The 57,671-nt window shown below is 41.2% G+C and carries 51 protein-coding genes and 1 pseudogene (1 of these 52 running past the window's edge); 37 read left to right on the top strand and 15 right to left on the bottom strand.

The window, feature by feature from the left end:
* From fadA to H5164_RS18870, 4 genes are all read left to right on the top strand, one after another.
* On the top strand, positions 1-326 hold the 3' portion of the coding sequence (gene fadA / locus H5164_RS18885) for an acetyl-CoA C-acyltransferase FadA (protein ID WP_124016560.1). 838 nt of this gene lie to the left of the window's left edge; 326 of the gene's 1,164 nt are visible here — the last part of the coding sequence; its start codon lies beyond the left edge, outside the window; its stop codon occupies positions 324-326.
* Between the two features lie 226 nt (positions 327-552).
* Positions 553-798: a sulfurtransferase TusA gene (gene tusA / locus H5164_RS18880; protein WP_124016561.1), complete on the top strand. Its 246-nt coding sequence runs from the start codon at positions 553-555 to the stop codon at positions 796-798.
* A 2-nt stretch (positions 799-800) separates the two neighbouring features.
* Complete coding sequence (locus H5164_RS18875; protein ID WP_182723693.1) at positions 801-1,244, top strand: MOSC domain-containing protein; 444 nt, start codon at positions 801-803, stop codon at positions 1,242-1,244.
* 293 nt (positions 1,245-1,537) lie between these two features.
* Positions 1,538-4,720, top strand: coding sequence for an amidohydrolase family protein (locus H5164_RS18870; RefSeq protein ID WP_182757319.1), 3,183 nt, complete (start codon positions 1,538-1,540; stop codon positions 4,718-4,720).
* A 66-nt stretch (positions 4,721-4,786) separates the two neighbouring features.
* Here the strand turns inward: H5164_RS18870 and H5164_RS18865 are convergent, their stop codons facing one another.
* Entirely contained in the window at positions 4,787-5,350 is a 564-nt protein-coding gene (locus H5164_RS18865) for a DNA-3-methyladenine glycosylase I (protein ID WP_182757318.1), read from the bottom strand.
* 112 nt (positions 5,351-5,462) lie between these two features.
* On the opposite strand from H5164_RS18865, the gene glyQ reads away from it, so the two are divergent.
* A complete protein-coding gene (gene glyQ, locus H5164_RS18860) occupies positions 5,463-6,368 on the top strand; it encodes a glycine--tRNA ligase subunit alpha (protein ID WP_124016565.1) in 906 nt (301 codons plus the stop codon).
* 9 nt (positions 6,369-6,377) lie between these two features.
* Positions 6,378-8,462 (top strand): glycine--tRNA ligase subunit beta, encoded by a 2,085-nt coding sequence (glyS, locus tag H5164_RS18855; protein WP_182698824.1) that lies wholly within the window; start codon positions 6,378-6,380, stop codon positions 8,460-8,462.
* A gap of 145 nt (positions 8,463-8,607) precedes the next feature.
* Here glyS and H5164_RS18850 read toward each other — a convergent pair whose 3' ends face one another.
* From H5164_RS18850 to dnaA, 5 genes are all read right to left on the bottom strand, one after another.
* Positions 8,608-9,660 carry an HDOD domain-containing protein gene (locus H5164_RS18850; protein WP_182757317.1) on the bottom strand — a complete coding sequence of 351 codons (1,053 nt, stop codon included), beginning with the start codon at positions 9,658-9,660 and terminating at the stop codon, positions 8,608-8,610.
* A 101-nt stretch (positions 9,661-9,761) separates the two neighbouring features.
* Positions 9,762-12,179 carry a DNA topoisomerase (ATP-hydrolyzing) subunit B gene (gene gyrB / locus H5164_RS18845; protein WP_124016568.1) on the bottom strand — a complete coding sequence of 806 codons (2,418 nt, stop codon included), beginning with the start codon at positions 12,177-12,179 and terminating at the stop codon, positions 9,762-9,764.
* Positions 12,180-12,194: 15 nt separating this feature from the next.
* Positions 12,195-13,277: a DNA replication/repair protein RecF gene (gene recF, locus H5164_RS18840; protein WP_124016569.1), complete on the bottom strand. Its 1,083-nt coding sequence runs from the start codon at positions 13,275-13,277 to the stop codon at positions 12,195-12,197.
* A gap of 93 nt (positions 13,278-13,370) precedes the next feature.
* On the bottom strand, positions 13,371-14,471 hold the full coding sequence (gene dnaN, locus H5164_RS18835) for a DNA polymerase III subunit beta (protein ID WP_182757316.1): 1,101 nt from the start codon (positions 14,469-14,471) through the stop codon (positions 13,371-13,373).
* 19 nt (positions 14,472-14,490) lie between these two features.
* Entirely contained in the window at positions 14,491-15,876 is a 1,386-nt protein-coding gene (gene dnaA / locus H5164_RS18830; RefSeq protein ID WP_124016571.1) for a chromosomal replication initiator protein DnaA, read from the bottom strand.
* Positions 15,877-16,321: 445 nt separating this feature from the next.
* Between dnaA and rpmH the strand changes: the two genes are divergently transcribed.
* The 6 genes from rpmH to H5164_RS18800 all read left to right on the top strand — a co-directional run bounded on the left by rpmH (position 16,322) and on the right by H5164_RS18800 (position 20,751).
* Positions 16,322-16,459 carry a 50S ribosomal protein L34 gene (gene rpmH, locus H5164_RS18825; RefSeq protein ID WP_006083827.1) on the top strand — a complete coding sequence of 46 codons (138 nt, stop codon included), beginning with the start codon at positions 16,322-16,324 and terminating at the stop codon, positions 16,457-16,459.
* Between the two features lie 12 nt (positions 16,460-16,471).
* Complete coding sequence (gene rnpA / locus H5164_RS18820) at positions 16,472-16,828, top strand: ribonuclease P protein component (RefSeq protein WP_124016572.1); 357 nt, start codon at positions 16,472-16,474, stop codon at positions 16,826-16,828.
* Positions 16,795-17,049, top strand: a complete 255-nt coding sequence (yidD, locus tag H5164_RS18815) for a membrane protein insertion efficiency factor YidD (protein ID WP_124016573.1) — start codon at positions 16,795-16,797, stop codon at positions 17,047-17,049. Before rnpA ends, yidD begins: the two co-directional genes overlap by 34 nt.
* Positions 17,050-17,052: 3 nt before the next feature.
* The gene (gene yidC / locus H5164_RS18810; protein ID WP_182723699.1) at positions 17,053-18,681 is read left to right on the top strand and encodes a membrane protein insertase YidC; all 1,629 of its coding nucleotides are present in this window, start codon (positions 17,053-17,055) and stop codon (positions 18,679-18,681) included.
* An 80-nt stretch (positions 18,682-18,761) separates the two neighbouring features.
* A complete protein-coding gene (gene mnmE, locus H5164_RS18805) occupies positions 18,762-20,123 on the top strand; it encodes a tRNA uridine-5-carboxymethylaminomethyl(34) synthesis GTPase MnmE (RefSeq protein WP_124016575.1) in 1,362 nt (453 codons plus the stop codon).
* A 7-nt stretch (positions 20,124-20,130) separates the two neighbouring features.
* Positions 20,131-20,751, top strand: coding sequence for a PolC-type DNA polymerase III (locus H5164_RS18800; protein WP_182698847.1), 621 nt, complete (start codon positions 20,131-20,133; stop codon positions 20,749-20,751).
* 58 nt (positions 20,752-20,809) lie between these two features.
* Here the strand turns inward: H5164_RS18800 and H5164_RS18795 are convergent, their stop codons facing one another.
* Entirely contained in the window at positions 20,810-21,676 is an 867-nt protein-coding gene (locus tag H5164_RS18795) for a LysR substrate-binding domain-containing protein (RefSeq protein WP_182723700.1), read from the bottom strand.
* Positions 21,677-21,817: 141 nt separating this feature from the next.
* Here H5164_RS18795 and H5164_RS18790 point away from each other — a divergent pair, with 141 nt between their 5' ends.
* Positions 21,818-22,948 (top strand): S-(hydroxymethyl)glutathione dehydrogenase/class III alcohol dehydrogenase, encoded by a 1,131-nt coding sequence (locus tag H5164_RS18790; protein ID WP_182698828.1) that lies wholly within the window; start codon positions 21,818-21,820, stop codon positions 22,946-22,948.
* Between the two features lie 73 nt (positions 22,949-23,021).
* Entirely contained in the window at positions 23,022-23,867 is an 846-nt protein-coding gene (gene fghA / locus H5164_RS18785) for an S-formylglutathione hydrolase (protein ID WP_182757315.1), read from the top strand.
* A 63-nt stretch (positions 23,868-23,930) separates the two neighbouring features.
* On the opposite strand, the gene H5164_RS18780 is transcribed toward fghA, so the two are convergent.
* A complete protein-coding gene (locus H5164_RS18780) occupies positions 23,931-25,298 on the bottom strand; it encodes a sodium:alanine symporter family protein (RefSeq protein ID WP_182698829.1) in 1,368 nt (455 codons plus the stop codon).
* A 115-nt stretch (positions 25,299-25,413) separates the two neighbouring features.
* On the opposite strand from H5164_RS18780, the gene mioC reads away from it, so the two are divergent.
* The 18 genes from mioC (at position 25,414) to glmS (ending at position 44,518) form a co-directional block, all read left to right on the top strand.
* Positions 25,414-25,854, top strand: coding sequence for an FMN-binding protein MioC (mioC, locus tag H5164_RS18775; RefSeq protein ID WP_182698830.1), 441 nt, complete (start codon positions 25,414-25,416; stop codon positions 25,852-25,854).
* 471 nt (positions 25,855-26,325) lie between these two features.
* Positions 26,326-28,215: a tRNA uridine-5-carboxymethylaminomethyl(34) synthesis enzyme MnmG gene (gene mnmG, locus H5164_RS18770; protein ID WP_124016581.1), complete on the top strand. Its 1,890-nt coding sequence runs from the start codon at positions 26,326-26,328 to the stop codon at positions 28,213-28,215.
* A 112-nt stretch (positions 28,216-28,327) separates the two neighbouring features.
* A complete protein-coding gene (rsmG, locus tag H5164_RS18765) occupies positions 28,328-28,948 on the top strand; it encodes a 16S rRNA (guanine(527)-N(7))-methyltransferase RsmG (RefSeq protein ID WP_182757314.1) in 621 nt (206 codons plus the stop codon).
* 61 nt (positions 28,949-29,009) lie between these two features.
* Positions 29,010-29,798: a ParA family protein gene (locus H5164_RS18760; RefSeq protein WP_124016583.1), complete on the top strand. Its 789-nt coding sequence runs from the start codon at positions 29,010-29,012 to the stop codon at positions 29,796-29,798.
* Positions 29,799-29,807: 9 nt separating this feature from the next.
* Positions 29,808-30,689, top strand: coding sequence for a ParB/RepB/Spo0J family partition protein (locus H5164_RS18755; protein WP_124016584.1), 882 nt, complete (start codon positions 29,808-29,810; stop codon positions 30,687-30,689).
* A gap of 225 nt (positions 30,690-30,914) precedes the next feature.
* Positions 30,915-31,298 carry an ATP synthase subunit I gene (locus H5164_RS18750; protein WP_182757328.1) on the top strand — a complete coding sequence of 128 codons (384 nt, stop codon included), beginning with the start codon at positions 30,915-30,917 and terminating at the stop codon, positions 31,296-31,298.
* A gap of 12 nt (positions 31,299-31,310) precedes the next feature.
* Complete coding sequence (gene atpB, locus H5164_RS18745; protein ID WP_124016585.1) at positions 31,311-32,105, top strand: F0F1 ATP synthase subunit A; 795 nt, start codon at positions 31,311-31,313, stop codon at positions 32,103-32,105.
* A 65-nt stretch (positions 32,106-32,170) separates the two neighbouring features.
* A complete protein-coding gene (gene atpE, locus H5164_RS18740) occupies positions 32,171-32,422 on the top strand; it encodes a F0F1 ATP synthase subunit C (RefSeq protein WP_011639455.1) in 252 nt (83 codons plus the stop codon).
* 37 nt (positions 32,423-32,459) lie between these two features.
* The gene (atpF, locus tag H5164_RS18735; protein WP_124016586.1) at positions 32,460-32,930 is read left to right on the top strand and encodes a F0F1 ATP synthase subunit B; all 471 of its coding nucleotides are present in this window, start codon (positions 32,460-32,462) and stop codon (positions 32,928-32,930) included.
* Between the two features lie 16 nt (positions 32,931-32,946).
* Positions 32,947-33,480 (top strand): F0F1 ATP synthase subunit delta, encoded by a 534-nt coding sequence (atpH, locus tag H5164_RS18730; protein ID WP_124016587.1) that lies wholly within the window; start codon positions 32,947-32,949, stop codon positions 33,478-33,480.
* A 14-nt stretch (positions 33,481-33,494) separates the two neighbouring features.
* Positions 33,495-35,036, top strand: a complete 1,542-nt coding sequence (gene atpA / locus H5164_RS18725) for a F0F1 ATP synthase subunit alpha (protein ID WP_124016588.1) — start codon at positions 33,495-33,497, stop codon at positions 35,034-35,036.
* A gap of 53 nt (positions 35,037-35,089) precedes the next feature.
* Positions 35,090-35,950 carry a F0F1 ATP synthase subunit gamma gene (atpG, locus tag H5164_RS18720; protein WP_182698832.1) on the top strand — a complete coding sequence of 287 codons (861 nt, stop codon included), beginning with the start codon at positions 35,090-35,092 and terminating at the stop codon, positions 35,948-35,950.
* A gap of 35 nt (positions 35,951-35,985) precedes the next feature.
* Positions 35,986-37,377 carry a F0F1 ATP synthase subunit beta gene (gene atpD, locus H5164_RS18715; RefSeq protein ID WP_011639450.1) on the top strand — a complete coding sequence of 464 codons (1,392 nt, stop codon included), beginning with the start codon at positions 35,986-35,988 and terminating at the stop codon, positions 37,375-37,377.
* A gap of 36 nt (positions 37,378-37,413) precedes the next feature.
* Complete coding sequence (locus tag H5164_RS18710) at positions 37,414-37,842, top strand: F0F1 ATP synthase subunit epsilon (protein ID WP_124016591.1); 429 nt, start codon at positions 37,414-37,416, stop codon at positions 37,840-37,842.
* 151 nt (positions 37,843-37,993) lie between these two features.
* Positions 37,994-39,358, top strand: coding sequence for a bifunctional UDP-N-acetylglucosamine diphosphorylase/glucosamine-1-phosphate N-acetyltransferase GlmU (glmU, locus tag H5164_RS18705; protein ID WP_182757313.1), 1,365 nt, complete (start codon positions 37,994-37,996; stop codon positions 39,356-39,358).
* A 260-nt stretch (positions 39,359-39,618) separates the two neighbouring features.
* Positions 39,619-41,712 carry a TonB-dependent siderophore receptor gene (locus tag H5164_RS18700; protein ID WP_182757312.1) on the top strand — a complete coding sequence of 698 codons (2,094 nt, stop codon included), beginning with the start codon at positions 39,619-39,621 and terminating at the stop codon, positions 41,710-41,712.
* A 172-nt stretch (positions 41,713-41,884) separates the two neighbouring features.
* Positions 41,885-42,655: a DeoR/GlpR family DNA-binding transcription regulator gene (locus H5164_RS18695; protein WP_182698835.1), complete on the top strand. Its 771-nt coding sequence runs from the start codon at positions 41,885-41,887 to the stop codon at positions 42,653-42,655.
* Between the two features lie 33 nt (positions 42,656-42,688).
* A complete protein-coding gene (gene glmS / locus H5164_RS18690; RefSeq protein WP_124016595.1) occupies positions 42,689-44,518 on the top strand; it encodes a glutamine--fructose-6-phosphate transaminase (isomerizing) in 1,830 nt (609 codons plus the stop codon).
* Positions 44,519-44,872: 354 nt separating this feature from the next.
* Here the strand turns inward: glmS and H5164_RS18685 are convergent, their stop codons facing one another.
* Positions 44,873-45,370, bottom strand: coding sequence for a fasciclin domain-containing protein (locus H5164_RS18685; protein WP_182757311.1), 498 nt, complete (start codon positions 45,368-45,370; stop codon positions 44,873-44,875).
* 587 nt (positions 45,371-45,957) lie between these two features.
* On the opposite strand from H5164_RS18685, the gene H5164_RS18680 reads away from it, so the two are divergent.
* On the top strand, positions 45,958-47,322 hold the full coding sequence (locus H5164_RS18680; RefSeq protein WP_182757310.1) for a DUF4397 domain-containing protein: 1,365 nt from the start codon (positions 45,958-45,960) through the stop codon (positions 47,320-47,322).
* Between the two features lie 98 nt (positions 47,323-47,420).
* Here the strand turns inward: H5164_RS18680 and H5164_RS18675 are convergent, their stop codons facing one another.
* From H5164_RS18675 to H5164_RS18665, 3 genes and pseudogenes are all read right to left on the bottom strand, one after another.
* Positions 47,421-48,554, bottom strand: coding sequence for a hypothetical protein (locus H5164_RS18675; RefSeq protein WP_182757309.1), 1,134 nt, complete (start codon positions 48,552-48,554; stop codon positions 47,421-47,423).
* A gap of 725 nt (positions 48,555-49,279) precedes the next feature.
* On the bottom strand, positions 49,280-50,473 hold the full coding sequence (locus tag H5164_RS18670) for a class I SAM-dependent rRNA methyltransferase (RefSeq protein ID WP_182698839.1): 1,194 nt from the start codon (positions 50,471-50,473) through the stop codon (positions 49,280-49,282).
* 602 nt (positions 50,474-51,075) lie between these two features.
* Positions 51,076-51,231: pseudogene (locus H5164_RS18665) on the bottom strand (histidine kinase); the annotation flags it as partial.
* A 226-nt stretch (positions 51,232-51,457) separates the two neighbouring features.
* On the opposite strand from H5164_RS18665, the gene H5164_RS18660 reads away from it, so the two are divergent.
* The 3 genes from H5164_RS18660 (at position 51,458) to H5164_RS18650 (ending at position 54,080) form a co-directional block, all read left to right on the top strand.
* Positions 51,458-52,633, top strand: a complete 1,176-nt coding sequence (locus tag H5164_RS18660) for a porin (protein WP_182757308.1) — start codon at positions 51,458-51,460, stop codon at positions 52,631-52,633.
* Positions 52,634-52,743: 110 nt separating this feature from the next.
* The gene (locus H5164_RS18655) at positions 52,744-53,277 is read left to right on the top strand and encodes an FMN-binding protein (RefSeq protein ID WP_124016601.1); all 534 of its coding nucleotides are present in this window, start codon (positions 52,744-52,746) and stop codon (positions 53,275-53,277) included.
* 41 nt (positions 53,278-53,318) lie between these two features.
* Positions 53,319-54,080, top strand: coding sequence for a PepSY-associated TM helix domain-containing protein (locus tag H5164_RS18650; protein ID WP_182757307.1), 762 nt, complete (start codon positions 53,319-53,321; stop codon positions 54,078-54,080).
* A 68-nt stretch (positions 54,081-54,148) separates the two neighbouring features.
* On the opposite strand, the gene H5164_RS18645 is transcribed toward H5164_RS18650, so the two are convergent.
* The 3 genes from H5164_RS18645 to H5164_RS18635 form a co-directional block, all read right to left on the bottom strand.
* Positions 54,149-54,370 (bottom strand): DUF2061 domain-containing protein, encoded by a 222-nt coding sequence (locus H5164_RS18645; protein ID WP_182723731.1) that lies wholly within the window; start codon positions 54,368-54,370, stop codon positions 54,149-54,151.
* A 199-nt stretch (positions 54,371-54,569) separates the two neighbouring features.
* Positions 54,570-55,484 (bottom strand): 1,4-dihydroxy-2-naphthoyl-CoA synthase, encoded by a 915-nt coding sequence (locus tag H5164_RS18640; RefSeq protein ID WP_182757306.1) that lies wholly within the window; start codon positions 55,482-55,484, stop codon positions 54,570-54,572.
* Between the two features lie 97 nt (positions 55,485-55,581).
* On the bottom strand, positions 55,582-55,929 hold the full coding sequence (locus H5164_RS18635; RefSeq protein WP_182757305.1) for a hypothetical protein: 348 nt from the start codon (positions 55,927-55,929) through the stop codon (positions 55,582-55,584).
* Positions 55,930-56,005: 76 nt separating this feature from the next.
* Here H5164_RS18635 and ccoG point away from each other — a divergent pair, with 76 nt between their 5' ends.
* Positions 56,006-57,433, top strand: a complete 1,428-nt coding sequence (ccoG, locus tag H5164_RS18630) for a cytochrome c oxidase accessory protein CcoG (RefSeq protein ID WP_182757304.1) — start codon at positions 56,006-56,008, stop codon at positions 57,431-57,433.
* Positions 57,434-57,671 lie beyond the last annotated feature (238 nt).

Genomic DNA, 57,671 nt, shown 5'->3' with positions numbered 1-57,671 from the left:
TGGGTTATGGTCCTGTACCTGCAACCAAAAAAGCATTAGCTCGCGCTGGCTTATCTGTTGCCGATTTAGATCTTATCGAATTAAACGAAGCGTTTGCGGCACAGTCATTACCTTGTGTTAAAGATCTTGGCTTACAAGATGTTGTCGATGAAAAGATTAACCTTAACGGTGGCGCGATTGCATTAGGTCATCCACTAGGTTGTTCAGGTGCTCGTATATCAACGACTCTGATTAACTTAATGGAAGAAAAAGATGCAACGCTTGGTCTTGCCACTATGTGTATCGGTTTAGGTCAAGGTATCGCAACCGTATTCGAACGCGTATAAGGTTTAAAATCTCTAGCTGATCATTCATCAGCTGCAATGAAAACGAGCCAAATTGGCTCGTTTTTTTTATTTTTAAATTTTTCTGCTTTGGCTAATGTTCCACGTGAAACATGTTTTATGAAAAATAAAAAAAGATAAAACAACATAAATTAGTAGCAAACTTGGCAAGCATAAATGACAAGAGTAACATTAGCGATAATTAGATAAGTAAAATAGATAGCACTCAATGAACGATATTTATACCCAGGCGCAACACCAGCTCGACGCACTTGGTCTTCGCTGTCCAGAGCCAGTGATGATGATCCGTAAAACAGTACGTAAAATGGCTGACGGTGAAACATTACTTGTTATAGCGGATGACCCTGCCACTACACGAGACATACCCAGCTTTTGTGAATTTATGGATCACACCTTAATCGCTAGCGATACCAGTAAAACGCCATATCACTATTTACTCAAAAAAGGACTTTAAAAATGACAATCACATTGGAAGCAATCGCATACAAAACAGCAAAACGCGGCGTGATGAAACCCGCTTTCTGTGCCAATGTGACTTTAGAGCGCGGTGTCGAGAATGACGTTTTTGGCCGACCAGGTAAACGCCAGGTGACAGTGATGTCAAAACAGCAATGGCAAAAAGCCTGCCAGCAAATTAATGTAGATTTAGATTGGTTAACTCGTCGAGCTAACTTATTGATCAGCGGCTATGAATTTAGCCCTGCGGATGTAGGTAAAACGATCTCAATTGGTACTGAGCTAAAACTACAAATCACTGGCGAAACCGATCCATGTAAAAAAATGCAACAAGCTCACTCAGGGCTTGAACAAGCATTAACACCTGACTGGCGTGGCGGAGTCACCTGCCGCGTGATCCAAGCTGGCTTAATACAAGCCGATGACTCTGTAAATATCGATTAGCAAAACCGATAAATCATTTTCATTTAAGCCTTTCATATTAAAATCTAACGCTATAGCACTCATTGTTTGTTAATCGATAACAGACATGCGTGTTATCGTCTGTCATTAATTGATACAGATTTGTTATACCCCTTATCGGTAATTTATGCGATAAAGGAACCATTCAAACCGACAAACGCAGTAAAGCCAAGTACTCTTCAGGTCATCTAATCATGCTAAATGAGATGACCTAGACGAGTATTAAGCTTGATTAAATCCACTGAAAATAAAAACGACAACGGATAATCTACTCTATGTTGACTCAAAAACTCACCCCTATTTACACCGCTATGGCACTTACTCTAGGTATTTCTAGCTTTGCCTATGCCGAAGATGACAAAGTAAAATGGCACGTAAATGCTCCTGAAAACGCGCCATTGAGTAAAATTGATATTAATGTTACCGAAGGGACATGGATGAACATCAATGTATCACCTGATGGTGAACACATTGTATTTGATCTATTAGGTGATATTTACCAAATACCGATAGCTGGAGGTGAAGCAAAACCACTGGCACAAGGTATCGCTTGGCAAATGCAGCCAGTATATAGCCCAGACGGTAAGTATATAGCTTTCACCTCTGATGAAGATGGTGGCGATAATATTTGGATAATGAATGCCGATGGCACTAATCCACATGCAATAACGACTGAAACCTTTCGTTTACTCAACAGCCCAGCCTGGAGTCCTGACTCACAGTATTTAGTAGCTAGAAAACACTTCACTGGCACTCGCAGCTTAGGAGCCGGTGAAGTGTGGATGTTTCACGTTGCTGGTGGCGAAGGGGTAAAACTAACTGAGCGTCCTAACGAGCAAAAAGATTTAGGTGAGCCCGCCTATTCACCTGATGGCCGTTATATTTACTTCAGCCAAGATGCGACCCCAGGTAAAACCTTTCACTATTCTAAAGACTCGGTAAAAGGTATTTATAAGATCAAACGTTACGACACACAAACGGGCGATATTGAAGTATTGATTGAAGGTACTGGCGGTGCGATTAGACCAACACCAAGCCCTGACGGCAAAACCCTTGCTTACATCAAACGTGATGGATTCCAGTCAACGCTCTATTCTCTCGATTTAACCTCTGGTGAAGATACCAAGCTGTATGACAAACTTGATCGTGATATGCAGGAAACATGGGCTATTCATGGTGTGTACCCAACAATGTCGTGGACCAAAGACAATAAGCACATCGTATTTTGGGCTAAAGGTAAAATCAATAAACTTGATGTCGACAGTAAACAAGTAACAGACATTCCATTCAGTGTTAACACTCAAAGAGATATTCAGCCATCAGTCCGCTTTACTCAAAACTTAGATAAAGATGAATTTGATGTAAAAATGCTGCGTATGGCACAAGTGTCACCAGATGGCGAAAAAGTAGTATTTGAAGCCTTAGGTAAAATTTGGATTCGTGATATTAAAGACGGTAAACATAAACGATTAACCCGTTTAGATGATGACATCAATGAGCTATTCCCACAGTGGTCACGTGACGGTAAAGACATAGTATTCACCACTTGGAATGATCAACAGCAAGGCACCGTCAGTGTTGTTAGCGCCAGAGGTGGTAAAGCCAAGGTGTTGACCAACGAGCCTGGCAAATATGTCGAACCAACCTTTTCACCTAATGGCGAATATATTGTCTATCGAAAAGCGCGCGGTGGCTACATGACACCACGAACTTGGTCACAAGAACCCGGTTTATATAAAGTCGATATCAAAGGAAAGCAAAGTACCAAACTAACAGCCAGTGGCCATCAACCACAATTCGGAGCTGACTCAGACCGTGTTTACTTTATGGATTCAGGGGAAACCCCAGAGTTTGCCTCTATCGGCATGAACGGTTTTGAAAAACGTACCCATTACACCAGCGACCATGCTACCGAGTTTCGTTTATCACCCAACGGTGAGCACTTAGCTTTTGCTGAACGCTTTAGAGTATATGTCACTCCCTTTGCTAAACACGGTGAAACCATTGCGATTGGGCCTAAAGCAACCAACTTACCCATTACTCAACTAAGCGCCCGTGCAGGTGAAAGCATTAGCTGGAACGGTAAGAACAACCAACTGTATTGGACATTGGGCCCAGATTTATATCAAGCAGATGTAGACACTCAATATACAAATGCGGAAACCAAGGTCGATCCTAAAATCACTGCAATTGGTTTTAAAGATAAAGCTGATGTTCCACGTGGAACAGTGGTATTTACCGGCGGCAAAGTGATTACGATGGAAAATGACCAAGTTATTGATAATGGTGTCGTTATCGTTAAAGACAATAAAATTGTTAGTGTTGGTGATGCTAATACAGTCATTCCTAACAATGCCCAAATTATCGATATTAGTGGCAAAACCATCATGCCCGGCCTGTTTGATGCTCACGCTCATGGTGGCCAAGCAGATGATGAGATTATTCCACAACAAAACTGGGCCTTATATTCAGGTCTGTCACTTGGGGTAACAGCTATTCACGACCCATCAAATGACACAACCGAAATATTTGCCGCTTCAGAACAACAAAAAGCAGGCAAAATTGTTGGACCGCGTATTTTCTCTACAGGGACGATTTTATACGGAGCAAACTTACCTGGTTATACTTCGCATGTTGATTCACTTGATGATGCAAAGTTCCACTTAGAGCGTCTTAAAAAAGTCGGTGCATTTAGCGTTAAGAGTTACAACCAACCACGTCGTGATCAACGCCAACAAATTATTGCTGCTGCGCGAGAGCTCGAAATGATGGTAGTGCCAGAAGGTGGCAGTTTACTGCAGCACAATTTATCCATGATAGCCGATGGTCACACGACGGTAGAACATTCATTGCCAGCAGCATCAATTTACAATGATATTAAGCAATTCTGGAGCCAAACAGAAGTTCACTATACCCCGACGCTAGTGGTTGCATATGGTGGTATTTCTGGTGAGCATTACTGGTATGATAAAACCGACGTTTGGGCTCACCCTCGCCTAAGTATGTATGTGCCGCACGATATACTTGATGCCCGATCAATGCGAAGAACCACAGCACCGGACGAACATTACAACCACTTTAATGTTGCCCGCGTAGCCAATGAGTTAAACAACATCGGCGTTAAACCTAATATTGGTGCTCATGGTCAACGAGAAGGATTAGCAGCACATTGGGAAATGTGGATGTTTGCTCAAGGCGGCATGAGTAATATGGAAGTATTAAAAACCGCGACAATCAATCCGGCGACAACCTTTGGTATGGACCATCAACTGGGTTCTATCAAAGTGGGTAAATTGGCTGACTTAATTGTGATTGATGGCGATCCATTAGCCGATATAAGAACGACTGATAAAGTCACTTACACTATGGTTAATGGTAAGCTATTTAATTCAGAAACCATGAATCAACTAAATGGTGATAAACATAAACGTAAGCCGTTTTTCTTTGAAAAAATCTAACGATTAAGTTAAGCCAATAAAAAAGGTGTTCCACGTGGAACACCTTTTTTTATACTTTTAATAAAATCAATACTGACCATAACAATGACAATCTGTGGTGTGATCATTCACCATGCCCACGGCTTGCATAAATGCATAACAAATTGTCGGACCAACAAAATTAAAACCAAGCTTTTTTAACGCCTTAGACATAGCTTCAGATTCTGGTGTTTGTGCAGGAACCTGGCTTAATGAACTGAAGTTATTTTCTTTAGGTTTACCACCAACAAAACCCCATAAAAACTCAGAGAAATCATCACCCTGCTCTACAAATGCTAAATAAGCTTTAGCATTTCTGATGATCGAGATTATTTTAAGACGATTGCGCACAATACCCGGTTCGAGCATTAACTCTGCCACTTTAACTTGATCGTACTGTGCAATAATACTCGGCTCAAAATTAGCAAACAGTAATTCGTAATTTTGTTGCTTTTTTAGAATGGTAATCCAAGACAATCCAGCTTGTTGGCCATCAAGACATAACTTAGCAAAAAGCTGTTTAGGATCAAATTCAGGTCGTCCCCAAACAGTATCATGATAATGCTGATATAAAGGGTCTTCACTTACCCAGCCACATCGGTTAACTTGCATGGTACGGTTCCATTAACGTTTTGAGTAGTACGTTAAAAAATAACCTACATCTACCTTGCTCTACAAGGTATAATCATCAACATTTTCTATTAATAGCCTGACAGTAGTAGACATGACGACGAAACATGACGTAAAGACATTTCAGGGGTTCATCCTAACCCTTCAGGAATATTGGGCGCAGCAAGGTTGCGCAATTGTTCAACCTCTAGATATGGAAGTTGGCGCTGGTACTTTCCACCCGCAGACGTTCTTACGTTCATTAGGCCCTGAGCCAATGAGCAGTGCATACGTGCAACCGTCTCGCCGTCCTACTGATGGACGCTATGGTGAAAACCCTAACCGCTTACAGCATTACTACCAATTTCAAGTGGTCCTCAAGCCATCACCAGATAATATTCAAGAGCTTTATTTAGGCTCACTTGAAGCTCTAGGCATCGATACTCAAATACATGATATTCGCTTTGTCGAAGACAATTGGGAATCACCAACATTGGGCGCATGGGGCTTAGGCTGGGAAGTTTGGCTCAATGGTATGGAAGTGACACAGTTTACTTACTTCCAACAAGTTGGCGGTATTGAATGTAGTCCTGTTACCGGCGAAATTACTTACGGTCTAGAACGTCTAGCAATGTACATTCAGGAAGTTGATAGTGTATATGATCTGGTGTGGACAGACGGACCTTTAGGCCGTGTGACCTATGGTGATATTTTTCACCAGAACGAAGTTGAGCAATCGACTTATAACTTCGAACACGCCGATGTCGATTTTATGTTCACCCTGTTCGATCAATGTGAAAAGATGTGCATGCACTTATTATCACTAGAAAAACCATTACCACTACCTGCTTACGAGCAAGTAATGAAAGCATCGCACGCTTTCAATTTACTTGATGCACGCCATGCAATTTCTGTCACCGAACGTCAGCGTTATATCCTTCGCGTTCGTACGATGGCAAAAGGTGTTGCAGAATCTTATTATCAAGCACGTGAAGCGCTTGGCTTCCCACTGTGTAAGTAGAGGTAACAGATGAATTTTGAAAACTTACTCATTGAAGTGGGCACCGAAGAATTACCGCCAAAGGCGCTACGCACATTAGCGGAATCTTTTTTAGCTAACTTTACCGATGAATTAACCAAAGCAGACCTGCCATTTGATTCTGCCGTTTGGTATGCAGCCCCACGACGCTTGGCTATTAACGTATTGGGATTAGCTTTAGCACAAGCCGATAAAATCGTTGAAAAACGCGGTCCTGCGGTTAGCTCAGCATTTGATGCTGACGGTAACCCAACTAAAGCAGCACAAGGCTGGGCCCGTGGTAATGGCATTACGGTTGAGCAAGCAGAGCGTTTAACAACCGATAAAGGTGAATGGTTAGTTCACCAAGCTAAAGTGGTTGGTGTTGAAACCAAAAGCTTAATTGCTGACATGGCACAACGAGCACTCGATAAATTACCTATCCCTAAACCAATGCGTTGGGGAAACAACAAAACTCAGTTTATTCGCCCAGTTCACACTGTGACCATGCTATTAGGCAACGAGTTAGTTGCAGGTGAATTACTTGGTATTAAATCTGACCGCGTTATTCGTGGCCACAGATTTATGGGTAAAGCCAGCTTTGAGTTAGATCATGCCGACAACTATTTAGCCGCGCTAAAAGAGCAAGGTAAAGTACTAGCAGATTATGAATTACGTAAATCGCTAATCAAAGTTGATGCGGAAGCTGCAGCAGCTAAATTAGGTGGTATTGCCGATATTCAAGACGGCCTACTAGAAGAAGTCGCTTCATTGGTTGAATGGCCAATAGTGCTAACAGCTAGCTTTGAAGAAAAGTTTCTAAATGTGCCTTCAGAAGCCTTAGTTTACACCATGAAAGGTGATCAAAAGTACTTCCCGGTATTTGATAACAGCGGCAAGTTATTACCTAACTTTATCTTTGTCACCAACATAGAATCAAAAGATCCACAGCAGATTATTTCAGGCAACGAAAAAGTCGTTCGTCCACGTCTGGCTGATGCAGAGTTCTTCTTTAACACTGATAAAAAGCACACTCTTGAGTCTCGTATTGCCAGTTTAGATACGGTTGTATTCCAAAAGCAGCTGGGCACATTAAAAGCGCGCGTTGAACGTATTTCAGCGTTAGCAGGCTTTATTGCAACACAAATGAACGACAATGGCGTCAATACTAATAGTCTAGATGCTAGCCGTGCAGGCTTATTGTCTAAAGCAGACCTTATGACCAACATGGTCATGGAGTTTACTGACACCCAAGGCACTATGGGCATGCATTACGCCCGCTTAGACGGCGAAACAGAAGCGGTAGCGCTAGCACTTGAAGAACAATATAAGCCTAAGTTCTCTGGTGATACAGTACCAACAGCAAATGTATCTTGCGCAGTTGCTTTAGCTGAAAAACTCGATACTTTAGTGGGTATTTTTGGTATTGGCCAAGCACCAAAAGGCGCGGCAGATCCATTTGCACTTCGTCGAGCTGCTATCGGTATTTTGCGAATTATTGTTGAGCACAAGCTACCTTTGGACTTAGTAGAATTAATTGCTAAAGCACAAACATTGCATGCTGCAAACGTCACCAATGCGAATACCAGTGAGGATGTCCTAGAGTTCCTACTGGCACGTTTCCGAGCCTGGTATCAAGATAAAGGTATTCAAGTTGATGTTATTTTAGCCGTGCTTGCTCGTCGTCCGACTCGCCCAGCTGATTTTGACAGTCGCGTTAATGCAGTATCTCATTTCCGTGGTTTAGAAGCGTCTAGTGCGCTTGCTGCAGCCAATAAGCGTGTTTCTAATATCTTGGCTAAAGTTGAAGGTAAACTGCCTGAAACCATCAACCAAGCACTATTAAGCGAAACAGCAGAAAAAACCTTAGCGGCTAAACTTGCACAACTGCAACCACAGTTAGCGCCCTTGTTTGCCACAGGTGATTACCAACAAGCATTAACCTTATTAGCTGACTTACGTGAGAGCGTCGATCAGTTCTTTGAAGATGTGATGGTAATGGCAGATGATGAAGCATTGAAAAACAACCGTTTAGCTTTGTTAACTAATCTTCGTGAGCAGTTCTTACACGTTGCGGATATTTCATTACTGCAATAGTGTCAGTCGACTATCATTAACAAAAAAAGCGCCGAAAGGCGCTTTTTTATGGGCAATACAATGATAAAACTCAAATGATGATAAAAAGCATATATTAATCAATCTACAACCGGACCACCAAAGACAGACTACTTTTAAAGTGTATCTAAAATTGCATCAGCTTTTGATGTAGCACAATAAACTCTTCTTCACTCAATTCCACTTGGGCCAACAACAGCGCCAATGCTGCTTGAGGTAATTTATCAACCTGTTGCAACATCGAACACTCACTAATAATATTGGCTTTCCAAATGAGTAATGCCATCTCATCCACAGGTTTAATATTGCTATTCGCTAACAAAGTTAATGATGCTTCAAAGTGCTCTGGTAATTGCCAGTAACGAGCTAAAAGCGCACTCAGCGTTAATGACTTGGTGGTCATCACTTGCTTAAACAACGAAGAACTCGGCTGCTCTCCTGGCTCTGCTTGATAAAAAGCATCCACCAGCAGTTTAAAAATCGCAATTTTACCCACGTCATGTAACAAGCCTAATAAAAAAGCACGATCTCGTTGCTCAGAGCGAGCTAATTCGCTGGCTAAAAAAGCCACTTGCATAGAATGGCGCCAAATTTCTGCACCAAAGCGTCGAAAATAAATAGCTTTGATATCAATTAATTCTCGGGCTAAGCAAGTGGTAATAAACTGCCTTAACTGCTGTCGCCCCACCTGCACTAACGCTTGTTGAATGCTACTAACATCCGTATCTGCACGTTTAAATGCGGGTGAATTGCATAGTTTGAGTACTTCAACACACAATAAAGGGTCTTGCTCAATGAGCTGTATTAGCTCTTGGGTTTCAATACTGTCATCAGCAAGCTTCTTATCAAGTTCGAGTATTTTACTAGGGAGTTTTAATACATTTTCAGCAATAGACTCTGGTGAGCTAAGTGCTTGCTCAATTTTTTGCATTACGCTTCGTTCAAGATTATTGGCAATACCTGTGGTGGTTGATTGTTGGCTAGCAAACAATAAACTATAAAACAATGCCGACAAATCTAACTGCGACTCAGCTGCAAGTTTAGGTGTAATTTCAACAGCGGGTTGTGTCGATTGTTGTTGGATCTGCTGGCGTTTTTCAACTGATGTTTTGCCAGTAAATTTAACTTGTTCATTACGGTCACGAATATTGAATAATTTTTTAAAAAAACCAGTAACCACAATTAATAACCTTATGAGAAGTTGAATTAAATACTATATAACCATAGTAAAAAAATACAAAAAAGGGTGCCCTATAGGCACCCTTTTTTTTAAAAACGCGCTTATACGTCTAAGTTAGCTACATTGAGCGCATTAGTTTCAATAAACTCACGACGCGGCTCAACTTGATCACCCATTAAGCAGGTAAATAGCTGATCGGCAGCAACAGCATCTTCAATGGTGACACGTAACATACGACGTGATTCAGGATCCATTGTAGTTTCCCACAATTGCTCAGGGTTCATTTCACCCAATCCTTTATAACGTTGAATATACAGACCGCGTTTTGCTTCACTGATAGTCCAATCTAACGCTTCTAAGAAGCTTTCAACTTCCTTAACACGCTCGCCACGTTGTACATAGCCGCCTTCTTCAATCATACCGTCTAACGCAGCACCTAATTTAGCAATACGTTGGTAATCGGTTGAGGTGAAGAAGTCATAACCAAATAAATAATTAGTATCAATACCGTGTTTACGGATCGTCACGCTAGGGGTATAAACCTTACGCTCAGGATCAAGCATCACATTAACGGTAAAGATAATTCCGCTGCTTTCTCGATCAATTAAGTCCGCGATAAAGGCATTACACCAAGTCGTCATCTTCGCTTCATCACTCAACACATCTGCTGTCACTTCAGGGTGATACAACATGCGGTCAAGTAATACTGCTGGGAAACGCTTTTCTAGACGCTTAATAATACGTTCAACTTCACGATACTGGGCGACTAAACGCTCTAATGGCTCACCAGACATTCCCAACGCACCTTGGCTTGGGTAAATATTAGTGCCATCAAGTGCTTGAGTGGTTAAGTATTCAGTTAATGCTGGCTCATCTTTCAAATACTGTTCTTGCTTACCTTTTTTCACTTTAAACAGTGGTGGTTGCGCAATATAAATATAGCCACGTTGGATTAACTCAGGCATTTGACGGAAGAAGAAGGTCAACAGCAAGGTACGAATATGTGAGCCGTCGACGTCAGCATCGGTCATGATGATGATGTTGTGATAACGCGTTTTATCTGGGTTATATTCGTCACGGCCGATACCACAACCTAATGCAGTAATAAGCGTTGCGACTTCTTGTGAAGATAACATCTTGTCAAAACGCGCTTTTTCTACGTTTAAGATTTTACCTTTCAGTGGAAGAATAGCTTGGTTTTTACGGTTACGTCCCTGCTTGGCAGATCCGCCAGCAGAGTCCCCTTCCACGATATAGATTTCAGAAAGACCAGGATCTTTCTCTTGGCAGTCAGCCAGTTTTCCTGGCAAGCCACCTAAATCTAATGCACCTTTACGGCGAGTCATTTCACGAGCTTTACGCGCCGCTTCACGTGCACGAGCCGCGTCTACAATTTTGCCGACAATTAATTTAGCATCTGCAGGATTTTCTAATAGGTAATCGTTTAACTGCTCACCCATGGTTTGTTCAACTGCACTTTTCACTTCACTTGATACAAGTTTGTCTTTAGTTTGTGAACTGAACTTAGGATCTGGCACTTTCACAGAAATAACCGCAGTTAAGCCTTCACGGGCATCATCACCAGTAGCACTGGTTTTACCTTTTTTGTTAAAACCTTCACGTTCCATGTAGTTATTCAAGTTACGTGTTAATGCACCACGGAAGCCCACTAAGTGAGTACCACCATCGCGCTGAGGAATATTATTGGTAAAACAGAAGATGTTTTCTTGATAACCATCATTCCACTGCATGGCAACTTCGACAGTAATACCGTCATCACGCTCTTGTGAAAAATGGAATACATCTTTGTTTATTGGCGTTTTATTACGGTTTAAGTAATCTACGAAAGCACTAATACCACCTTCATACTTAAAGAACTCATCTTTGTTATCACGTTCGTCAACTAAACGAATACCCACGCCAGAGTTGAGGAAAGACAGTTCACGTACTCGTTTGGCTAAAATTTCGAAATGGAATTCAACGTCGGTAAACGTCTGACTACTTGGCCAAAAACGAAGTTCGGTACCGGTTTTAACTGCATCACCGATTTCTTTGATCGGCGCATCTGGTACCCCATGAGTATAAAACTGCTCATAGACTTTACCTGCACGACGAATGGTTAACTGTAGTTTTTCTGATAAGGCGTTAACGACCGACACACCCACGCCGTGAAGACCGCCAGAGACTTTGTAAGAGTTATCATCAAACTTACCACCAGCATGAAGTACGGTCATAATAACTTCAGCGGCAGAGATCCCCTCTTCCTCGTGGATTGACACAGGAATACCACGACCATCGTCTTTTACTGAGACTGAACCATCAGAATGAATGGTAATGGTGATATCGCTACAATGGCCGGCTAAAGCTTCATCGATAGAGTTATCAACCACTTCGAATACCATGTGATGAAGACCTGTGCCATCATCAGTATCACCAATGTACATACCAGGTCTCTTACGGACTGCATCAAGGCCTTTTAATACCTTGATACTCGAAGAATCGTAACTATTCTCTGACATATTTATCTCTCGTTGTTATTCAATAACCGTTACTCGCCCTTGTTCCACATGAAACATCCTGTTTGGAGGGCTAGATAACGAATCGACTATTGCTTGCGGATCGATCGCAGTGACAAAAATTTGTGCACCGGTTTCGGTTAACTGCTGAAGCAATAGCTGCCTATGCTGTGCATCCAACTCCGACGGTAAATCGTCGACTAGATAAATACTATTTTTATCCAGTTGTTGTTTGAGCAACTTTCCCTGTGCAATACGCAGTGCACAGACTAATAATTTTAATTGTCCACGGGACAACGCATCCTGCGCTGGTAAATTACCCACTCGCAAACGTAAGTCTGCTTTGTGGGGGCCGCTGCCCGTATTACCAGCGGCTAAATCTCTTGAGTATTGGTTTTCAAGTAATTGGGCAAAATCCGTTTTACTGTCCCATCCTCGGGTAAAAGAAACCTTAATATCAATATGAGGTAAAAACACCCCGATTATACCCTTTAGTAGCTCATTTAACGAGTCTACATATAGATTTCGTATATCGGTAACCTGTTCAGCATACCGCACCAACTCCTTATCCCAAAACTGTATTTGGCTGTAGGAAGATTGATTTCTAAGTAATTGATTGCGCTGCTTTAATACCTTTCGAGTATTCACCCAAGCTTGATAAAAATTCGGATCAGAATGAAATGCACCCCAATCGATAAATTGACGTCGAGCTTTAGGTCCCTCGAACAATAACGAAAAACTTTCTGGGGTGATGACTTGAATAGGCAAGGTTTCGGCTAAGGTCGATAAACGCTTAACCTTTTCACCATCAATTTTAACTTCTGTCTCACCACTTCGATAACGACGTAAACCTATTTTACAGTCTCGTTCAGCGTCTATTAAATGGGCAAACAAGGTGAGTTTATCGTCTTCATGGTTGATCACACGTTGCGATAAATGGCTACGAAATGAGCGGCCCATACCCAAAAAATAAATAGCTTCAAGAATACTGGTTTTGCCACTGCCATTTTGACCGTAAATCAAATTTAAGCCCTTACAAGGCTCCAATGATGCTGAGGTAATGTTACGAAATGAACTGATGGTAATACGCGATAAACTCATGAAAACCTATTTGTGATAACCGCTGTGATTAATCCAGTAAAGACAAATAAGGCGCCTTACAGCACCTTATATAACTTGTTAGACAATAATCCGTTATAGACGCATTGGCATCACCACGTACATAGAATCTTCTTCTTTGTGGTTTTCAATCAAGGCACTCGAATTGCCATCAATTAGAGTAATACGAACTTCATCACTGGCTAAGTTATTTAAAACATCAAGTAGATAACTAACGTTAAAACCAATTTCTAGATTGTCAGAGTCATATTCAACATCAATGATCTCTTCAGCTTCTTCTTGCTCAGGATTATTAGCGGTAATTTTTAATAAACCAGATTCAAGCTGAATACGTACACCACGGAATTTTTCATTCGACAGAATAGAAGCACGGGTTAACGCTTGCTTTAATTGATTACGACTGGCGATGACCACTTTGTTGCCACCTTTAGGTAACACTCGGCGGTAATCAGGGAAACGTCCATCAACTAGTTTACTGGTAAACACAGCAGAACTGGTAACCGCTCGAATGGCATTATCACCAATAGCAATGGTGATGTCCTGATCGTCACTGTCGAGTAAGCGCGCCATTTCAACCACACCTTTGCGCGGTACAATGACTTGCTTTTCAGGTAATGTCACCTCAAGGGTGCGATGGCTTAATGCTAAACGGTGTCCATCTGTAGCGATAGCACGTAATACATTACCTTCGGTTTCAAATAACAATCCATTGAGATAATAACGCACATCTTGGTTGGCCATTGAAAACTGAGTAGAGTCAATTATCGACTTCAACACACCTTGCTTTAAGCTAAATTCAATATCCGCTTGGAATGCTTCAACGTTGGGGTAATCTTCGGCAGGTAATGTTGCTAAGGAAAAACGGCTACGGCCTGAACGCAATAACCATTTATTATCTTGCTGTTCGACTTTTAATTCACTTTGCTCTGGCAATGACTTAACAATATCCAGCAGTTTTTTGGCAGGAACGGTCGTACGACCGACATCAATATCACCATGAATTGCCGCTTGGCCCACTAACTCAACTTCTAAATCAGTGCCCGTTAGCTTAAGTGAATACTCACTAACTTCAACTAATAAGTTGGCTAAAATAGGTAAATTGTGTCTGCGTTCTACCGCGCCGCACACTAGCTGCAACGGCTTTAATAGGGCGTCCCTATCAATTGAAAATTTCATCGTGTCTAGATTCCCTGAATTAAGAAGACAAAGTTCTAATCAAGTTAGCATAATCTTCTTTAATATCATGACTTTCTTCGCGCAATTGAGCGATTTTACGACAAGCATGTAATACTGTCGTATGGTCACGACCACCAAAAGCATCACCTATTTCCGGTAAACTTTGGTTAGTAAGTTCTTTAGATAGCGCCATCGCCACTTGTCTAGGCCTTGCCACACTGCGAGAACGGCGTTTAGACAGCATATCTGCCATTTTTATTTTGTAGTATTCAGCAACTGTCTTCTGAATATTGTCTATAGTGACTAATTTTTCTTGCAGTGCCAAGAGATCTCTTAATGCTTCACGCACAAAGTCGATAGTAATTGGACGACCAGTAAAGTTAGCATTAGCAATCACGCGGTTTAGCGCGCCTTCTAACTCACGTACGTTTGAACGTAAACGCTTAGCAATAAAAAATGCCACTTCATCAGGTAGGTTTATTCCGCTCTCTTGTGCTTTACGCATTAAAATCGCTACGCGGGTTTCTAACTCTGGTGGCTCAATCGCTACCGTTAAACCCCAACCAAAGCGTGATTTTAAACGATCCTCGACCCCGTCAATCTCTTTAGGGTAACGATCTGAGGTTAAAATAATTTGATGATTACCTTCTAATAATGCATTAAAGGTATGAAAAAATTCTTCTTGAGAACGATCTTTATTGGCAAAAAATTGAATATCATCAATAAATAATGCATCGACGCTACGATAATAACGCTTAAACTCTTCGATCGCGTTGTTTTGTAATGCTTTAACCATGTCCTGAACAAAACGCTCAGAGTGCATGTACACCACTTTAGCATTGGGATTATTTTTAATAATACCATTGCCAACTGCGTGTAAAAGATGAGTTTTACCTAAACCAGTGCCGCCATATAAAAACAACGGATTATAAGCGCCACCTGGATTTTCAGATACTTGCAAAGCCGCAGCTTTACCTAACTGATTCGATTTACCTTCAACGAAGTTATCAAATTGATAGGTAGGATTAATATTACTACGATGATTAGGATTAATAATCGGTTCGGCTTGGGTATTAAAAGACGTCGTTCCCACTTGAGCTTTGGTTTGACGATTCACAGGCTTAACCGCTACCGGAGCTGGCGCAACCGGACGTGCAGAAGGACGACTACCAATATCAAAACGTAACTTAGGTGCATTACTACCCATTTGTTCAGTAAAAAATTGATTAATGATATTGATGTATTTATCGCGTACCCAATCCAGCACAAAACGATTAGGTGCATACAAAACTAATGTATCACCATCCATTTCAGCTTGTAACGGACGGATCCACATACTGAACTGCTGTGCTGATAACTCGTCTTGTAGTCTACCGATACATTGTTGCCAAAGTGAAACCGCCACTTATTTATCCCCAAATATCTTTAATCAAAGGAGATGTATTCTATAGTGAGATCACAATGATCGCTATCCTTTAAAGCAGAATTATCCCCAGCGAGATCATTCTGTGTATAAATAGATGATCTTCCATGATCAAAATCGATCGGTAAATAGTAAAAATCAAGCAAATCCAGCTTTATTAACCGATCCAACTTGATCTATAATAGCCTTTCTTTGATCTGCTGAAACAACGAAAGATCCACAAGATATAGTGTCTGTACACAGACTTATCCACATCTTATGGTGCTTAATGCTTAGTAGCTTCAAATAAAGATTGGCAGAAATTTATCATATAAGTACTTTCGTTATTGACGACAGTACTTAAAGTGATTACAATTCGGCCTCTTTTTTGCCCTTACCTCTAATGTTGGAGATAAGGAAAATTCACTAACAAAGACGGATTGCCATCATGAGTAAACGTACTTTTCAACCTAGCAACCTGAAGCGCAAGCGTTCTCACGGCTTCCGCGCTCGTATGGCTACTGTAGGCGGCCGTAAGGTGCTTGCACGTCGTCGTGCGAAAGGTCGCGCTCGTTTATCTGCGTAAGTAGATAACTAGGTGACTAGCTATACCTTTTCGCGGGAGTTACGTTTGTTAACTCCCGCGCAATTTAAATCTGTATTCTCCAATCCAATCAAAGCATCCTCTGCTGAAATAACTCTGCTCGCAATTCCAAATTCAGAGCAACATCCCCGTTTAGGATTAACTGTGGCCAAACGTTTTGTTAAACGTGCAAACCAACGTAATCGCATTAAACGTGTGATAAGAGATAGTTTTCGTTTACATCAACACGACATCCCAGATATCGATATCGTTGTATTAGTCAGAAATGGCGTGATGGAAATGGAAAATGCAGAAATACAAAAATTAATAGAAAAGCTATGGCACAAACTCAGTCGCCGTTACAATGGCTAGCAACTACGTTTATACGTGGTTACCAAATTTTTATCAGCCCTTTATTGGGACCGCGTTGTCGGTTCAATCCAACCTGTTCTTATTATGCTATAGAAGCAATAAAAACACATGGAACAGTGAAAGGTAGTTGGTTTGCAATGAAACGCATATTAAAATGTCACCCTTTACATCCCGGCGGTAGTGATCCCGTCCCCCCTAAAAATGACAGGTGTAATAAATAGGCTATGGAATCTCAACGCAATATATTGCTAATCGGTCTGCTTTTTGTCAGCTATTTAATGTGGACACAGTGGCAAACAGATAAAGCACCAAAACCGGCAACAGCTCAAACTGTTACCCAAACTAACGCCTCATCACAGCACAGTGCTGATGTTCCAGAAGCAGATATCTCAGGGACACCAGTAGAATTACCTGCAACGACAAACCTTATTAGCGTCAACACTGACCAGCTTGATATTAAAATCAGCCCAGTTGGTGGTGACATTGTTTATGCTGCATTAGTAGAACATAAACGCGAAATCGACAGTAACGACCCCTTTGTTATTTTAGATCAGCAAAATGAGTTCACTTATATTGCTCAAAGTGGACTTATTGGGCGTGATGGTATTGATAGCAGCGCTAAAGGCCGTGCAACATATAGTGTTCAGGCTAGCTCATATTCTCTAGCTGATGGTAAAGACACATTAACAGTGCCATTTACATACACAGCAGATAACGGTGTCACCTACGTAAAAACCTTTACGTTTACCCGTGGTCAATATGACATCAAAGTTGATTACAGCATCAACAACATTTCAGCTGCACCATTACAAGTGCAAATGTATGGTCAAATTAAGCAAACGATTAAAGAATCAGAAAGTAGCATGATGATGCCAACCTACCGTGGTGGCGCTTTCTCGACTCAAGATACTCGTTATGAAAAATATAACTTTGACGATATGGCAGACAAGAACCTAGCTAAAGTTACACTCGGTGGTTGGGCAGCAATGCTACAACATTACTTTGTGTCAGCTTGGGTTCCACCAGCAACAGATTCAAATACTATTTTCACAAGCTTAAGTGCTGGTGGATTAGCTAACATTGGTTTCCGTGGCGCGGTATATGATATTGCACCTGGCGCAACACAAAATATTAGCTCACAGTTTTATGTCGGTCCTAAAAACCAAAAAGCGCTTTCAGCGATTTCTGAAACCTTAAACTTAGTTGTTGATTACGGTTTCTTATGGTGGTTAGCCATTCCAATCCATTGGTTATTGATGTTCTATCAATCATTTGTGGGTAACTGGGGTGTAGCAATCATTTTGATAACACTGACAGTGCGTGGTGGTTTATACCCACTAACGAAAAAGCAATATACCTCGATGGCCAAAATGCGTAATCTTCAGCCTAAATTGACTGAGATGAAAGAACGCTTTGGTGATGACCGTCAGAAAATGGGTCAAGCCATGATGGAGTTGTATAAGAAAGAGAAAGTAAACCCTATGGGCGGTTGCTTACCTATTCTGTTACAGATGCCGATCTTCATCGCACTTTACTGGGTATTACTTGAAAGTTATGAATTACGCCATGCGCCATTCATGCTTTGGATTACCGACTTATCAGTACAAGATCCATACTATGTATTGCCATTGTTAATGGGCTTATCAATGTTCTTGATGCAGAAAATGCAGCCTGTAGCGCCAACAATGGATCCAATGCAAGTGAAAATGATGCAGTGGATGCCGGTTATCTTTACCGTGTTCTTCTTATGGTTCCCAGCAGGTCTAGTACTTTACTGGTTAGTGGGTAACTTAGTTGCCATCACTCAACAGAAGATTATTTATGCTGGTCTTGAGAAAAATGGCATAAAATAGCCTAAGCTCAATCTTGTATAACTGATTAAAAAGGCGGCTGATTAGCCGCCTTTTCCTTTATCAATTTTATAGGTACTACCGTGACAACAGACACTATTGTGGCGCAAGCCACCGCACCTGGACGAGGTGGCGTAGGTATCATTCGTGTATCAGGCGACTTAGCCACTAATGTCGCAACGGCGATTATTGGCCATGTTCCAAAAACCCGTTATGCAGAATATTGTGACTTTAACAATGCCGACGGTCAGGTTATTGACCAAGGTATTGCACTTTTCTTTAAAGGTCCCAATTCATTTACTGGCGAAGATGTCCTTGAACTGCAAGGCCATGGCGGCCAAATTGTGCTGGATATGTTGATTAAACGCGTCATGGAAATTGACGGCATACGTATAGCCAGGCCTGGTGAATTCAGCGAACAAGCCTTTATGAATGATAAGCTCGACTTAACTCAGGCAGAAGCGATTGCTGACTTAATCGATGCCACCAGTGAGCAAGCTGCCAAAAGTGCATTGCTATCACTCCAAGGTGAGTTCTCAAAAGAAGTTCACGAGCTTGTCGACCAAGTGACCAACTTACGTTTGTATGTCGAAGCTGCGATTGATTTTCCAGATGAAGAAGTCGATTTTTTATCTGATGGTAAAATTGCCAATGCCTTATATAAAATCATCGATAAATTAGACACAGTGCAAGACAGTGCCAAGCAAGGCTCCATTATCCGCGAAGGCATGAAGGTAGTGATTGCCGGCCGTCCTAATGCCGGTAAATCAAGCTTACTCAATGCATTAGCCGGTAAAGAGTCGGCAATTGTCACTGAAATTGCAGGCACAACTCGTGACGTACTACGTGAACACATCCACTTAGACGGCATGCCACTGCACATCATAGATACTGCGGGGTTAAGAGACACACTCGACACAGTTGAACAAATTGGCATTGAGCGCGCATGGGCCGAAATAGCCACTGCAGATAGAGTTTTGTTTATGGTTGATGGCACGACAACTGAGGCTATCGATCCTCGCGAGATTTGGCCAGACTTTATCGACCGCCTACCATCAAAACTCGGCGTAACGGTTATTCGTAATAAAGCTGACATAACTGGTGAAACGTTAAATAATACTGAAGAACAAGGTTACAGCGTTTACCGCATCTCAGCTAAGACAGGCTTAGGTGTTGAAGAATTAAAACAACATCTTAAATCATTAATGGGCTACCAAAGTAACTTAGAAGGCGGCTTTATTGCACGTCGTCGCCATTTGGAAGCACTCGATCTTGCCGCCAGTCACTTGCAGTTAGGTAAAGAGCAGCTTGAAGTGTATTTAGCCGGAGAGTTACTGGCTGAAGAACTGCGTATGTGCCAAATGGCATTATCTGAAATCACCGGTAAATTTACCTCAGACGATTTGCTCGGTAAGATTTTTGGCTCATTTTGTATCGGAAAATAACCAAGCTATGATCCCCACACTCGCAAATCAGGTTGTGATACTCGATTTTGAAACCACAGGATTATCACCCGATAATGGCGACCGAGCCATTGAAATTGGTGCGGTAAAACTGGTTAATGGTCAAATAGTCGATACCTTTCAGGAACTGATTAACCCTGGTCGGCGAGTGAATAGCTTTATTGAGCAGTACACTGGCATCAGTAATGAAATGCTGAAACATGCCCCAGCGTCTAAACAAGTCATGGGGCAGTTTGCCAAATTTATTGCTGGCTTTAATCTGGTGGCACACAATGCCAGCTTTGATAAAAAGTTTCTCGATGCTGAATTTAGCCATAATAAACTGCATTACACTGGTCAGTTTGCTTGCTCGTTATTATTGTCTCGACGTATTAGCCAAGATGCCCCGAATCATAAGCTTGGCACATTAGTCGATCATCACCAGTTACCTAACGATGGTGTGTTTCACCGCGCTTTAGCCGATGCCACCATGACCAGCCATTTATGGTTATATCAAATTGATGTGTTACAGCAGCAACTGCCCAAGCAAGCTATTACTATTGATATCATCAATAAAATATCCAGCCTTCCAAAAGCGCAAATTGCGCGTTATCTGCGAACCATGAGTTAAATCTCAGCCTAAAAAAATAAGCTTGGGAACCTAATAGACTACAACCAAACAGGGTTAATTAAAGCTGTTGCGATAACTTATCAACCAGCAATCTCACTTTAGGTGATAAATGGCGATTATGTGGATACAAAGCCCAAATACCTTCTTTAGGTTGTTGAAAAGATGCAAGTAATACCACTAACTCCCCTTCAGCAATAGCATCATTGACGTAATATCCCGGTAACTGCACAATCCCCAAACCACAAATAGCCGCATTTAATAAACTCAAACCACTACTACAGGCCAAAGATCCATGCACTTTTACCGTCTTGGGTTTACCTTGCTCAACAAAATGCCAATGAGACTGACTGCCAATTAAACAATTGTGCTGGCTCAACTCTGATAACGCATAAGGCGTACCGTATTTAGCGATATAACTCGGAGCTGCGCACACATATTGGCTGCGACTTGTCAGTCGCTTTGCCATCATGGTTGAATTAGTTAACCGCCCTAACCTAATAGCCAAATCATACCCACCATCCACCAAGTCAAGTTGCTGATTAGTCAGCTCGCAAATCACTTCAATGTCGGGATATTGTTGCATAAAATCAATGACTATCGGCATGATAAACTTTTCACCGTAAGTTACTGGTGCGGTAATTCTAATAAGTCCCTGTGGCTTATCTTTTAAGCTGGAAATAGCACGCTCAGCCTCATCAAGGCTGTTTAATACTTGGCGGCAATGCTGATAGTAAACTGTACCTTCTTCGGTTAACGATACTTTACGAGTGGTGCGATAAAATAATTTGGTGTTTAAACGATTTTCAAGCTGACTGATTTGTCGACTCACTTGCGCAGTAGAAATACTTAAACGCTTACCCGCCACGGTAAAACTGTCAGTTTCAGCCACAGCCACAAACTCAAAAATCCCTTCCCACTTCATCATTATTACATTCTCGTAAAAGTCATTTACAAAATAAGCTAATTATCATTGTATGATAAACAAATACAATAGCTAAATACACTACACTGTAGTAATACCTCTTAACCATGTTGACCATGGTCGTTAATGTTAAGGAAATCATTTATGTCAGCACAATTTATAAAATCAAAAGCCGCTATTGCTTGGGGACCAGGCCAGCCACTATCGGTAGAAGAAGTCGACGTAATGTACCCAAAAGCGGGTGAAGTGATGGTACGTATTGTGGCATCAGGTGTCTGTCATACCGATGCTTTCACGCTTTCAGGTGATGATCCTGAAGGGGTATTCCCAGCTATTCTTGGTCATGAAGGCGGCGGTATTGTTCACATGGTCGGTGAAGGCGTGACTAGCGTACAAGTTGGCGATCATGTTATTCCGTTATACACAGCAGAATGTGGAAAATGTAAATTCTGTACCTCAGGTAAAACCAACCTCTGTAGTGCCGTTCGCGCTACCCAAGGTAAAGGACTTATGCCTGATGGCACCACACGTTTCTTTAAAGATGGCGAGCCAATCTTCCATTATATGGGCTGCTCAACTTTCTCGGAATACACAGTATTACCAGAAATATCATTAGCTAAAGTTAACCCAAGTGCGCCACTTGAAGAAGTCTGTTTACTGGGTTGTGGTGTCACCACAGGCATTGGTGCGGTACTTAAAACAGCTAAAGTGCAACCAGGCGATACGGTTGCTATTTTTGGTTTAGGTGGCATTGGTTTATCGGCCATTATTGGCGCGACTATGGCAGGAGCTAGCCGTATTATTGGTATTGATTTAAACGAATCAAAATTTGAATTGGCTAAAAAACTTGGCGCGACTGACTGTATTAATCCTAAGGATTTTGATAAACCAATCCAAGATGTGATTGTTGAAATGACCGACGGTGGTGTCGATTTCTCATTTGAATGTATTGGTAACGTCAATGTAATGCGCAGTGCATTAGAGTGCTGCCATAAAGGCTGGGGCGAGTCGGTGATTATTGGTGTTGCTGGTGCCGGCCAAGAAATATCAACCCGTCCATTCCAGTTAGTCACTGGTCGTGTATGGCGTGGCAGTGCATTTGGTGGCGTTAAAGGACGCAGTGAGTTACCTGGTATTGTTGAACAATACTTAGCGGGTGAGTTTAAGTTAGATCAATTTATTACTCACACCATGGGCCTTGAAGGTATTAACGAAGCATTTGATTTAATGCACAAAGGCGAAAGTATTCGAAGTGTGATTCACTTTGCTAAGTAATATTTAATTGCTCATCACAGGCGCAGTTAAGGGTAAAGTCACTTAACTGCGTTCTGATAAATAAGGACACATAATGACCATTGAAAGTATCAGCAGTACCAAAGCATTTGGTGGTTGGCATAAACAATATAGTCATCATTCAAGCACGCTTAATTGTGCAATGCGGTTTGCCATTTACTTGCCGCCCCAAGCAGAAAGCCAACCAGTACCTGTTTTATATTGGTTGTCAGGACTCACTTGTACTGATGAAAATTTTATGCAAAAAGCAGGTGCACAACGTATAGCAGCTGAATTAGGTATGGCGATAGTCGCGCCCGATACTAGCCCTAGAGGAGAAGGCGTCGCAGATGATCCCGACGGCGCTTATGACTTTGGTTTAGGTGCAGGCTTTTATCTTAATGCTACCAAACCGCCATTTAGTCAGCATTATCAAATGTATGATTACGTGGTTAACGAACTGCCGGCATTGATTGAAGCTCATTTTCCGGTAACAGAACAACGTAGTATAAGCGGCCATTCCATGGGTGGACATGGTGCCTTAACCATCGCACTTAAAAATCCGCACAGATATAATAGCTTGTCAGCATTTAGCCCAATTTGTCATCCAATGGACTGTCCTTGGGGTATAAAAGCATTTCGCGGCTACTTAGGTGATGATCAGCAACAATGGCAGCAATACGACAGCTGTGAGTTGATGGCTAAAAGCCAGCAATTTGTGCCTGCGCTGGTGGACCAAGGCAGTAAGGACAACTTTTTAGACGAACAACTAAAACCGCAAATCTTAGTGCAAGCCGCTAAAAACAAAGGCTACCCGCTAGAACTAAGAATGCAGCCAGGCTATGACCACAGCTATTATTTTATCGCGACCTTTATTGAAGACCATCTGCGTTTTCATGCAAAGCACTTAGCCCTTTTATAGACAGCTACTGTCATTAAAATAAAAACGAGCCCTTCAGGCTCGTTTTTTATCTCTATGAATACCCTAATGACTTTTTTCTAAGCGAGAAAAATAATCTTTTGCTGCAGCCCTAACCTTAGGCGCCAGCAATAAAGCAGACGTCATAGTCGGTATTGCCATTAACGCGTAAGCGGCATCAATAATGTTAACAATTTCTTGCAAGCTAGCCGTTGCGGCAAACAAAATGGCTAATAAATAAAAGTATTGGTAAAAACGGATACGTTTACGCCCAAATAGAAACGCAAAACACTGACCACCATAAAATGCTTGGGTAAATATGGTACTAATGCTGAAAAATATCACACATAAAATAAGTAAATACGGCCCAACACCAGGCATAGTAATTTCAAAAGCTTGCGCCGATAAATTAACCCCTTCAGCTTCAGTACCTTGCCACACACCCGAGATTAAAATAATCATAGCAGTGGCAGTACAAACCAATAGAGTATCAATAGCAGGGCCTAACATGGCCACTAAGCCTTCTTTAACTGGTTCATTGGTTTTGGCACTACCATGAGCCATAACCTCAGTGCCTATCCCAGCCTCGTTTGAGAATGCAGCACGACGAATACCAATTAGCATAGTCCCTAAAATACCGCCACCTACTGAATTTAATGAAAAAGCCTCGGAGAAAATAAGACTAAAATATCCCGGTATTTGCTCAATATTTGTCACTATTACATACGCAGCGCAGCTCATGTAAATTAAGATCATTAATGGCACAACTTTAGATGCTACTGTCGCGATCCGCTTAATACCGCCTAAAATCACGCTGGCAACAATCACCATCACCACAATACCTAAGCTTAAATCGAGCCAAAAAGTGGATTGATCGGCAGGAAAATGACCTGGTTTAACAAATACCCATTCACGAATGATCTGCACTAATTGATTAGAATTGAATAAAGGAAAGTTACCAATTAAACCAACAACGCAGAAAAACACGGCTAAAAAATGCCATTTTTTACTCAATCCTTGGGTAATGATGTACATAGGACCACCCTGCACATCACCATTCTCATCTTTACCGCGGTACATAATGGCTAAGGTACAGGTAAAAAACTTGGTTGCCATACCAACAATAGCGCTAATCCACATCCAAAAAATAGCCCCTGGGCCACCCACCATAATGGCAACAGCGACACTACCAATATTGCCCATTCCCACGGTACCAGCCATGGCACTGGATAACGCCCCAGCATGACTAATATGACCTTCGGCGCCATCATCAGGATACTTGCCCCTAACGACATTAATCGCGTGACCTATATAGCGAAAAGGCACAAATCGAGAGTAAATAAGGAAGAATAACCCGCCGCCGACGAGTAAAATAAGCATGTGTGGACCCCATGCAAGGTCGGCAAATTGTTTAGTTATTTCAGCAATATTCATTAAAACCTGTTGTTATATTGTTAAATAGAGCTTAAGAAAATACTGATATTACCCACACAGCGCAATGAAAAATAAGCGTAAAATAGATGAATAAATTTAATCATTGGAAATCAACATGACAAAAATAGCATTATTAGTAGGCACAACATTAGGCGGTTCAGAATATGTTGCCGATGAAATGGCAGCTCAACTAACTCAGTTAGATCATCAAACAGAGGTATTTATAGAGCCAAATTTGGATGAATTAGCTGATTTTTCACTGTGGATCATTGTCTGTTCTACTCATGGAGCTGGCGATCTACCCGATAATATCGTGCCTTTTTATCAACAATTAATGATCGAAAAGCCCGATCTTAGTCATATTAAGTTCGCATTGTGTGCAATTGGCGACTCAAGCTATGATACTTTTTGCCAAGGACCTGAGAAAATCATCGCACAACTTTTACAGCATGGATCAAATGCTATTGTGGATAAGCTCCAAATCGATGTACAACACGATCCTATCCCTGAAGAACCTGCTCTAGCGTGGTTGTTACAATGGCAGCATCTTATCTAAACACCAATAACCCCGAGCTTATCTTGCATAAATCATGATCAATCCACAGATTAGATCACACTTACCCACAATATAACCTTTATAAGTATAACTTTGTGGATAAGCTATTATTTTTAGCGATCATAACTCTGTACTATTCACACTCCGATCCGCTCAATGATCACCCTTGTGGATAAGTAGCCGATCTATCCCCATGTTATCTTGAGTTTGATCGCGATCAGATCACAGGTTAGTTTTTACTTTACTATATGATTTTAATAAGGAATAAAAGTTATCAACAGAAAAGTCCGATCCTAATAATAAACATAATAAAAAGATCTATATAAAGATCTTAAGATCTATTAAGCAAACCGCATATTGATCAATCAATGAAAAATGATCGTTCACGTTAAGACAAGCAAGTGCTAAAATGATCCAATCGAAAAAAGATTAAATTCGAATTCAACTTTCTTAGCTATCAAAGGTCAGATAATGCATTTTCATGAACGGTTTGATGTAATTGTTGTAGGTGGTGGTCATGCCGGAACTGAAGCCGCACTTGCTGCTGCAAGAATGGGCTCAAAAACATTATTGTTAACCCACAACATCGACACACTTGGGCAAATGTCTTGCAACCCTGCTATCGGCGGAATAGGTAAAGGCCATTTAGTTAAAGAAATTGATGCTTTGGGCGGTGCTATGGCAACAGCTACTGACTTTGCAGGCATTCAATTTAGAACATTAAATTCAAGCAAAGGCCCAGCCGTTCGTGCAACACGAGCCCAAGCAGACAGAGCTTTATATCGCCAAAAGATCCAAAGTATTTTACAGAACCAAGTTAACTTACGTATTTTTCAACAAGCTGTAGACGATTTAGTTGTTGAAAATAATAAAGTTGTTGGTGTAGTGACTCAAATGGGACTAGCATTTGAAGCGCCAGCGATCGTATTAACGACAGGCACATTTTTAAGCGGCAAAATTCATATTGGAATGCAAAATTACAGTGGTGGTAGAGCGGGTGATCCTCCAGCCATTGCGTTAGCAAATCGATTACGTGAATTAAATATACGTGTTGGTCGCTTAAAAACCGGTACACCACCACGTATCGATGCCAATAGCATAGATTTTTCACAAATGACCGAACAAAAGGGTGATACACCATTACCAGTTATGTCATTTATTGGTGATGTCAGCCAACATCCAAGACAAATTTCATGTTTTATTACTCATACCAATGAGAAAACCCACGATATTATTCGTGGTGGATTAGATCGCAGCCCTATGTATTCTGGCGTGATTGAAGGGATCGGGCCCCGTTACTGTCCATCGATTGAAGATAAAATTCATCGTTTTGCAGATAAATCGTCACATCAGATCTTTATTGAGCCTGAAGGGTTAAGCACTAATGAGATCTATCCAAACGGTATCTCTACCAGTTTGCCATTTGACGTACAGTTAAATTTAGTTCGATCAATTAAAGGTATGGAAAACGCTGAAATTATGCGCCCAGGCTATGCGATTGAATATGACTATTTTGATCCTCGCGATCTTAAAAACTCATTAGAAACTAAGGCTATTGAAGGACTTTATTTCGCAGGTCAGATTAATGGCACCACAGGCTATGAAGAAGCAGGTGCTCAAGGCTTACTTGCAGGTATGAACGCATCATTACAAGTTCAAGGCAAAGAAGCGTGGTGCCCTCGTCGTGATCAAGCTTATCTTGGCGTACTAGTAGATGATTTATCTACTTTAGGCACTAAAGAACCGTATCGCATGTTCACCAGCCGCGCAGAATATCGTTTGTTACTTCGTGAAGATAATGCTGATTTACGCTTAACAGAAAAAGGCCGTGAACTTGGATTAGTTGATGATAATCGCTGGGCATCATTTGTTACCAAGAGAGAATCAATTGAATTAGAACTTCAGCGTTTACGCGGCCAATGGGTTCACCCTAACTCACCTTTGCTTGAAGTACTTAATCCACAATTAAATACGCCTATTTCACGTGAAGCATCATTTGAAGACCTACTTCGTCGTCCGGAAATGGATTATACCAAATTGATGTCTCTGGAAGGTTTTGGACCTGGACTAGAAGATCCTCAAGCAGCTGAGCAAGTACAAATTCAGGTAAAATATTCGGGTTATATTCAGCGTCAACAAGATGAAATTGATAAAGCTATTCGTCATGAAAGCTCACTATTACCACTTGATCTAGATTATCAAGAGGTCCCTGGTTTATCTAATGAAGTGATCGCAAAATTGAATAACCATAAACCCGATACTGTCGGACAAGCATCACGGATCTCAGGGATCACTCCAGCAGCAATCTCAATTTTGCTAGTTCATTTGAAAAAAAGAGGTTTATTGCGAAAAATAGCCTAAAACAGATCATTTTTTCAAATCAATAACACAAGGGAAGCCATAAGGCTTCCCTTAGTGCTTTTACGGCTTCATAATAACTGCCGTCTTTATAACGTAACTTACGAGGCTTTCTGTGTTATCTGCCCAACTTAAATCCTATTTAGCTGAAATGAGTATGTCGGCCACTGAATTACAACAAAAACAATTAATAGGTTTTGTTGAAATGCTTAATAAATGGAATAAGGCTTATAACCTCACCTCCGTTCGCGATCCTAAGCAAATGTTAATCCGCCATGTTATGGACAGTTTAACCGTTTCTCCTTATCTTGAAGGGCAGCGTTTTATCGATGTGGGAACCGGTCCTGGTTTACCAGGGATCCCATTAGCCATTATGAATCCAGATAAGCAGTTTGTATTACTCGATAGTTTAGGTAAACGGATCCGTTTTCAGAAGCAGGTTCAGTTCGAATTAAAAATTAATAACATCACTTCAATAGAAAGTCGTGTTGAAGCTTATAATCCTGATATTAAATTTGACGGAGTATTAAGCAGAGCATTTGCATCTATTCAAGATATGCTCAGTTGGTGTCACCATTTACCAACTGAAAAAGGCACTTTTTATGCACTAAAAGGCCAGTTAAATCAGCAAGAATTAGACGACATGCCAACAGGATTTTCGTTGGTAGAAACCATAATATTGCATGTACCGAAGTTAGATGAACAGCGACATTTATTAAAAATTGCTAAGCAATAAATCGCATTTCTTTCGCTAATAAAGCTAACCGGACATCAATAATTAAAGACAGGATGACATTGTGGGTAAAATCATTGCAGTAGCCAACCAAAAAGGTGGCGTTGGAAAAACAACAACTTGCGTTAATTTAGCCGCATCACTTGCCGCCACAAAGCGTAGAGTGTTGTTGATCGATTTGGATCCGCAAGGTAATGCGACTATGGGCAGTGGTATCGATAAGTATGAAGTCGATAACACAGCTTATGAATTATTAGTCGAAGAAAAACCCTTTGCTGAGATTGTGATTAAAAATACCGTTGGAAAATATGATTTGATCGCAAGTAATGGTGATGTTACTGCGGCAGAAATTAAATTGATGGAATTTTATGCTCGTGAAATCCGTTTACGTAATGCATTAGCGCCAATCAAAGATGATTACGATTATATTTTCATCGACTGCCCGCCATCACTCAATATGCTTACAGTGAATGCTATGTCTGCTGCAGATTCAGTACTTGTGCCAATGCAATGCGAATATTATGCCCTAGAAGGTTTAACGGCATTGATTGATACCATTACTAAGCTAGGCGCCATGGTCAACCCAACCCTGAGCATAGAAGGTATTTTACGCACTATGTATGATCCGCGTAATCGTTTATCTAATGATGTATCTGATCAACTCAAACAACATTTTGGCGAAAAAGTATATCGTACCGTCATACCGCGAAATGTTCGTTTAGCCGAAGCCCCAAGTTTTGGTGCACCTGCCATGTATTACGACAAATCGAGTGCTGGCGCTAAAGCTTATTTAGCCCTAGCGGGTGAAATTATCCGTCGTGCAGAACAGCAAACTCAACCAAAACAAGCGTAGGATATAAAAATGACTTTAAAAAAGCGCGGTTTAGGTAAAGGCTTGGATGCCTTATTAAGCCACAGTAATGCCGCTAGTCGTAAAAGTGATCAGGCTGAAGAACAGCAATCTACTCCGCTAAGTGACTTACTCCACCTCGATCTTGACTTATTACAACCCGGTAAATATCAACCTCGTAAAGATATGTCGCCAGAAGCATTAGAAGAACTGGCTGAGTCTATTCGTGCTCAAGGGGTGATACAGCCGATAGTGATCCGTAAAATTTCTGAAACTCATTATGAAATTATTGCCGGTGAACGCCGTTGGCGTGCTGCTCAATTAGCTAAATTAAATAAAGTCCCGTGTATTGTTAAGCAAGTGGCTGATGATGCCGCGGTCGCTATCGCGTTAATTGAAAATATTCAGCGTGAAGACTTAAATGCAATGGAAGAAGCGATTGCATTACAACGATTACTTGAAGAATTTGAATTAACTCATCAACAAGTTGCTGATGCTGTAGGTAAATCTCGTGTAAGTGTGTCTAATTTATTACGTTTAAATAGCCTTAATGAGCCTGTTAAACGTTTGTTAGAGAATGGTGATATCGACATGGGCCATGCGCGTGCTTTATTGGCATTAGAGGGTGATGAACAGACAAATTTAGCTCGATTAGTGGCTTCTAAAGAAATGACTGTTCGAGAAACTGAACGATTAGTGAATAAAGCCTTAAATCCGACTAAAGACGCCGAAACACCAGCTAAAGATCATGATGTTAGCCGCTTAGAACAAGAGTTAATTGAAAGACTCGGTGCCAAGGTTGCCATCAATCATGGCAGTAAAGGTAAAGGCAAAATTGTAATAAATTACCAGAATCTTGCTGAATTAGACGGAATTTTAAATAAAATTCGATGATTTGTGAATCAAACCAATTTCATTAGTAAGTTTGTGACAGAGCTCTAATTTTTGTTTTCGATAATTTAGCGCCGAATAGTGTGCAAAATCGTCGTTTTACTATCATCAAAGTTGCAAACAAAGCGCGAAAAGGTATACTTTGCAGGCTTTTTGAATCTTAAGGCTAGTTTAATATTTTAAATTTAACATTAGGACCGCGAAAAGCAATAATGCGGAGATATGAAGTTGGGTAATGTTTTAGCGCGTCGTGGCAGGTTAGCAGCCTATAAATTAGTGCTGGTACAAGCTATCGTCGCGAGTATTATTTCAACACTATTTTTCGTTATGTGGGGAGCACAGTATGGCCTATCTGCACTTGCAGGTGGTGTAATTGCTGTACTTCCTAATTTTGTATTCGCAACCCTAGCTTTCTCACATAGTGGAGCAAGCTCTGCAGCAAAAGTGATTAAAAGCTTTTACTGGGGGGAAGCGGTAAAGATGCTGTTGACCATTGGATTATTTTCGTTAGTGTTTATCAATATGAAAGTCGGTTTTATGCCGCTTTTTACCTGTTACTCATTAGCGTTAGTTGTACATTGGGTAGCACCTTTATATTTCAAGCAAAGTTAAGTGGGATGAATCATGGCTGCAACTGGTGAAGCGTTAACACCGCAGGGCTATATCCAACATCACCTTACCAATTTAAGTGTTGGTGAAGGGTTTTGGACTTGGCACATTGATTCGTTGCTCTTTTCGGTTGGGCTTGGGATGTTGTTCTTATGGCTGTTTTACCGTGCCGGCAAAAATGCGACAACAGGCGTTCCTGGCAAATTTCAATGTTTTGTTGAGATGATTGTTGAGTTCGTAGATAGCAGCGTGAAAGAAACTTTTCACGGCCGCAATCCTGTTATTGCACCTTTAGCTCTGACAATTTTCGTCTGGATTTTCATGATGAACTTCATGGATATGATCCCAGTCGATTGGTTACCTGCATTAGCTTCGTTAGCTGGTGTGCCATACCTAAAAGTTGTTCCGACTACTGACGTTAACATTACCTTCAGCTTAGCTCTTGGTGTGTTTGTGCTGATTATTTATTACAGCATTAAAGTCAAAGGTGTTTCAGGTTTTGTTAAAGAACTAACATTTCAGCCTTTTAACCATTGGGCAATGATACCCGTCAACTTATTATTAGAAACAGTGACTCTAGTTGCGAAGCCGATTTCATTGGCTCTACGACTATTTGGTAACTTGTACGCTGGTGAGTTGATATTTATCCTTATTGCATTGATGTACGGTTCTAACGTGGCGTTATCTGCTCTAGGTGTAGGATTACAACTAGGTTGGTTAATTTTCCATATTTTAGTTATTACTTTACAAGCATTTATTTTCATGATGTTGACTATTGTTTATTTAAGCATGGCACATGAAGATCATTAAGGGTAACCGAAAAATTTTTTGACCTAAATCATTAATAACAACGATTTAGAATATTGGAGATAGATATGGAAACTGTATTAGGAATGACGGCTATTGCTGTTGCTCTACTTATTGGTATGGGTGCATTAGGAACAGCTATCGGTTTCGGCCTTTTAGGTGGAAAGTTTTTAGAAGGTGCAGCTCGTCAGCCAGAAATGGCGCCTATGTTACAAGTTAAAATGTTCATCGTAGCGGGTCTTCTAGATGCCGTAACTATGATTGGTGTAGGTATTGCGCTATTTATGCTATTTACTAACCCATTGGGTGCAATGCTTTAACTAACGCTTCTGTCTTTAATCTAACTAGGAGGCTGTTGTGAATTTCAACGCTACCCTATTCGGTCAGACGGTTGCCTTTATTCTCTTCGTGTGGTTTTGCATGAAGTTTGTATGGCCTCCGTTGATGAATGCCATCGAAGAACGCCAGAAGAAAATTGCTGATGGTCTGGCGGATGCCGGCCGTGCAGCAAAAGATCTAGAGTTAGCACAAATTAAAGCTACTGAGCAACTAAAAGAAGCAAAAGTAACTGCCAACGAAATTATTGAGCAAGCTAATAAGCGTAAGGCTCAAATCGTTGATGAAGCTAAAGTTGAAGCACAAACTGAGCGAGCTAAAATTATCGCCCAGGGTCAAGCAGAAATTGAAAACGAACGTAATCGCGTGAAAGACGACCTGCGTAAGCAAGTTGCTTCTCTAGCCATCATTGGTGCAGAGAAAATTCTTGAACGTACGATTGATCCAGAAGCCCACAGTGACATTGTTAATAAACTTGTTGCTGAAATTTGATTAAGGGAGTTGAGTTATGGCTGAATTAAGCACCATCGCTCGCCCTTACGCAAAGGCAGCTTTTGATTTTGCTGTTGAGCATAAAGCAGTAGATAGTTGGACAGAAATGTTAACTTTCGCTTCATTGGTGAGTGAAAACGAATCAATCAAGCCACTGCTAAATGGTACTCTCGCGAGTACAGAACTAGCTTCACTGTTTATTAAAGTATGCGGTGAGCAAGTCAATGAGCAAGGTCAAAACCTGATAAAGGTAATGGCTGAAAACGGTCGTTTAGGGATACTGTCAACAGTATCGCTACTTTTTGCTGAATACCGTAATGAGTGGGCAAAAGAAGTTGAGGCCGATGTGGTTTCTGCTACTGAGCTAAGCTCTGAGCAACAGCAGCAAATTAGTGTTTCTTTAGAGAAACGTCTCGCACGCAAAGTTAAGCTGAATTGCAGCATCGACGCATCGCTTATTGGCGGTGTAATTATTAAATCAGGCGACCTAGTCATTGATGGCTCGGTAAGCGGTAAGTTATCGCGTTTGTCTGAAAAGCTGCAGTCGTAATTGGGAGTTTGAGCATGCAACTGAATTCCACTGAAATCAGCGATCTGATTAAGCAGCGGATCGAGCAGTTCGACGTCGTTAGTGAAGCTCGCAACGAAGGTACTATCGTTGCAGTAAGTGACGGCATCATTCGCATTAACGGCCTAGCCGATGTAATGCAAGGTGAAATGATCGAACTGCCTGGTGGCTGTTTTGCAATCGCGTTGAACTTAGAACGTGATTCTGTCGGCGCCGTAGTGATGGGACCTTATGCTAATTTAGCAGAAGGTGATAAAGTTAGAACCACTGGTCGTATTCTTGAAGTACCGGTGGGTCGTGGTCTACTTGGCCGCGTTGTTAACACTCTAGGTGAGCCTATTGATGGAAAAGGACCTATCGACAACGATGGTTTCTCTCCTGTTGAAGTAATTGCCCCTGGTGTTATTGAACGTAAGTCAGTATCACAACCAATCCAAACTGGTTATAAAGCCGTTGATGCCATGATCCCTATTGGTCGTGGTCAACGTGAATTGATTATTGGTGACCGTCAGACTGGTAAAACAGCGATGGCTATTGATGCAATTATCAACCAGAAAGAATCAGGCATTAAGTGTGTCTATGTTGCTATTGGTCAGAAAGCTTCTACCATCGCAAACGTAGTACGCAAGCTTGAAGAACATGGTGCATTAGCTAACACTATCGTTGTTGTTGCATCAGCTTCTGAAGCTGCAGCACTGCAATATTTAGCGCCATATTCTGGTTGTTCTATGGGTGAATACTTCCGTGACCGCGGTGAAGATTCTTTAATCGTATATGATGATTTGTCTAAGCAAGCAGTTGCTTATCGTCAAATTTCTCTACTATTGAAGCGTCCACCAGGACGTGAAGCATACCCAGGTGACGTATTCTATCTACACTCTCGTTTATTAGAGCGTGCTTCACGCGTAAACGTAAATTATGTAGAAAAGTTCACTAACGGTGCAGTAACAGGTCAAACCGGTTCGTTAACCGCGTTACCTATTATTGAAACCCAAGCTGGTGATGTGTCAGCGTTCGTACCGACCAACGTAATTTCTATTACCGATGGTCAGATCTTCCTTGAGACTGACTTGTTTAACTCGGGACTTCGTCCTGCAGTTAACCCAGGTATTTCTGTTTCTCGTGTTGGTGGTGCCGCGCAGACTAAGATCATCAAGAAACTGTCAGGCGGTATTCGTACAGCACTTGCACAGTATCGAGAGCTTGCTGCGTTCTCACAGTTTGCATCTGATTTAGATGATGCAACACGTGCTCAACTTGAGCATGGTGAGCGAGTAACCGAACTAATGAAGCAAAAGCAATATGCTCCTATGAGCGTTGCTGCCCAGTCTGTGTCTATTTTCGCAGCTGAAAAAGGCTACCTTAAAGGTGTTGCTTTAAATGAAATCGGTCGCTTCGAAGCCTCTCTGCTTTCATACATGAACAGTCAACATGCTGACCTAATGAACACCATCAATGCTACTGGCGATTATAACGCTGATATCGAAGGTGAGTTAAAGGCAGGCATGGACAAGTTCATTGAAACCCAAACCTGGTAATAATGAACACGGGGTGTCATTAGGCACCTCAGGTCCCAGATTGGAGAGTAGAGATGGCCAGCGCTAAAGAGATTAAAACCAAGATCGCGAGTGTTAAAAATACTCAGAAGATCACTTCCGCTATGGAAATGGTTGCCGCCAGCAAAATGCGCAGAGCGCAAGAACGCATGGCAGCGAGCCGTCCATATGCAGAAAATATGCGTAAGGTGATCGGTCACGTAGCGCAAGGTACTCTCGAGTATAAACACCCCTATTTAGAGGTGAGAGATGCCAAGCGGGTTGGTTACATTGTTGTAGCAACCGACCGTGGCCTTTGTGGTGGTTTGAACGCTAACCTATTTAAAAAGGTTGTGTCAGACGTTAAAAAGTGGAAAGAACAAGGTGCAAATGTTGAGTTTTGCCCAATTGGTGCCCGTTCTGTTCAGTTTTTTAAAAGCTTTGGTGGTGAAATATCCGCCCATGCATCAGGTTTAGGCGACTCGCCAAAACTTGCTGATTTGATTGGCACAGTTCGTGTCATGTTAAAAGCTTACAACGAAGGTAAACTGGATCGTCTGTTCATAGTATTTAACAAATTTGTGAATACCATGTCCCAGACTCCGGTGATCGAACAGCTGCTACCTTTACCTAAGTCAGATGAAGAAGTAGCTAGTTATCCTTGGGATTATATTTACGAGCCTGATCCAAAAGAAGTATTGGATTTATTGTTAACTCGTTATGTAGAGTCTCAAGTATATCAAGGTGTTGTTGAAAATATTGCCTCTGAACAGGCTGCCCGTATGGTAGCCATGAAGGCGGCAACAGATAACGCCGGCGAAATGATCGATGATTTGCAACTCGTCTATAACAAGGCCCGTCAGGCTGCGATTACGCAAGAACTGTCGGAAATTGTTGCAGGCGCTGCAGCGGTTTAGGTTTAGGTAACGAAATCAAGTTTAGAGGATTAATCATGAGCACAGGTACTGTTGTCCAAGTAATTGGCGCGGTTGTGGACGTAGAGTTTCCACAAGATTCTGTACCTCGAGTATATGACGCTCTGAAGATCACTGGTGAAGGCGCCTGTAATGGTTTGGTGCTGGAAGTTCAGCAGCAGCTAGGTGGTGGTGTTGTTCGTACCATCGCTATGGGTTCTTCTGATGGTCTGCGTCGTGGTCTAGAGGTAGCAAACTCAGGTTCACCAATTACTGTTCCGGTAGGGGTTGCAACCCTTGGCCGTATTATGAACGTATTGGGCGAGCCTATCGATGAAGCGGGTCCTATCGGTGAAGAAGAGCGTTATGTTATTCACCGTGCAGCTCCTTCATACGAAGATCAGTCAAATTCAACTGAGCTTTTAGAGACAGGTATCAAGGTTATCGATCTTGTTTGTCCTTTCGCTAAAGGTGGTAAAGTCGGTCTGTTCGGTGGTGCTGGTGTTGGTAAAACAGTTAACATGATGGAACTGATTAACAACATCGCTAAAGCTCACTCTGGTCTTTCTGTTTTCGCTGGTGTTGGTGAGCGTACCCGTGAGGGTAACGACTTCTACTACGAGATGGAAGATTCAGGCGTATTAGACAAAGTAGCCATGGTTTATGGTCAGATGAACGAGCCTCCAGGAAACCGTTTACGCGTAGCGTTAACTGGCCTGAGTATCGCTGAAAAGTTCCGTGACGAAGGTCGTGACGTATTGTTGTTCGTGGACAACATTTATCGTTACACCTTAGCCGGTACTGAAGTATCTGCACTATTAGGTCGTATGCCTTCTGCGGTAGGTTATCAGCCAACACTTGCTGAAGAGATGGGTGTTCTTCAAGAACGTATCACTTCAACTAAGTCAGGTTCGATTACTTCTGTACAAGCAGTATATGTACCTGCGGATGACTTAACTGATCCGTCACCAGCCACAACCTTCGCTCACTTAGATGCGACTGTTGTATTGTCTCGTCAAATTGCTTCTTTGGGTATTTACCCTGCGGTTGACCCATTGGATTCGACTTCACGTCAGTTAGATCCACAGGTTGTTGGCCAAGAGCATTATGATGTTGCAAACGGTGTACAAACTGTATTACAGCGTTATAAAGAGCTGAAAGACATTATTGCTATCTTGGGTATGGATGAATTGTCAGATGATGACAAAACCATGGTATTCCGAGCGCGTAAGATTGAGCGTTTCTTATCTCAACCTTTCTTCGTAGCAGAAGTCTTTACTGGTTCTCCTGGTAAGTACGTTTCTCTTAAAGACACTATTCGTGGCTTTAAGGGTATCTTGGATGGTGAGTTCGATCATATCCCTGAGCAAGCGTTCTACATGGTTGGTTCAATCGATGAAGCTGTCGAGAAAGCTAACAAAAAGAAATAACTAGGCCGTAAAGCTTAGTTCTTTAAGGAGAACTTGATGGCAGCCAAAACAGTCCAACTTGATATTGTTAGTGCAGAAAACAGCATCTACCACGGCCAAGTTAGCTTCTTTGAAGTTACTGGTGCTGAAGGTGAGTTAGGTATTATGCCTAACCATGTTGCGTTACTGACAAAAATCAAGCCTGGTATGGCGCGCTTTATCAAGCAAGATGGTAGTGAAGAAGTGTTGTATCTATCAGGTGGTTTACTTGAAGTACAACCTACTGCAATTTCAGTACTTGCTGATGTAGCATTACGTGCCGATGATATTGATGAAAAAGCTGCTTTAGAAGCCAAAGAACGTGCTGAGCAAGCAATTGCCAACGCCGGAGTTGACTTCAATTATGAAGCCGCAGCAATCGAGTTAGCCAAATCTTTGGCTCAATTACGTGTTGTTGAATGCATCAAGAAAAATATCACCAGATAATCTGATTATTTGACGCTTAAAAGGCGACTCTTTATGAGTCGCCTTTTTTATTGCCTATTATCGGCTAATTAACCCCCTGCCTGTTTTCCCTTTTGACCATATTCCGTTAAAATGAGCGCAAATCTATATCGGTTCATTAAAGGAATGCTCAATGTCGTTAAATGTTGTGATCTTAGCTGCAGGAAAAGGAACTCGGATGCGCTCAGATCTCCCAAAGGTTCTGCATCCTATTGCTCATAAAAGTATGGTGCAACATGTGATAGACACTGCCAATGCCTTAGGTTCAGACGCTATTCAGTTAGTGTATGGTTATGGCGCAGATAAATTACAAACAGCACTTGGCGAGCAAGCATTAAACTGGGTATTACAGGCTGAACAACTGGGTACCGGCCATGCGGTTGCCCAAGCAAACCCGAATATTAACGATAACGATACAGTATTAATCCTTTACGGTGATGTACCGCTTATTCAGCAATCAACCCTAGAAGCATTATTAGCTGCACGCCCTGTGAATGGCTTGGCTATTTTGACTGTTAATTTACCTAACCCAAGCGGTTACGGTCGCATAGTGCGCGAACAAGGCTGCGTCGTCGGAATTGTTGAGCAAAAAGATGCTAACGCTGAACAGCTAGCCATTACCGAAGTGAACACAGGTATCATGGTTGTGCCGGGTAAGCAGTTAAAAGCCTGGTTAAATCGTTTATCGAATAATAATGCTCAAGGTGAATACTACCTTACCGACATCATTGCCATGGCAAAGGCTGATGGCGTTGAAATTAGCACATCACAGCCACAATCGGCTATCGAAGTTGAAGGCGCTAACAACCGCGTACAACTTGCCCAATTAGAAAGAGCTTATCAAGCTCGTGCTGCTGAAAAACTGATGCTCGACGGTGCTAATCTCCGCGATCCTGCGCGTATTGATATTCGCGGCGATGTGACTGTTGGTATGGATGTGATGATTGATGTTAACGTTATTTTTCAAGGTAAAGTAACCCTAGGCAACAATGTGACAATCGGCGCAGGTGCCATTTTGATTGATTGCGACATTGCCGATAATGCAGAAATTAAACCTTATACTATTGTAGAAGGAGCTAAGCTTGGACAAGCCGCAAGTGCAGGACCTTTTGCCCGTTTACGCCCAGGGGCAGAGCTTAAAGAAGATGCTCATATAGGTAACTTTGTCGAAATTAAAAAGAGTGTATTAGGTAAAGGTTCTAAAGCTGGCCACTTAGCCTATTTAGGTGATGCACACATTGGCGCTGGCGTGAATATCGGTGCCGGTACAATTACCTGTAACTATGACGGTGCCAATAAGTTTATTACTACCATTGAAGATGGCGTATTCGTCGGCAGTGATACTCAGTTAGTAGCACCTGTTACCATAGGCAAAAATGCCACTCTAGGGGCTGGATCAACTATAACCAAAGATGTTGCTGAAAATGAACTGGTGATTACTCGCGTTAAACAGCGCCATATTACTGGTTGGCAGCGTCCGATAAAAATTAAAAAATAACGGTTAACTCAAATATAATCAAGCGGCCATGAGCCGCTTTTTTATTATTTATAGATTTTTTATATGAAAATTATACTGAAAAAAGGTTTGTTATAAGTTTGATTTATGTTAATTAAATGTTCTTAATTGACTGGTTTTAAATGAATTTATAGCTATGTCACAAGTAAGTGTAAATTTTTCACAAATAAGTTTAAATAAAAACAATTCTCATTTATATTCCCCTCAATTGTTAGACTGAAAGTCTTATTGAGGAGTTGGTCATGGTATTTAAATATTCAGTTATAGGTTTGGCTGTTGGTTCAGCATTAATGGCGATGCCAGTTGTGGCAGAAGTGTCGAGTGACGCTAACATAGAGCGCATTAATGTGACCGGTCGTACCTTTAACGATTATAAAGTTGCTACAGCATCTGGCGCCATGCGCGGTGATATCGACTTAATGGATACCCCACAGTCAGTTAATGTTATCCCTGATTTTGTTACCGATGAACAATTAGCTACTAACCTTGCAGAAGTATTAGTTAACGATTCCAGCGTGACGGCAGGAACGACACGCTGGAACCGCCAAGTCTTTAGTATCCGTGGTTTTGAGTTAGATTCGGGTAATGGTTATCTGATTAATGGCCACCAGCAATGGTCTCACTATGTACAACCTATTGAAACGCTACAGCAAGTTGAAGTGCTGAAAGGTCCTTCTAGTATGTTGTATGGCCAATCTGGTCCTGGTGGTTTGGTCAATATGGTCACTAAAAAGCCGACTTATGATTCTATGCTTGATGTGGGTATAGATACAGATGGTTACGGTTCTACCCGTGCGCAGATCGATGCGGGAGGAAGTTTAAATGATGCCCAAAGTATTCGTTATCGTGGAGTGTTAGTTAAGCAAGACACAACATATTGGCGTGAATATTCAACCACCGAAGAAAATCAAGAACGCGATCGTTGGTTAGGTTATCTTAATATGGAATTTGATTTAACTGATGATGTATTACTGTCAGTGAAATACGATCACACTCAAGATAAAGCCGGTATTGATGCCGGTGGTTGGTTAGATAAACAAGGTAATGTCATTGGCGAACGTAAAACCGTTTGGGATGCGCCTTGGGCCTTTACCGATAATACCGTGTCAAACTTAGGTGCCGATCTGACTTGGCATATGAGTGACAACTGGAAAGTCAAAGCGGGCTATAACGATCAACAATTCAATCGCCAACGTTTCGACTCAGCGCCACAATACACCACAGATCCCCTTAGCAATGGTTATAGCATTAAACCATTCGATCGTTACGATGACTGGCAACATAAAACGGCTTATGTAGATTTTACAGGCGAGTTTGATTTTGCCGGAGTTCAACATCAGTTATTAATTGGCGCAAATTATCTAGATTATTTTTATCAGCAACAGATCCAACGTGGTAAAGCCCAAATCGTGACTCCTGGGCAGCCTGTTATCAAGCCTGATCTTGATTACCATTCAAGTGTTAAAGGTGATCCTAGCGAATACAAATATTATGGCTTCTATTTGCAAGATTTAATGACGCTTAATGAACAATGGAAGCTGCTTACTGGTGTTCGTTACGATGAGCAAAAGAAAGACGGTTTAGGCCAGAACAGTTATGCGCTATCGCCTAAGTTTGGGGTGATTTACTCGCCCATGGAAAATGGCAGTATTTACCTAAACTATTCAAAAAGTTTTACCCCGCAAGGTGCTGTTAATAATCCATTTGATGTTAACGATGAACTGGATTTAAAACCTGAATATGGTATTCAGTATGAAGTTGGTACTAAGTGGGAACTGTTCAACGATAGCTTATTACTGACCGCGGCTGTATTTGATATCACCCTTGAGAATATTACAATATCTGAAGTACTCCCGACTCCAATAGGTCCCTACACTGATATTACGACTCAAGGTGGTGAGCAGAAGCATCGTGGATTTGAAGTGGGCGCTCAAGGCCAGATAAGTGACAATTGGTTTATGACATCTTCCATGATGTACCTTGATGCTGAATATCACACTGGCGATGAACGTGAAGGTAAAACGCCTGTTGATGCGCCAGAATGGTCTGCCAATATCTGGACTCGCTACCAAATGAACGAAGATTTTGCGCTGAATTTTGGTGCTATCTATGTTGGCGAGCGTTTTGCCAATACCGATAACAGTATTCGCAAAGACGGCTATGTTCGTTTTGACATTGGTGCCGCTTACACTATGGATGTTATGGGTAAAGACGTAAGCGTACGTGCAAATGTCAGAAACTTATTTGATACCGATTATATTGAAGGTGGTCAATATAATATGGTGACTATTGGTCAAGAGCGTAACTTCAGTGTTGCCGCAGAGGTTAAGTTCTAATATGGCTGGTTAACGCTGACTTATCTTAATTAATTCATAAAAAGCCTCTGCATATTTCAGAGGCTTTTTTGTACATTTATTTCAACTTTTGAGTTATAAGATCTAGATAAAGTTTCATTTGATGCTAAAATACCTTTCGTTTCGAAACTTATGCGGAAAGTAGTTAATTTAAATGACTAAACGTAACACCCAACAACGTCGCCATTCGATCATTAAATTGGTTAATGAGCAAGGCGAAGTCAGTGTCGACGAACTGGCTAATTTATTTGCCACTTCCGAAGTTACGATCCGTAAAGATTTGGCTATGCTTGAAACCCATGGATTATTGTTACGACGTTATGGTGGCGCCGTGCCTTTACCACAAGAAATGACCCAAATAGCCAACGAAAACCTGTCTGTAAATAAACAAGCTATTGCTGCTAAAGCCGCTGAGCTGATCCGCGACCATAATCGGATCATCATTGACAGTGGCAGTACCACATCAGGCATCATTCAACAGCTTAATGGTAAGCATGGTTTAGTGGTAATGACTAATTCATTACAATTGGCCAATGCCATTCATGAACTTGAAAATGAGCCGACATTATTGATGACCGGTGGCACCTGGGATCCCCATTCCGAGTCTTTTCAAGGTCAAGTGGCTGAGCAGGTTTTACGTTCATATAACTTCGACCAACTGTTTATCGGTGCCGACGGTATCGACCTTAACCGCGGCACAACCACGTTTAACGAGCTAACTGGCTTGAGTAAAGTGATGGCAGAAATGTCGCGTGAAGTGGTGGTACTACTGGAATCTAGCAAAATTGGTCGACGAATCCCTAATCTTGAGCTGCCCTGGGAAGTGGTTAATGTCTTAGTTACCGACGACAACATTACCCAAGAAGCCGTTAACACTATTTCAGCCCATGGCGTCAGAGTCATTCTCGCGCCATACGCTAAGTAAACAAATTAAATTAAAACAGTAAAGGAAACTAACATGTGTGGAATCGTAGGCGCTGTTGCGCAAAGGGATGTTGCAGAAATTTTAGTCGAAGGCTTACGCCGTCTTGAATATCGTGGTTATGACTCAGCAGGTATTGCTGTCATTCATCAAGGTGAGCTAAGCCGTACTCGCCGTGTAGGTAAAGTACAAGAGTTGTCATCTGCACTTGAGATCACCCCTCTAAGTGGTGGCACCGGTATTGCTCACACTCGTTGGGCAACACACGGTGAACCAACAGAGCGTAATGCACACCCACATTTATCTGAAGGTGATATTGCCGTTGTTCATAACGGTATTATTGAAAACCACAGTAAATTGCGCGAGAGATTAAAAGGTTTAGGTTATGTGTTCTCATCAGACACAGACACCGAAGTGATTTGTCATCTTGTTCATCATGAATTAAAAACAGCCGCGAGCTTATTAGTTGCAGTTCAAGCAACGGTTAAGCAACTTGAAGGTGCCTATGGCACAGTTGTAATCGACCGTCGTGATAGCGAACGCATGGTTGTTGCCCGCAGTGGTAGCCCATTGGTTATAGGTTATGGTCTGGGTGAAAACTTTGTTGCCTCAGACCAACTTGCATTGTTACCGGTAACGCGTTCATTTGCATTTTTAGAAGAAGGTGATGTAGCAGAAATTACCCGTCGTCAAGTTAACATTTTTGATGTTAATGGCAACGCTGTTCAGCGCGAAATGAAAGAGTCTGAAGTGACTCATGATGCCGGTGACAAAGGTGAATACCGTCACTACATGTTGAAAGAGATTTACGAACAACCAACTGCGATTGCGCATACTTTAGAAGGTCGTATTGCGGGTGGTAAAGTATTAGATTCAGCTTTTGGTGAAAATGCCGCTGAATTTTTAAAAGATATTAAACACGTGCAAATTATTGCCTGTGGTACCAGTTATCATGCTGGTATGGCCGCGCGTTACTGGTTAGAAGACTGGGCTGGCGTATCATGTAACGTCGAAATTGCATCTGAGTTCCGTTACCGTAAGTCGCACCTGTTCCCAAATAGCTTATTAGTGACGATTTCACAATCTGGTGAAACAGCAGATACTTTAGCGGCAATGCGCCTAGCAAAAGAAATGGGCTACAAAGCCACTTTAACCATCTGTAACTCTGCAGGTTCATCGTTAGTTCGTGAATCGGATATGGCTTACATGATGAAAGCAGGCGTAGAAATTGGTGTCGCATCAACCAAAGCCTTTACTGTGCAACTTGCTGGCTTGTTAATGTTAACCACCGCTATTGGCCGTCATAATGGCATGTCTAGTGAAATGGAAGCGGCTATTACTCAAAGCTTGTTATCAATGCCAGCTAAAGTTGAGCAGGCGCTTGGCTTAAATGATGCTATTGCTGAATTAGCAGAAGACTTTGCTGACAAACAGCATGCATTATTCCTAGGCCGTGGTGATCAATACCCAATCGCGATGGAAGGTGCATTAAAACTCAAAGAGATTTCGTATATTCACGCCGAAGCCTATGCCTCTGGCGAACTAAAGCACGGCCCATTAGCCTTGATTGATGCTGATATGCCAGTGATTGTGGTTGCGCCAAACAATGAGTTACTCGAAAAGCTCAAATCAAACGTTGAAGAAGTGCGCGCCCGTGGTGGATTGATGTATGTGTTTGCCGATGTCGATGCAGAATTTGAGTCAGACGACACAATGAAAGTTATCCAGGTTCCCCATTGTGATGCGTTCATGGCACCATTGATCTACACCATTCCATTGCAGTTACTGTCATATCATGTGGCATTAATTAAAGGTACTGATGTAGACCAACCTCGCAATCTAGCAAAATCAGTTACGGTTGAGTAAGGCTTTGATTTAATTTTTAAATTTAATTTAACGGCTTCTTAGGAAGCCGTTTTTATTGGCTATAACAATGTAATAAAATAATTGATCATTTTAATTGTGAATCTGTCTATCTCTATGTTAATTATCGGCAAAGGGTAAAGTCACTAACATTGCCAATAGTGCTATTTAACGAAGATGAGGTTTATATCAATAGGAGATAATAAATTTACCGGCTAATGTGTAAAGTGAACATCATCGCTTCTGACATCAAGGTGCTAATCTTAATTGACCATTACAGTGTCGGTGAGATTGCATTTTTATAAATGAAAAATCAGGGGCGTGACATAAAAGCAACGCCCCATCATTACTTAGTGATTACTTAGGTAACAGTACGGTATCAATTACATGGATCACACCGTTGCTTGCTTCAACATCTGTCATGATTACTTGTGCATTATTTACCATGACATTACCGTCTTTTACTTCAATGGTAACCGCTTGTCCTTCAACGGTAGTTGCGCGATCTAGGTTAACTACATCAGCAGCCAGCACTTTGCCTGAAACAACATGATAAGTTAATACTGCGACAAGTTTATCTTTGTTTTCTGGTTTAAGAAGCATTTCTACTGTGCCTTCAGGCAACTTTGCAAACGCATCATCTGTTGGCGCGAATACTGTAAATGGACCCTCACCTTTTAATGTTTCAACAAGTCCTGCTGCTTTCACTGCTGCAACGAGAGTATTAAACGAGCCATTTTCAGCAGCGACATCAACGATATCTTTTTTCATACCATGATGCTCTGCATAAGAAACTGACGAGAACGCTAAACTAGCAAGGATAATAGCGATGATTGTAGTGAATTTATTTAACATTATATTTTCCTTTTTTGAGTGCATACCATTTTTGAGTTCAGCATTAGTTACGCATTCGTTAATTAATGAGATCAGTTTTTGTTTTAATAAACTAACGAGGTGAACTTGCAAAATAGTCGGTACTAAAAGATCAAGCTACGCTTCATAGCATCAAGCTCGTCGATAACAACATTTTATTTTAATGTGTAAAGTAGACTTGCGTGGTAAGTAGAGTTACATCAATGATTGATATTTTTACAGTTTAATTGTGTCAGTGATAGGTGATTAACTAATTGATAATAATGTTTATGTTAGTTTTTTGTGGTGAGGCTAATAACTCTAAACGTTAGGCTAGCAGTATTAACACTTATTACCATCCGTTCTCTATAATGATGTTTGCTATATTGTGCCGCGGTTATTTTCATCATAGCCAGCATTCTTTTTAAAACAGCCAGCGCTAAATTATTATTTGTGCATATTTTATATTGGCATCAAATATTTATATCTTTTTATCTGAAAAGTTAATTATTTGTGTGTGTTTTTTTTGAACCAGCAAATAAATCACCCCGTATAGAAATCGGTCACAATACTTAATGAGGATTTCTAAAATGAAACGGATTTACCCTTTTGCACTGTGTGTTTCTTTAATTGGTTTAACAGCATGCTCTGACGACGATGATGTCATGGTTGTTGATCCTGTAGAGCCAGAAATTTCATTCGTACGTGTTATTCATGCCGGTAGTGATGCACCATTAGTGAATGTTGTTGCTAATGGAAATGCATTACTGTCGAAGGTGGATTACGCCATGTCTAGTGATCTAATCCAAGTATCATCGGCGACTTACGATATTAGCGTTGATGCTGTTTTGGCCGATGGTAACACTGCAACCGTGCTCGAAACATCTCTTGATGCGCAAAGTGATATGGAATATACCGCAGTGGCATTAGGGTTAGTGGCTAATGACACCCTAAATCTAAAACTGATTGCAAACCCAATAATGGACATTGCTACAGGTTACGCCAGAGTACAAGTTCTGCATGCTGCACCTGCAGCGGGCAATGTTGATGTTTATGTTACCACCCCTGATGCAGATATTAGCGCTATGACTCCAACATTATCTGCAAACTATTTAGATGTAAGTTCGCAAATTGAGGTAGCTAATGGTGACTATCAAATTCGTATTACCGCATCAGGAATGAAAGATGTGGTATATGACTCAGGTACGGTTGCCTTAGCCGATATGCAAGATTACTTTATTAGCGCGATCCCTAATACCTGGTCTGGTGATTCACCAGTAGCATTACAAGTGTCGCTACCAGAAGGGCAAGTAATCTTAAATGATATCAACAGCGGCGCAGATTTACGTGTTGTTCATGCTGTTGCTGACGCGCCTGCGGTGGACGTATTTGTTGACGAAGCAGTCACTCCAGCAGTTAACATGTTGTCTTTTGGTGAGGTAACGGGCTATGTCAATCTTGCTGACGGTACACATACAGTAACTGTTGCTGCGGATGCCGATAACAGTGTTGTGGTGATAGATAAGGCCGCCGTCGACTTAGATCTTGGTAAAAGTTATAGCACCTTAGCGGTAGGATCATTAACCGATAGCATGATTGAACCACTGGTACTAGTTGAGCAAACCCGCCGCGTAGCGACTGAGGCCAAGTTAACAGTTACCCATGCTGCATATTCAGCACCAGAAGTTGATGTTTATCTTACTGCTTCTGCTGATATTACCGATGCAACGCCAGTATTAGAGGATGTACCATTTAAGGCATCTTCTGGCAGTTTAAGCGTTACGCCTGGTAATTATGTAATTACTGTTACTGTTGCTAATACTAAAGATGTGGCTATCGGTCCGCTTGATGTGACCTTAGATGCTTCGGGTATTTATGCTGTCGCGGCTGTTGATAATGTCGATGGTGGAGCACCATTTGGAGTGATTTTATTAGACGACTTTACTGCGATGTAATATTTGCCATGTAAACCTTTAGCGGCTTATTCTTGCCAGATAAGCCGCTTTTTTGTGTGTTAATTTGTAACTTTTGAATGTGTGTCGGTTTTTTGGTGTTACCAGTTTATGGTGCAAGGATCTTGTTGGTTATTGGCTGAGATCTGTTTTGCTTGATCAATCATGTATTCTAATGCCGCCAGCTCTCCATAATCTCGATTTAACGATAACCAGTATTCGGTTCTTTTACGATTACGAAGCACCATGTTCATGGCAATATTTGCTTCTTCATTAAAAGTATCAAATGCTTTTTGTGCAGATGCATTATTAGCTAACCCTTCTGAATCATCATATTTCTCCAACACATTATTTTGTATAGATAAACCTACTTCATTAGTTAATAACCCACCTTTAGACTCAATTAATCTTTCACTGGTTTGTAAACATATATTCAATAATGCAGCATTGTCGGTATCAGTTTTTTTGCATAACTTAACAAGTGGTGCAAAATTTGTTTTATATCTTGTAGCGGCAATACCAAGCACTGCTACTTTTAAAGATAAATCATCATTGGCTCCAGCTTCTTTAAGGGCTAAATCGACTGTAGATAAATAGTCTCCGGAATATTCGTTATAACGTTGTGATTGGAAAAATTGCATCAGCGACATTTGAGCTCTTTCTATGTTGCCAGCTTTCAGCTGATACAGTGCCATTTGCAACCACAAAGCACCGTTTTCAGTGTCAGTATCTAATGCTCTTTGCATCATTACATCATCACAGACTTTTGCTGTGGAATAGCTGCAATGTAGCATAAGGTTAAACGCTATTAACTTATTGCTTGGATATGTTTGTAATAGTTCGTCAAAATTTTCTATATCGTCTTCAATTGATTTGTTTTTGTTGATGAAAGCTGAAGCAATACGTGATTGTTGAGTTTGCTGTTGCTTAATATTGTCGAAGAAAATGTCTTTATTAGCCGAATATCTATTAAAGCTATCTTCGATTATTGGATCTGTAAACATTTCAGCTATACCATTACAACGCACCATTTCATGGGGGGATATATTTGGCGGAATACTATCAGTGTGATTTATGGTTTGCGTGTATTGAGCATTTTGTGAAGTAGATGGTTGCTGCACATCATTGGTTTTAGTTTGCATCACATTTTCGGTTGGAGTTTTATTTTCATTAAAAATAAAAATGAGTGCAACTGCAAGTAATGCTGTTCCAACAAGCATAAGTTTTTGTTTCATCAAAAAGTCCGTTTGAATATTATCAATTTATACTGCTGATTTAATAACCATTTTGCAATGAGTATTCGCTGGATATTTTTGATTATTTGCCATTATCTATTTTTATAAACCCATCAAATGAGTGTCTTGTGTGAGCATTTGCTGCAAATTTAAACTAGATTTAGTCTAATTAAATGAATCGGCTCAACGGATAAAGAGTTAACTTGAAGCTAAAAAATAATCTCGGGTGAGAAAAACTGGCTGCTGTGACGTTATGCTTCGGTGCTGCGCTTGGTATGGCTCTTATGGTAACGAATACAGCCCCTTTTATCGCATCAATGTTGGCGGTTATTGTGTTGGGGTTTATATCAATATAGTATCTGGTAAATGGTGATTTATTGATTAGTGTTGGTAGGTCTTAGTGAACTATTATCGAAAGGTATTCGTTCTGTATTATGTCTCACTAAAAGTAAGTCGCTCAGTATTGAAAATTTTCAGTTGGCTTTTAAGTATAGTTTTTTGCCTGTTTTGAATGAGGCTCTTCTTGTTTTATGTATTTTCATACTCAATGTTGTTTACTTTTTATCTAGAATTTAGGCTGTTTGGCATATTAATGGAGTACTTTGATTGTTAGGGTTTTCAGAGTTCTTAGCTAAGTTAGTGTGCTATCTTTTACTTTCTTTAGTTACATTAAACAAAAAAGGGAACAAATATAGTTCCCTTTTTGCTATCTTCCATTGGCTAATTTACCAGACTCTGGCAACCAAACCCTTTAGGTAATAACCTTCTGGGAATGCGCTGCTAATTGGATGATCGCTAGCTTGATGCATACGCTCAATAAACTGAACTTCACGTTTCGCATCCAAGGCAGCATCAGCAACCACTTTTTGGAATAGGTCTGACTGCATTAAGCCTGAACACGAGAACGTCAGTAATATTCCACCTGGATTAAGCAATTGCATCGCAATCATGTTGATGTCTTTATAACCGCGACATGCACCATCTAGCTGCGATTTATTGTCGGCAAACTTAGGCGGGTCGAGCACGATAACATCGAAAGTTTTAGCTTCATCTCGGTACTGGCGTAGTAATTTAAATACGTCAGCTTCGTTATAATTTACATGATCATCATTAAGGTGATTAATCGCCATATTATCGCGAGCAGTTTGCAGCGCTAAGGTGGATACATCGACGTTTTCAATACTCGCCGCGCCAGCTTTGGCGGCATACAAGCCGAAAGTACCAGTGTAACAGAAGCAGTTAAGTACCGATTTGCCTTTAACGAAACGAGCCGCCATAGCACGGTTGTCACGTTGATCTAGATAAAAACCGGTTTTGTGGCCTTTAATAACATCGACCGCAATCTTAATACCGTTTTCTTCGATGATAATGGGCATTGGGGGTAATTCGCCGTGAAGTAACCCTACGACAGGAACCAGGCCTTCTTTCTTTCTCGAGTCGACATCTGAACGCTCATAAACGGCGCAATCTGGATATTGAATCACTAGTTGTTCAACGATGGTATCGCGCCATTTTTCAGCACCAGTACTTAATAGTTGGCAAACGAATACGTTGGCATAACGATCTATGGTGATACCAGGTAAACCGTCAGATTCTGCGGCAATTAAACGATAACCTGTAAGGCCTTGTTCGCGGATGAGTTCATCACGACCGGCTTGGGCCCTTTTTATACGTCTAGCAAAGAAGTCTGCATCGATGGTTTCTTCTTTGTCGAAGGTCCATATACGCACTTGGATTTGAGATTCTGGCGACCAGGCACCGCGTCCGAGCCAGTGCCCATCGTGCGCCACTACTTCAACAGTGTCACCAGCTTGCGGTTTGCCGCCATTGACGTTGTGAATTCCATTGGAAAATATCCAAGGGTGGCGTCGCTCTAATGAACGTTCGCGGCCAGGTTTAAGTTTAATTCTGATAGCCATGGTACTGCCTAATATAAAGTATAAGTGGAGAGTAAATTCGCTGCGCCTGATAACAACTGATTATAGGCCTTGTTCTGGGCTTATATGAGATTATCTAAGCTATATGGCTCAATTTGTGAGGGATATAAAGCTCGTGACGACAATGGGGTGATCATAGCGTGTTTTGAGTCTAAAAACCTGACAAATAATAACGCTGTAATATTAAGGTTAAGTTGACGGTATCGTTTGTTGATATTTGGATTATGGTTTTTTCGATGGCCTTTTTATTAAAGGCTTATCATTAGGTGTGCGCCGCCATAAACGTTGCTGGCTATTGCGCCTGCATATAGTGCTGTATTAACAGATATCAGCAGGAATATTTTAGTTTGAGTGAGTTAACACTAAGGCTGAATATATTTAGCTTGTGTTGTTTCATAGCCAAATGGCCATGGGATAAATCTGCTTGGTTAAGGTGTTGCCTTTAAAAGTGCGACATGATTATCGCCGTCCATTATCACTAATAATGACATTACTGGCCATAACGCTTTATTGGCTTTTCAGGCAACAAAATTTACACGTGAAAAAAGCAGAATATAGCCCTTAAATGGCAGAGCTTACTCAACTTCTGGATGGTCGTCATTTGCCGTAATATCCGCATGTTTTTCGTTGAGTAGTAAACTTGATAGGGCGATGCCACAGCCTATTTCTAGAATTCTTTTACCTTCATTGTAATCCAACATGTAGTTAGCCAGTACTAAGCTTGATGGCCAAACAATGCCTGCTGGCCGAGGATATTCTAAGTTTTATCCTATTTGGCATTCTTCATGTCAATCATCGATTATCTCGTGTCATTAAACACAGAGTGGTTGTTATTAAATATGTGACACACCCACTAAGCTTAATGATAATGGTTTGCATTAACATATTCGTTATGTATAATTCACGAAAATTTACACTACTTTACATAACACACTAGTTGTTTACATTGTCTGATCGGGATGGAATATGAAAAAAACGTTAATAGCTGCAACACTATTTAGCCTTTTGGCTAGCAATCAAGTTATGGCTTCTGATGAAACGACTGAACTACGCCAGATTATTGAGCAGCAGCAGAAAGTGCTTAAAGATCTTGAAAAGCGTCTTGAGCAAACTGAAAAACGTGTAGAGGCTACGGCTGATGTAGTAGAAGCAAGCGCATCAAGCCAGTCGGCAACCACTATTGGTGGATATGGCGAATTACACTACAACAATATTAGCAATAACCAAACTGGTGAAGACAAGAAAGAATTCGACTTCCATCGCTTTGTATTATTTGTCGGTCACGAGTTTAATAGCAGTACACGTTTTTTCTCTGAACTCGAAGTTGAGCATTCCATCGCAGGTGAGAGCCAAAATGGCGAAGTTGAGTTAGAGCAAGCCTATATCGAGCATGACTTTAATGAGATGTTTACCGGTAAAGCTGGTCTATTTTTAATGCCTGTCGGTATTATCAACGAAACTCACGAACCAACAGCATTCTACGGTGTTGAGCGTAACCCAGTAGAAAAAGACATCATTCCTGCAACGTGGTGGGAAGGGGGTATAAACCTTAATATTAAAGCGGCGCCAGGTTTAGCCTTTGATACCGCCATCACTTCTGGTTTGTATTTAGACCAAAGCTCTGGTTACAAAATCCGTAATGGTCGTCAAAAAGTTTCTGAAGCTAAGGGCGAAGATTTAGCCTATACCGGCCGTGTAAAATACACTGCGGTTCCAGGTTTGGAGCTAGCAGCAACGGTTCAGTATCAATCAGATTTAACTCAAGGTACTGCCGATGTTGATTCTGCAGCAGCAACATTGCTTACCGCCCATGCCATTTACAGCATTGAACACTTCACTGTAAAAGCTCTATATGCACAGTGGAATATTGATGGTAAAGAAGCTGAAGCATTAGGTCGTGATAAGCAAAATGGTTTCTATATTGAGCCTGCTTACCGTATTAATGAACAGTTTGGTGTGTTTGCTCGTTATAACGAGTGGGACAACAATGCTGGTGATAGCGCCGATACTAAGAAAAAACAAACCAACGTGGGTGTTAACTACTGGTTACACGAAAACGTAGTGTTTAAAGCTGATTACGAAAATATTGGCGGCGCTGCAGATTCAGACGGTTTTAACTTAGGCGTTGGTTACCAGTTCTAATCCTGAGTATTCTCAGAGGTAAGACGCATCGGTAAAAACGTTTATCGGTAAATGGGGGCCTGCAGTGTATATTGTTGGCGCCCGTATTTTTATTATGTTTGAGGGCTATTATGCAAACAATATTACGATCATATTTGATGGTATTTATGCTGGGATTAGCGGCTTGTTTGTCAGTATTTAATAGTGTTGCTGCCACACAATATCAGTCAAATGAAGCGTTTATTAGCCAAGCATTTAATGGAAGTAGTGGCGAGTCTAAGGTGCTATGGCTTGACGATGAGCTCAAACAAGCGATAGAAGTTATCTTAGCCCATCGTTTTAATAAAATGCGGCTGCGTTATTGGCTACACAATAATGCAACGGTATGGATAATGGACGAGATAGGTAAAGAATCGCCAATTACAGTGGCTATCCATGTAAAAGACAATCAAATAGAACGAACTAAAGTGTTAATCTATCGTGAAAGCCGCGGTGATGAAGTGCGTCATGATTTTTTTACTGATCAATTTAAGTCGGCCAAGCTAGATGACCAATATCAGCTTGATAAGCATATAGATGGCATTACAGGCGCGACATTATCAGTAAGAGCGTTAACTAAGTTATCGCGTATTGCATTATTACTTCATGCGCATGTGGTGCCATAAGCCCAATTTCAATTCCAGCGGATCATTTCAAGCAGGTTAGTGTGACTAAGACATCTCGACGTAATCGTTTTAGACTTAAGTTGTTACGAGCACTTCGTCCTTGGCATCGACGCTTAGGCTTAGCGAGTGCTTTATTTATCCTATTGCTAGTGTTCACTGGTGTAGCGATAAATCACAGTGATGATTTTAGTTTAGACCAAACACCTGTTACCCAGTCTTGGTTACTTGATTATTATGGTATTCCAGCTCCTGCGCATGTCGCTCAGTTTTCTGCTTTAGATAAGCGCAATTTACCTGCACTTTATATTACTGATAATTTATTGTGGCAGGGAAAACAGGTTATTTTTGAAGGCCCACAAACGTTAATCAGTGCCAGTTATGCTGCCAATATGCTGGTGGCAATGGATACCAATCAGTTGTATTTATTCGATAGCGCAGGGCATTTACAAGAAACACAGAATAGCAGTACCGGTTTACCAGCTGGCTTATTAGCGCTGGCAGTAGTGGATGGTCGAGTATGGCTAAAGACATATTCTGGTGTTTATCAAGCTGATGAGCAGTTAATTGATTGGCAACCTACTGTACCGCTCAAGCCGTTAAGTTGGCTTATGCCAAATCCTCAAGTTAATGCTGAGTTTATTCAACATGCTCGTAGTGCGCATTTAAATTGGCAACGCGTAATGCTAGATCTACATAGTGGTCGCCTATTTGGAGCGTTAACAGTGTGGCTATGGGACTTGTTTGCGCTAGCATTGTTGTTGGTATCATTAAGCGGTTTCTGGATTTGGTACCAAAAAAAATAATGGTAACAATGCTTTTATAATTTCATAAAGAGCGCATAAGATGGACTAGCAAGCTCATGGTTATAACGTTAGCCCATCAAGAGTGCCGACTCTTTAGATCGCTCAGCTTGCTGCACTTTCTTTAACTCAATTTTTTTCCAAACCTTGTCATGAAAGTAAAATACAACTGTATTAACGGCAGGCTCAAGCAGGGCTATGGTGCCACCGATAATAATGCTCCCGGTTAATAGGTAGGTAATCGTAAATGCGACACCGAAGTGTAAAATGGCAAAACTGAAAGTTTTTTTCATGGTTAAGTCCCCCTCTTGTTTATTTGCTTAAATGATAACAGTTATCATTATCATGTAAAGCGGGTTAATTCGATTATTACCAATGAAAATTTCGATTACGATTATATTTCTTAATACCGAAAACAATAAAAGCCCTTAAAGGGCCTTTATGATGGCAGAAAATATCCGTTAATTTAGAGCATAACCCTATGTGCTGGAGTTAGTAATGCCAAGGAAAGCGGGAAAAATCTTGGTCGCGTTTTTCTAAAAAGGCATCACGGCCTTCTTGAGCTTCTTCACTTGCATACGCTAAGCGTGTTGCTTCACCGGCAAACAGTTGTTGGCCTACTAAGCCATCGTCGGCCATATTAAAGCCATATTTAAGCATACGCATTGCGGTAGGCGATTTAGAGTTAATCTCTTTTGCCCAAACTAATGCTTCTATTTCGAGTTCAGCATGGGGAATAGCTCGGTTTACCATGCCCATATTAAAGGCTTCTTCTGCTGAGTAATTAAAACCAAGAAAGAAGATTTCACGAGCACGTTTTTGGCCAATCATCTTAGCTAAATATGCACTGCCATACCCGGAATCAAAACTGCCCACATCAGGGTCAGTTTGTTTAAAGATAGCGTGTTCTTTAGAGGCTAATGTTAAGTCACACACTACATGTAAACTATGGCCACCACCCACAGCCCAGCCTGGCACTACTGCAATAACCACTTTGGGCATAAAACGAATCAAACGTTGTACTTCTAATATATGTAGGCGTCCCATGCGTGCGACATCAGGCTTACCTTCCTCTGCGCCTTCATATTTATAGCCGTCTTTACCACGAATACGTTGATCACCGCCTGCGCAAAATGAGTACTGACCTTTTGCTGATGGCCCATTACCTGTTAATAGTACACATCCTACATCAGACCATTGTCTAGCATGATCTAGAGCGATAAAGAGTTCGTCTACGGTTTTAGGGCGAAATGAATTAAGGCAATCAGGCCTGTCAATGGCAATACGCACTGTACCTTGGTGTTTTGCCCGATGATAAGTGATGTCTTCAAAATTGAATCCTTCGACAAGATCCCATAAGTCTGGATCAAAAATGTCGGATACTGATTCTGTGTGTGATTGAGTCATAAAAACCTAGCCCCTATTGTAGATATTACACAAAGGCTAGGCTTATTTGATATTTAGGTCAATTTGAGAGCATAAAACCGTTAACTAACTCGAGTTATTAGATTTTATCGCAAATAAATTGTAAGTTTTCTTTGGTGAAAACCGGGTGGCGAGCACTGCTATGGCAGTATTGATCTTTAAACTCAGCGATTGCTTCATTACTGGTAAACACACCATCTAACTCACGGATCTCAATAGTTGATAAGCGTTGGTAAATTTCCGCTTTAATTTGCGGTAAGTGTTTATCAATTTTAATGATTTTTGTGCCCGTCATCGAATCAAGCTTTTTGTCAGCCTTAGTAAACATTGTTTTAATGTCATGGATTGGCTTATCAAGCTTGTCTGTTTCCGTCGCGAAATAATAAATAATTCCCGCAATTATTATTAATCCTATCCAGCCTCTCATCTTTTTATCCAATAATGTGTTATTACCTATATAATAAGCTAGTTATCGTTCAATATTAAAGCAGTAAGGCTGTAACATGACGACAGAATCTAACCCCAAGGACTTTTCTAAACAACAACGTATTAAAATCCATCAACCTGATGCCAGTAAAGCAGACCGTTTCAATCCGCGCAACCGTATTTATGTAAGAGCTGTAGATGGCTTATGGACAACGTTACGCCGTTACATGGGCTGGATTGCTATGTTATTCTTCTTATTGTTGCCCTGGTTGCCATGGGGCGATCGTCAAGCAGTTTGGTTTCATCTGGCCGAGCAAAAATTCCATGTGTTTGGTTTAACTATCTGGCCACAAGACCTCACCTTACTCGCAGCACTGTTTATGATAGCTGCATTCGGGTTGTTTTTCGTTACGACTTATCTCGGTAGAGTGTGGTGTGGCTATACCTGCCCACAAACGGTGTGGACCTTCATTTTTATCTGGTTTGAAGAAAAGTTTGAAGGCGCACGTAATAAACGCATTAAGCTTGATCAAATGCCATGGAGCTTTGATAAGCTATGGCGGAAAACCGCTAAACATACCTCTTGGCTACTGGTATCACTATTAACAGCCACAACTTTTGTATCTTACTTTGTTCCAAGCCGTGAACTGTACATTGACATCTTTACCTTGAATGCCGGTGGTGGAATATATTTTTGGGTTATTTTCTTCACTATTGCGACATATGGTAATGCCGGATGGATGCGTGAGATCATGTGTATTCATATGTGTCCTTATGCCCGTTTCCAAGCGGCTATGTTTGATAAAAATACTTATATAGTCGGTTACGACACTCAGCGTGGTGAAACCCGTGGTCCTCGTTCTCGCAAACAAGACCCAAAAGAAATGGGCTTAGGCGACTGTATTGATTGTGACTTATGTGTACAAGTCTGTCCGACAGGCATTGATATACGTAATGGTCTGCAATACGAATGTATTAACTGTGGGGCCTGTATTGATGCATGTGATAACACCATGGAACGCATGGGTTACGAAAAAGGGTTAATCAGTTACACAACAGAAAACAAACTTGATGGCGTACAAGAAAAGGTATTGCGACCTAAGCTGGTCGGTTACGGTGTTGTGCTGACTGTTATGATATTAATATTCATTTATGCCAGCGCAACTATTGCGCCTGTTCGTATGGATGTTATTAGAGATAGAAACTCACTGTATCGTCAAAACAACCAAGGCAATACCGAAAACACCTTTACGATAAAAATTCTTAATAAGACAGAACAGCCACAAGAGTATGAGTTAAGTGTCGAAGGTCTGCCGAATGCTAAATGGATTGGCCCGCAGCACGTCTCAATCGGATCTGGTGAAGTCATCACCTTGCCAATTAGTATTGCTGTCGATCCTATCGAGCTAAAGAGAAGTATTACCAAAATCGATATTAAAATTAACGCAGTTATAGACGGTAGCCCAATAGAAATAAAACAGGAAACTCGATTCTTTGGTGATTAGAACCGAGCAAAATAGGCAAAAAAGGGGCTGGCAGTCCCTTTTTTGTTCATTTCGATTGAAAAAACACCTCTCAGTCATGTTTTTGCAATATTTAGCATTTTTATGCTTGCACAAAATCTTAAGCTGCCTATAATGCGCATCCACTGACACGGCAGACAGCGAAAGCGGTTACCGAGTTGGGTTGAATTAAGTGCTTCAAAACACTGGATTCAAGGCGAAAAGAAAGTTTGAAAAAACA

The sequence above is a fragment of the Shewanella sp. SG41-3 genome, assembly GCF_014164545.1.
In the GTDB taxonomy this organism is placed as follows: domain Bacteria; phylum Pseudomonadota; class Gammaproteobacteria; order Enterobacterales; family Shewanellaceae; genus Shewanella; species Shewanella vesiculosa.
The sequence above is the reverse complement of the archived record's forward strand: the minus strand, read 5'-3'. Positions and strand labels throughout refer to the sequence as shown.

What these genes read in the sequence shown, in the direction of transcription:
- gyrB (WP_124016568.1), bottom strand. Translation starts at nt 12,179, where the DNA reads ATGTCAGAGAATAGTTACGATTCTTCGAGTATCAAGGTATTAAAAGGC.
- atpD (WP_011639450.1), top strand. Translation starts at nt 35,986, where the DNA reads ATGAGCACAGGTACTGTTGTCCAAGTAATTGGCGCGGTTGTGGACGTA.
- atpH (WP_124016587.1), top strand. Translation starts at nt 32,947, where the DNA reads ATGGCTGAATTAAGCACCATCGCTCGCCCTTACGCAAAGGCAGCTTTT.
- mioC (WP_182698830.1), top strand. Translation starts at nt 25,414, where the DNA reads ATGACAAAAATAGCATTATTAGTAGGCACAACATTAGGCGGTTCAGAA.
- H5164_RS18790 (WP_182698828.1), top strand. Translation starts at nt 21,818, where the DNA reads ATGTCAGCACAATTTATAAAATCAAAAGCCGCTATTGCTTGGGGACCA.
- glmS (WP_124016595.1), top strand. Translation starts at nt 42,689, where the DNA reads ATGTGTGGAATCGTAGGCGCTGTTGCGCAAAGGGATGTTGCAGAAATT.
- H5164_RS18680 (WP_182757310.1), top strand. Translation starts at nt 45,958, where the DNA reads ATGAAACGGATTTACCCTTTTGCACTGTGTGTTTCTTTAATTGGTTTA.
- atpA (WP_124016588.1), top strand. Translation starts at nt 33,495, where the DNA reads ATGCAACTGAATTCCACTGAAATCAGCGATCTGATTAAGCAGCGGATC.
- H5164_RS18655 (WP_124016601.1), top strand. Translation starts at nt 52,744, where the DNA reads ATGCAAACAATATTACGATCATATTTGATGGTATTTATGCTGGGATTA.
- tusA (WP_124016561.1), top strand. Translation starts at nt 553, where the DNA reads ATGAACGATATTTATACCCAGGCGCAACACCAGCTCGACGCACTTGGT.
- atpE (WP_011639455.1), top strand. Translation starts at nt 32,171, where the DNA reads ATGGAAACTGTATTAGGAATGACGGCTATTGCTGTTGCTCTACTTATT.
- glmU (WP_182757313.1), top strand. Translation starts at nt 37,994, where the DNA reads ATGTCGTTAAATGTTGTGATCTTAGCTGCAGGAAAAGGAACTCGGATG.
- atpB (WP_124016585.1), top strand. Translation starts at nt 31,311, where the DNA reads ATGGCTGCAACTGGTGAAGCGTTAACACCGCAGGGCTATATCCAACAT.
- H5164_RS18700 (WP_182757312.1), top strand. Translation starts at nt 39,619, where the DNA reads ATGGTATTTAAATATTCAGTTATAGGTTTGGCTGTTGGTTCAGCATTA.
- H5164_RS18640 (WP_182757306.1), bottom strand. Translation starts at nt 55,484, where the DNA reads ATGACTCAATCACACACAGAATCAGTATCCGACATTTTTGATCCAGAC.
- H5164_RS18695 (WP_182698835.1), top strand. Translation starts at nt 41,885, where the DNA reads ATGACTAAACGTAACACCCAACAACGTCGCCATTCGATCATTAAATTG.
- mnmG (WP_124016581.1), top strand. Translation starts at nt 26,326, where the DNA reads ATGCATTTTCATGAACGGTTTGATGTAATTGTTGTAGGTGGTGGTCAT.
- ccoG (WP_182757304.1), top strand. Translation starts at nt 56,006, where the DNA reads ATGACGACAGAATCTAACCCCAAGGACTTTTCTAAACAACAACGTATT.
- glyQ (WP_124016565.1), top strand. Translation starts at nt 5,463, where the DNA reads ATGACGACGAAACATGACGTAAAGACATTTCAGGGGTTCATCCTAACC.
- yidC (WP_182723699.1), top strand. Translation starts at nt 17,053, where the DNA reads ATGGAATCTCAACGCAATATATTGCTAATCGGTCTGCTTTTTGTCAGC.
- recF (WP_124016569.1), bottom strand. Translation starts at nt 13,277, where the DNA reads ATGAGTTTATCGCGTATTACCATCAGTTCATTTCGTAACATTACCTCA.
- H5164_RS18685 (WP_182757311.1), bottom strand. Translation starts at nt 45,370, where the DNA reads ATGTTAAATAAATTCACTACAATCATCGCTATTATCCTTGCTAGTTTA.
- H5164_RS18635 (WP_182757305.1), bottom strand. Translation starts at nt 55,929, where the DNA reads ATGAGAGGCTGGATAGGATTAATAATAATTGCGGGAATTATTTATTAT.
- H5164_RS18800 (WP_182698847.1), top strand. Translation starts at nt 20,131, where the DNA reads ATGATCCCCACACTCGCAAATCAGGTTGTGATACTCGATTTTGAAACC.
- H5164_RS18870 (WP_182757319.1), top strand. Translation starts at nt 1,538, where the DNA reads ATGTTGACTCAAAAACTCACCCCTATTTACACCGCTATGGCACTTACT.
- yidD (WP_124016573.1), top strand. Translation starts at nt 16,795, where the DNA reads ATGGCACAAACTCAGTCGCCGTTACAATGGCTAGCAACTACGTTTATA.
- atpG (WP_182698832.1), top strand. Translation starts at nt 35,090, where the DNA reads ATGGCCAGCGCTAAAGAGATTAAAACCAAGATCGCGAGTGTTAAAAAT.
- H5164_RS18865 (WP_182757318.1), bottom strand. Translation starts at nt 5,350, where the DNA reads ATGCAAGTTAACCGATGTGGCTGGGTAAGTGAAGACCCTTTATATCAG.
- H5164_RS18755 (WP_124016584.1), top strand. Translation starts at nt 29,808, where the DNA reads ATGACTTTAAAAAAGCGCGGTTTAGGTAAAGGCTTGGATGCCTTATTA.
- H5164_RS18645 (WP_182723731.1), bottom strand. Translation starts at nt 54,370, where the DNA reads ATGAAAAAAACTTTCAGTTTTGCCATTTTACACTTCGGTGTCGCATTT.
- H5164_RS18795 (WP_182723700.1), bottom strand. Translation starts at nt 21,676, where the DNA reads ATGATGAAGTGGGAAGGGATTTTTGAGTTTGTGGCTGTGGCTGAAACT.
- rpmH (WP_006083827.1), top strand. Translation starts at nt 16,322, where the DNA reads ATGAGTAAACGTACTTTTCAACCTAGCAACCTGAAGCGCAAGCGTTCT.
- fghA (WP_182757315.1), top strand. Translation starts at nt 23,022, where the DNA reads ATGACCATTGAAAGTATCAGCAGTACCAAAGCATTTGGTGGTTGGCAT.
- H5164_RS18780 (WP_182698829.1), bottom strand. Translation starts at nt 25,298, where the DNA reads ATGAATATTGCTGAAATAACTAAACAATTTGCCGACCTTGCATGGGGT.
- H5164_RS18670 (WP_182698839.1), bottom strand. Translation starts at nt 50,473, where the DNA reads ATGGCTATCAGAATTAAACTTAAACCTGGCCGCGAACGTTCATTAGAG.
- H5164_RS18660 (WP_182757308.1), top strand. Translation starts at nt 51,458, where the DNA reads ATGAAAAAAACGTTAATAGCTGCAACACTATTTAGCCTTTTGGCTAGC.
- glyS (WP_182698824.1), top strand. Translation starts at nt 6,378, where the DNA reads ATGAATTTTGAAAACTTACTCATTGAAGTGGGCACCGAAGAATTACCG.
- H5164_RS18875 (WP_182723693.1), top strand. Translation starts at nt 801, where the DNA reads ATGACAATCACATTGGAAGCAATCGCATACAAAACAGCAAAACGCGGC.
- dnaN (WP_182757316.1), bottom strand. Translation starts at nt 14,471, where the DNA reads ATGAAATTTTCAATTGATAGGGACGCCCTATTAAAGCCGTTGCAGCTA.
- H5164_RS18710 (WP_124016591.1), top strand. Translation starts at nt 37,414, where the DNA reads ATGGCAGCCAAAACAGTCCAACTTGATATTGTTAGTGCAGAAAACAGC.
- H5164_RS18675 (WP_182757309.1), bottom strand. Translation starts at nt 48,554, where the DNA reads ATGAAACAAAAACTTATGCTTGTTGGAACAGCATTACTTGCAGTTGCA.